Annotated in this window: 51 protein-coding genes and 1 tRNA gene (2 of these 52 cut by a window edge); 31 read left to right on the forward strand and 21 right to left on the reverse strand. The window is 70.6% G+C overall.

Going from position 1 to position 57671, the window contains the following annotated elements; translation table 11 throughout:
• A protein-coding gene (locus OHA88_RS29480; RefSeq protein WP_328627735.1) for a SpoIIE family protein phosphatase crosses the window boundary here: on the forward strand, positions 1 to 2042 show its 3' portion. The gene continues 1000 nt to the left of window position 1, outside the view; only the last 2042 of its 3042 coding nucleotides appear in the window; its start codon lies beyond the left edge, outside the window; the stop codon is at positions 2040 to 2042.
• Positions 2043 to 2196: 154 nt separating this feature from the next.
• Here the strand turns inward: OHA88_RS29480 and OHA88_RS29485 are convergent, their stop codons facing one another.
• From OHA88_RS29485 to OHA88_RS29505, 5 genes are all read right to left on the reverse strand, one after another.
• Entirely contained in the window at positions 2197 to 2370 is a 174-nt protein-coding gene (locus tag OHA88_RS29485) for a hypothetical protein (RefSeq protein WP_328627736.1), read from the reverse strand.
• 168 nt (positions 2371 to 2538) lie between these two features.
• Positions 2539 to 3630 (reverse strand): ABC transporter ATP-binding protein, encoded by a 1092-nt coding sequence (locus tag OHA88_RS29490; RefSeq protein ID WP_328627737.1) that lies wholly within the window; start codon positions 3628 to 3630, stop codon positions 2539 to 2541.
• Complete coding sequence (gene modB, locus OHA88_RS29495) at positions 3627 to 4484, reverse strand: molybdate ABC transporter permease subunit (RefSeq protein ID WP_328627738.1); 858 nt, start codon at positions 4482 to 4484, stop codon at positions 3627 to 3629. The genes OHA88_RS29490 and modB overlap by 4 nt, the downstream gene beginning before the upstream one ends.
• Positions 4481 to 5311: a molybdate ABC transporter substrate-binding protein gene (gene modA, locus OHA88_RS29500; RefSeq protein WP_328627739.1), complete on the reverse strand. Its 831-nt coding sequence runs from the start codon at positions 5309 to 5311 to the stop codon at positions 4481 to 4483. Before modA ends, modB begins: the two co-directional genes overlap by 4 nt.
• Positions 5311 to 5475 carry a hypothetical protein gene (locus tag OHA88_RS29505; protein ID WP_328627740.1) on the reverse strand — a complete coding sequence of 55 codons (165 nt, stop codon included), beginning with the start codon at positions 5473 to 5475 and terminating at the stop codon, positions 5311 to 5313. Before OHA88_RS29505 ends, modA begins: the two co-directional genes overlap by 1 nt.
• Before the next feature lie 151 nt (positions 5476 to 5626).
• Between OHA88_RS29505 and OHA88_RS29510 the strand changes: the two genes are divergently transcribed.
• Positions 5627 to 6091, forward strand: a complete 465-nt coding sequence (locus tag OHA88_RS29510) for a molybdopterin-dependent oxidoreductase (RefSeq protein WP_267005099.1) — start codon at positions 5627 to 5629, stop codon at positions 6089 to 6091.
• Positions 6092 to 6151: 60 nt separating this feature from the next.
• Here the strand turns inward: OHA88_RS29510 and OHA88_RS29515 are convergent, their stop codons facing one another.
• The 6 genes from OHA88_RS29515 to OHA88_RS29540 all read right to left on the reverse strand — a co-directional run bounded on the left by OHA88_RS29515 (position 6152) and on the right by OHA88_RS29540 (position 12104).
• Positions 6152 to 6547, reverse strand: coding sequence for a TOBE domain-containing protein (locus OHA88_RS29515; RefSeq protein ID WP_030921540.1), 396 nt, complete (start codon positions 6545 to 6547; stop codon positions 6152 to 6154).
• A gap of 151 nt (positions 6548 to 6698) precedes the next feature.
• Positions 6699 to 7127, reverse strand: coding sequence for an aspartate 1-decarboxylase (gene panD / locus OHA88_RS29520; RefSeq protein ID WP_328627741.1), 429 nt, complete (start codon positions 7125 to 7127; stop codon positions 6699 to 6701).
• Complete coding sequence (locus OHA88_RS29525; protein ID WP_328627742.1) at positions 7111 to 8406, reverse strand: MFS transporter; 1296 nt, start codon at positions 8404 to 8406, stop codon at positions 7111 to 7113. The genes panD and OHA88_RS29525 overlap by 17 nt, the downstream gene beginning before the upstream one ends.
• The gene (locus tag OHA88_RS29530) at positions 8388 to 9749 is read right to left on the reverse strand and encodes an ATP-grasp domain-containing protein (RefSeq protein ID WP_328627743.1); all 1362 of its coding nucleotides are present in this window, start codon (positions 9747 to 9749) and stop codon (positions 8388 to 8390) included. Before OHA88_RS29530 ends, OHA88_RS29525 begins: the two co-directional genes overlap by 19 nt.
• A 1-nt stretch (position 9750) precedes the next feature.
• Positions 9751 to 11022: an ATP-grasp domain-containing protein gene (locus OHA88_RS29535; RefSeq protein ID WP_328627744.1), complete on the reverse strand. Its 1272-nt coding sequence runs from the start codon at positions 11020 to 11022 to the stop codon at positions 9751 to 9753.
• Between the two features lie 50 nt (positions 11023 to 11072).
• Positions 11073 to 12104: an SGNH/GDSL hydrolase family protein gene (locus tag OHA88_RS29540; protein WP_328627745.1), complete on the reverse strand. Its 1032-nt coding sequence runs from the start codon at positions 12102 to 12104 to the stop codon at positions 11073 to 11075.
• 251 nt (positions 12105 to 12355) lie between these two features.
• Here OHA88_RS29540 and OHA88_RS29545 point away from each other — a divergent pair, with 251 nt between their 5' ends.
• The 13 genes from OHA88_RS29545 to OHA88_RS29605 all read left to right on the forward strand — a co-directional run bounded on the left by OHA88_RS29545 (position 12356) and on the right by OHA88_RS29605 (position 26042).
• Entirely contained in the window at positions 12356 to 13102 is a 747-nt protein-coding gene (locus OHA88_RS29545; RefSeq protein ID WP_267005105.1) for an SDR family oxidoreductase, read from the forward strand.
• 240 nt (positions 13103 to 13342) lie between these two features.
• The gene (locus OHA88_RS29550; protein WP_328627746.1) at positions 13343 to 15481 is read left to right on the forward strand and encodes an iron-containing redox enzyme family protein; all 2139 of its coding nucleotides are present in this window, start codon (positions 13343 to 13345) and stop codon (positions 15479 to 15481) included.
• On the forward strand, positions 15474 to 17312 hold the full coding sequence (locus OHA88_RS29555; RefSeq protein ID WP_328627747.1) for a carbamoyltransferase family protein: 1839 nt from the start codon (positions 15474 to 15476) through the stop codon (positions 17310 to 17312). Before OHA88_RS29550 ends, OHA88_RS29555 begins: the two co-directional genes overlap by 8 nt.
• Before the next feature lie 86 nt (positions 17313 to 17398).
• Positions 17399 to 17530 carry a hypothetical protein gene (locus OHA88_RS29560; RefSeq protein ID WP_328627748.1) on the forward strand — a complete coding sequence of 44 codons (132 nt, stop codon included), beginning with the start codon at positions 17399 to 17401 and terminating at the stop codon, positions 17528 to 17530.
• Positions 17527 to 18483, forward strand: a complete 957-nt coding sequence (locus OHA88_RS29565) for a TauD/TfdA family dioxygenase (RefSeq protein WP_328627749.1) — start codon at positions 17527 to 17529, stop codon at positions 18481 to 18483. The genes OHA88_RS29560 and OHA88_RS29565 overlap by 4 nt, the downstream gene beginning before the upstream one ends.
• A gap of 103 nt (positions 18484 to 18586) precedes the next feature.
• Complete coding sequence (locus OHA88_RS29570) at positions 18587 to 19840, forward strand: ATP-grasp domain-containing protein (RefSeq protein WP_328627750.1); 1254 nt, start codon at positions 18587 to 18589, stop codon at positions 19838 to 19840.
• 29 nt (positions 19841 to 19869) lie between these two features.
• Positions 19870 to 20214: a hypothetical protein gene (locus tag OHA88_RS29575; protein ID WP_267005111.1), complete on the forward strand. Its 345-nt coding sequence runs from the start codon at positions 19870 to 19872 to the stop codon at positions 20212 to 20214.
• Positions 20215 to 20435: 221 nt separating this feature from the next.
• Positions 20436 to 20633: a hypothetical protein gene (locus OHA88_RS29580; protein ID WP_267005112.1), complete on the forward strand. Its 198-nt coding sequence runs from the start codon at positions 20436 to 20438 to the stop codon at positions 20631 to 20633.
• Between the two features lie 64 nt (positions 20634 to 20697).
• Positions 20698 to 21462 (forward strand): FAD-dependent thymidylate synthase, encoded by a 765-nt coding sequence (thyX, locus tag OHA88_RS29585; RefSeq protein ID WP_093774214.1) that lies wholly within the window; start codon positions 20698 to 20700, stop codon positions 21460 to 21462.
• 30 nt (positions 21463 to 21492) lie between these two features.
• A complete protein-coding gene (locus OHA88_RS29590) occupies positions 21493 to 22053 on the forward strand; it encodes a TIGR00730 family Rossman fold protein (RefSeq protein ID WP_267005113.1) in 561 nt (186 codons plus the stop codon).
• Between the two features lie 17 nt (positions 22054 to 22070).
• Positions 22071 to 23120, forward strand: a complete 1050-nt coding sequence (locus tag OHA88_RS29595) for an isopenicillin N synthase family dioxygenase (protein ID WP_328627751.1) — start codon at positions 22071 to 22073, stop codon at positions 23118 to 23120.
• Positions 23121 to 23179: 59 nt separating this feature from the next.
• A complete protein-coding gene (locus OHA88_RS29600) occupies positions 23180 to 24415 on the forward strand; it encodes an ATP-grasp domain-containing protein (protein ID WP_328627752.1) in 1236 nt (411 codons plus the stop codon).
• A gap of 115 nt (positions 24416 to 24530) precedes the next feature.
• The gene (locus OHA88_RS29605; RefSeq protein WP_328627753.1) at positions 24531 to 26042 is read left to right on the forward strand and encodes a uracil-xanthine permease family protein; all 1512 of its coding nucleotides are present in this window, start codon (positions 24531 to 24533) and stop codon (positions 26040 to 26042) included.
• Positions 26043 to 26121: 79 nt separating this feature from the next.
• On the opposite strand, the gene OHA88_RS29610 is transcribed toward OHA88_RS29605, so the two are convergent.
• A complete protein-coding gene (locus OHA88_RS29610) occupies positions 26122 to 27012 on the reverse strand; it encodes a LuxR family transcriptional regulator (protein WP_267005117.1) in 891 nt (296 codons plus the stop codon).
• A 412-nt stretch (positions 27013 to 27424) separates the two neighbouring features.
• Entirely contained in the window at positions 27425 to 28477 is a 1053-nt protein-coding gene (locus OHA88_RS29615) for a helix-turn-helix domain-containing protein (protein WP_328627754.1), read from the reverse strand.
• Between the two features lie 142 nt (positions 28478 to 28619).
• Here OHA88_RS29615 and OHA88_RS29620 point away from each other — a divergent pair, with 142 nt between their 5' ends.
• The 7 genes from OHA88_RS29620 to OHA88_RS29650 all read left to right on the forward strand — a co-directional run bounded on the left by OHA88_RS29620 (position 28620) and on the right by OHA88_RS29650 (position 36568).
• Positions 28620 to 29909, forward strand: a complete 1290-nt coding sequence (locus OHA88_RS29620; protein WP_328627755.1) for an ATP-grasp domain-containing protein — start codon at positions 28620 to 28622, stop codon at positions 29907 to 29909.
• A 48-nt stretch (positions 29910 to 29957) separates the two neighbouring features.
• Positions 29958 to 31181, forward strand: coding sequence for an MFS transporter (locus OHA88_RS29625; RefSeq protein WP_328627756.1), 1224 nt, complete (start codon positions 29958 to 29960; stop codon positions 31179 to 31181).
• A 48-nt stretch (positions 31182 to 31229) separates the two neighbouring features.
• Positions 31230 to 32486, forward strand: a complete 1257-nt coding sequence (locus OHA88_RS29630; RefSeq protein ID WP_328627757.1) for an ATP-grasp domain-containing protein — start codon at positions 31230 to 31232, stop codon at positions 32484 to 32486.
• A 4-nt stretch (positions 32487 to 32490) separates the two neighbouring features.
• Positions 32491 to 33777 carry an ATP-grasp domain-containing protein gene (locus tag OHA88_RS29635; RefSeq protein ID WP_328627758.1) on the forward strand — a complete coding sequence of 429 codons (1287 nt, stop codon included), beginning with the start codon at positions 32491 to 32493 and terminating at the stop codon, positions 33775 to 33777.
• A 120-nt stretch (positions 33778 to 33897) separates the two neighbouring features.
• Positions 33898 to 34623, forward strand: coding sequence for a 2OG-Fe dioxygenase family protein (locus tag OHA88_RS29640; RefSeq protein ID WP_328627759.1), 726 nt, complete (start codon positions 33898 to 33900; stop codon positions 34621 to 34623).
• Between the two features lie 172 nt (positions 34624 to 34795).
• Positions 34796 to 35236 (forward strand): PPOX class F420-dependent oxidoreductase, encoded by a 441-nt coding sequence (locus tag OHA88_RS29645; protein ID WP_328629825.1) that lies wholly within the window; start codon positions 34796 to 34798, stop codon positions 35234 to 35236.
• A 762-nt stretch (positions 35237 to 35998) separates the two neighbouring features.
• A complete protein-coding gene (locus tag OHA88_RS29650; RefSeq protein ID WP_328627760.1) occupies positions 35999 to 36568 on the forward strand; it encodes a hypothetical protein in 570 nt (189 codons plus the stop codon).
• A 99-nt stretch (positions 36569 to 36667) separates the two neighbouring features.
• Here the strand turns inward: OHA88_RS29650 and OHA88_RS29655 are convergent, their stop codons facing one another.
• Together OHA88_RS29655 and OHA88_RS29660 are read right to left on the reverse strand one after the other, a co-directional pair.
• A complete protein-coding gene (locus OHA88_RS29655; protein ID WP_328627761.1) occupies positions 36668 to 36943 on the reverse strand; it encodes a hypothetical protein in 276 nt (91 codons plus the stop codon).
• 389 nt (positions 36944 to 37332) lie between these two features.
• Positions 37333 to 37405 (reverse strand) — tRNA-Arg (locus tag OHA88_RS29660).
• 318 nt (positions 37406 to 37723) lie between these two features.
• On the opposite strand from OHA88_RS29660, the gene OHA88_RS29665 reads away from it, so the two are divergent.
• The 4 genes from OHA88_RS29665 (at position 37724) to OHA88_RS29680 (ending at position 43730) form a co-directional block, all read left to right on the forward strand.
• Entirely contained in the window at positions 37724 to 39376 is a 1653-nt protein-coding gene (locus OHA88_RS29665) for a dynamin family protein (protein WP_328627762.1), read from the forward strand.
• Positions 39373 to 41382: a YfjP family GTPase gene (locus OHA88_RS29670; protein ID WP_328627763.1), complete on the forward strand. Its 2010-nt coding sequence runs from the start codon at positions 39373 to 39375 to the stop codon at positions 41380 to 41382. The genes OHA88_RS29665 and OHA88_RS29670 overlap by 4 nt, the downstream gene beginning before the upstream one ends.
• 93 nt (positions 41383 to 41475) lie before the next feature.
• Complete coding sequence (locus OHA88_RS29675) at positions 41476 to 42084, forward strand: single-stranded DNA-binding protein (RefSeq protein WP_328627764.1); 609 nt, start codon at positions 41476 to 41478, stop codon at positions 42082 to 42084.
• A 191-nt stretch (positions 42085 to 42275) separates the two neighbouring features.
• Positions 42276 to 43730, forward strand: a complete 1455-nt coding sequence (locus OHA88_RS29680) for a Cys-Gln thioester bond-forming surface protein (RefSeq protein WP_328627765.1) — start codon at positions 42276 to 42278, stop codon at positions 43728 to 43730.
• 197 nt (positions 43731 to 43927) lie between these two features.
• On the opposite strand, the gene OHA88_RS29685 is transcribed toward OHA88_RS29680, so the two are convergent.
• The 3 genes from OHA88_RS29685 to OHA88_RS29695 form a co-directional block, all read right to left on the reverse strand.
• Positions 43928 to 45025, reverse strand: a complete 1098-nt coding sequence (locus OHA88_RS29685) for a CU044_5270 family protein (protein ID WP_328627766.1) — start codon at positions 45023 to 45025, stop codon at positions 43928 to 43930.
• The gene (locus OHA88_RS29690; protein ID WP_328629826.1) at positions 45022 to 45693 is read right to left on the reverse strand and encodes an RNA polymerase sigma factor; all 672 of its coding nucleotides are present in this window, start codon (positions 45691 to 45693) and stop codon (positions 45022 to 45024) included. Before OHA88_RS29690 ends, OHA88_RS29685 begins: the two co-directional genes overlap by 4 nt.
• Positions 45694 to 46203: 510 nt before the next feature.
• Positions 46204 to 47154, reverse strand: a complete 951-nt coding sequence (locus tag OHA88_RS29695; protein WP_328627767.1) for a GlxA family transcriptional regulator — start codon at positions 47152 to 47154, stop codon at positions 46204 to 46206.
• 159 nt (positions 47155 to 47313) lie between these two features.
• Between OHA88_RS29695 and OHA88_RS29700 the strand changes: the two genes are divergently transcribed.
• The 5 genes from OHA88_RS29700 to OHA88_RS29720 all read left to right on the forward strand — a co-directional run bounded on the left by OHA88_RS29700 (position 47314) and on the right by OHA88_RS29720 (position 52390).
• Positions 47314 to 47952: an HD domain-containing protein gene (locus OHA88_RS29700; protein ID WP_328627768.1), complete on the forward strand. Its 639-nt coding sequence runs from the start codon at positions 47314 to 47316 to the stop codon at positions 47950 to 47952.
• Between the two features lie 339 nt (positions 47953 to 48291).
• Entirely contained in the window at positions 48292 to 49215 is a 924-nt protein-coding gene (locus OHA88_RS29705; protein WP_328627769.1) for an NADP-dependent oxidoreductase, read from the forward strand.
• 390 nt (positions 49216 to 49605) lie between these two features.
• Positions 49606 to 51270: an energy-dependent translational throttle protein EttA gene (gene ettA, locus OHA88_RS29710; protein WP_267005135.1), complete on the forward strand. Its 1665-nt coding sequence runs from the start codon at positions 49606 to 49608 to the stop codon at positions 51268 to 51270.
• Positions 51271 to 51275: 5 nt separating this feature from the next.
• Positions 51276 to 51698 carry an acyl-CoA thioesterase gene (locus OHA88_RS29715; protein ID WP_030921448.1) on the forward strand — a complete coding sequence of 141 codons (423 nt, stop codon included), beginning with the start codon at positions 51276 to 51278 and terminating at the stop codon, positions 51696 to 51698.
• Positions 51695 to 52390: a hypothetical protein gene (locus OHA88_RS29720; protein ID WP_328627770.1), complete on the forward strand. Its 696-nt coding sequence runs from the start codon at positions 51695 to 51697 to the stop codon at positions 52388 to 52390. Before OHA88_RS29715 ends, OHA88_RS29720 begins: the two co-directional genes overlap by 4 nt.
• 37 nt (positions 52391 to 52427) lie before the next feature.
• Here OHA88_RS29720 and OHA88_RS29725 read toward each other — a convergent pair whose 3' ends face one another.
• The 3 genes in view from OHA88_RS29725 to OHA88_RS29735 are tightly spaced (at most 1 nt apart) and all read right to left on the reverse strand, a layout consistent with a single transcriptional unit that may run on beyond the window.
• Positions 52428 to 53390 carry an ABC transporter ATP-binding protein gene (locus OHA88_RS29725; protein ID WP_326630290.1) on the reverse strand — a complete coding sequence of 321 codons (963 nt, stop codon included), beginning with the start codon at positions 53388 to 53390 and terminating at the stop codon, positions 52428 to 52430.
• Entirely contained in the window at positions 53387 to 56215 is a 2829-nt protein-coding gene (locus tag OHA88_RS29730; RefSeq protein ID WP_328627771.1) for an FtsX-like permease family protein, read from the reverse strand. The genes OHA88_RS29725 and OHA88_RS29730 overlap by 4 nt, the downstream gene beginning before the upstream one ends.
• A gap of 1 nt (position 56216) precedes the next feature.
• Positions 56217 to 57671 carry the 3' portion of an ABC transporter permease gene (locus OHA88_RS29735; RefSeq protein WP_328627772.1) on the reverse strand. Its footprint extends 1869 nt past the window's final position, so the window shows 1455 of its 3324 coding nt (coding positions 1870-3324); its start codon lies beyond the right edge, outside the window — the gene reads right to left on this strand; the stop codon is at positions 56217 to 56219.

Genomic DNA, 57671 nt, shown 5'->3' on the forward strand with positions numbered 1-57671 from the left:
AGGACGGTCAGCCCGCCCGCATGGTCGGCACGGTGTGGGACACCACTGAGAGCCGGATCGCCCGGGACTCGGTGAGCCGCGCGCTGCTGCACATGAGTGAAGCGTTCTTCGCGGTCGACAGCGGGTGGCGGATCACCTTCGTCAATGTGGAGGCGGAGCGGTTCCTCGGCGCCTCGCACGACCTCCTCGGCCGGATCCTGTGGGACGCCCTCGACGAGATCGGCGTCGACGCCGTGGAACTCGGCCTGGAAACGGCCTACCGGCGGGCCGCCGAAAGCGGCACACCGGGCGGATTCGACGTGCGGTGGCCGACCAACCGACGCTGGTACCACATGCGGCTGGTTCCGATGCCGGACGGCCTGACGGTGTACGCCAGCGATGTCACCGAGATCCGGTCGCAGGAGGCGGAGTCCGCCACGGCGGAACGCGTCACGGCCGACCGCACCGCCCGTATCACCGAGCTGACCGGCGCGCTCGCCGAGGCCCTGACCATGCAGGACGTCGTGAACGCCACTGCCGAGCGGGTCATGGCACCGTTCGGCGCCTCCGGCCTCGTCTTCCACCTCATCGAGGACGAGACCGTACGGGTCGCCGGGGCGGTCGGATACCCGCAATCGTTTCTCGACCGGGTCGACGGGGTGCCGGTCAACGACATCACCCCGGTCGAGGAGGTGCACCGCACCAGGAAGCCGACCTTCATCGACTCGGCGGAGGACTACGTCGAGCGCTATCCCGACAGGGTCGACTCCCCCGCGGCGATCAACAAGTCCGCCTGGGCCTTCCTGCCGCTGATCGTCTCCGGGCGTTTCACCGGGTGCTGCGTCATCTCCTTCACCGAACCGCGCCACCTCAGCGGGGAGGAGCGGGCCCTGCTCATCACGCTCAGCGGGCTGATGGCACAGGCCATCGAACGCGCCCGGCTGTTCGACGCCGAGCACACCAGGGCCCAGGAGCTCCAGCGCGGTCTGCTGCCGGAAGTACTGCCCACGCTGCCGGCCGTCGCCTCCGCCGCCCGCTATCTGCCCGCCAACGAGGGCGTCGAGGTGGGCGGCGACTGGTACGACGTGATCCCGCTCTCCGGCGCCCGGGTGGCGCTGGTCATCGGCGATGTGATGGGGCACGGCCTGTCCCAGGCGGCTACCATGGGCCGGCTGCGCACCGCCGTCCACACGCTCGCCGATCTCGACTTCGCGCCCGAAGAGCTCCTCAACCGCCTGAACGACGTGGTCAACGACCTCGGTGACGACTTCTACGCCACCTGCCTGTACGCCGTGTACGACCCCGTCACCCGCACGTGCACGTTCGGCTCTGCCGGGCACCCCCCGCCGGCGGTCGTGCACCCGGACGGCACCACCGAGTTCCTCACCCGCCCACCGGACCCGCCGCTGGGCGCCGCTCTGCCGCCGTTCGAGACCACCGAAGCGGTCCTGGAGGAGGGCAGCCTGCTCGTGCTCTACACGGACGGGCTGATCGAATCCGCAACCCGGGACATCGACCGGGGCATGTCCCACCTGACGAAGGCGCTGGCCACCGCCGCTGCCGCCGTACAGGACCAGGACGAGGCGGCATCACTGGAGCGGCTCTGCGACGACATCCTGGCCGAGCTGCTGCCGGGCCAGCAGCTCACGGACGATGCCGCGCTGCTCGTCGCCCGCACCCGCGCGATACCCGCCGAGTCGATCGCCGGCTGGGTCCTCTCCGACGGCCCGATCGCCGCACAGGAGGCCCGCAACCACGTCCGGGACCAGCTGGCCGACTGGCAGCTCGACGAGCTCGCCATGACCGCGGAACTCCTGGTCAGCGAGCTGGTCGGGAACGCCGTCCGGTACGGCCGAAGCCCCATCGGACTCCGGCTGCTGCGCGCGGAGGGCCTGATCTGCGAGGTCTCCGACGGCAGCCTGACCACGCCCCGCATCCGGCACGCCACCGAGACCGACGAGGGCGGCCGCGGGCTGCAGCTGGTCGCCGCCCTCGCCCAGCGCTGGGGCGCCCGCTACACGGCCACCGGCAAGTGCATCTGGACCGAACAGCCGGTGCCCTGACCGCCCTTCAGCCGGGTGCCGGCCGGCAGCGGTCCGTCCTTCGAACGCAAGACGCCTTCGAACGCAAGAAACGCCCCTGAGGGGGCCCATACGGTGGCCCCTCAGGGGTGCGCCGACACTGCGGTCTCCGTGTGTGGCGGTCGACCGCTGGAGATCAGTTGTGGCCGAACTTTCGCTGCTTCCTGTGGGACACCGGCTCCGATATCGAGCGCACCGTGTCGGGCGTGGCCGTCGTCTGCGGCTGCTGCTCCTTCGTCTCCGCAGCAGCGCTGCGTTCATGGCCGCCAGTGCGGGCACCACGGTTCTGCCGGCTCTGTTTCTTGCTCACGATCGTGCCTCCTGTTAGCGGCTGTCGTTCTCGGAAAATCGGCCACTATCAGATTCGCATGTGAGTACGAACGTCGCATTTCGGGCATTGTTGTGTGCGAGGTCGCCGGGTCGGTCCGGATCGCCACCGGATGTCGCCGGGCGGCCCATCGGGGCGCCTGCGCTGTGGTCAGGCGGGGTAGGCGTGCGTCTGGGCCGCTTTGACCGTTGCCCAGACCGTGGCGCCCGGGTGGAGGTCGAGCTCGGCCGCGGCGACCGTGGTCAGGTCGGCGGCGAGGGGGAGTTCGCCGGTGAGGTCCGCGCGGATCTGATCGCCGTGGGTTTCCAGGCCGGCCACCTCGCACCGCCACAGGTTGCGCGCGCTGGAGCCGGTGGGGCGGTCGCGGTACAGGGTCACGGCACCCGGCGGGAAGGCGACGAAGGCGGGGCCGGTGAGGTCCTCGGTGGTGGTGATCGCGGGTCCCGCGTCGAGTCGTACGGTGTGGCCCTCGGCCCGCCCCCTGTAGAGGTTCAGGCCGACCAGCTGGGCGATGTAGTCCGTACGCGGATGACGGGCGATGTCGGAGGGAGCGCCCTCCTGGACGATGCGGCCGTGCTCGATGACGACGAGCCGGTCGGCGAGGACCATGGCATCCAGCGGGTCATGCGTGACCAGCACGGCGACTGCCTCGAACTCGGTGAGGTGGCGTCGCAGTTGAGCGCGCACATCCAGACGGGTCCGGGCGTCCAGTGCGGCGAGTGGTTCGTCGAGCAGCAGCAGCCGGGGGTGGGTGGCCAGAGCGCGAGCCAGGGCGACGCGCTGGGCCTGGCCGCCGGAGAGGCGGCGGGGTCTGGCGCCGGCATGGTCGGCGAGGCCCATGCGGTCCAGCCACTGCGCGGCCTGCGCGCGGGCCTCGGCCTTGGACGCGCCCTGGCAACGGGGGCCGAAGGCGACGTTGTCCAGGGCGGAAAGGTGCGGGAAGAGCAGATAGTCCTGGAAGACCACGCCGACCGGACGGGACTCGGGCGGCGTACGGTCCAACGAGGCCCCGTCGAGGCGCAGATGACCGCCGGTGAGCGGGGTGAGCCCGGCCAGCGCGCGCAGCGCGGTGGTCTTCCCGGCACCGTTGGGCCCGAGCAGCGCGACGACGTCACCGGGCGCGGCGGTCAACGCCACGTCGAGTCGGAAGGAACTGCGCTCCACGACGAGACGGGCGTCGAGGCCGTCTCGGCGTACGGCGTCGGAGACGGGGCCGGCGGTGGCGCTGTCGATGTGGGTCATGACGCCGTCATCCAACGGTCCCGCAGGCCGGCCAGCACCGCGATCGACACGGCCAGCAGCACCAGACTGAGCGCGATCGCCGCGGCCGGGTCGCTCTGCAACGCCAGGTAGACGGCCAGCGGCATCGTCTGTGTACGGCCCGGGAAGTTGCCGGCGAAGGTGATCGTCGCGCCGAACTCGCCCAGCGCGCGCGCCCATGCCAGCACGGAGCCGGCCGCGATGCCGGGGGCGATCAGCGGCAGGGTGACCCGGCGGAACGCGGTGAAGCGGGAAGCGCCCAGGGTCGTGGCGGCCTCCTCGTAGCGAGGGTCGGCCGCCCGCAGTGTGCCCTCCACGCTGATGACGAGGAACGGCATCGCGACGAACGCCTCCGCGACCACGACCCCGGCCGTGGTGAACGGCAGAGTGATCCCGAACCACGAGTCCAGCCACTGGCCCACGACGCCGTTGCGGCCGAGAGCCATCAGCAGTGCCACACCGCCCACCACCGGGGGCAGGACGAGCGGCAGGGTCACCAGGGCGCGTACGAGGCCGCGTCCGGGGAAGTCCGTACGTGCCAGCAACCAGGCCAGCGGCACACCGATGACCAGGCTCACCGCTGTTGCCGCGGTGGCGCAGACCAGGGACAGCTGCAGCGACTGCCAGACCTCCGCACTGGTCAGCTGGTCGGGCAGGCTGCGCCACGGCGCCCGTACGAGCAGTGCGACCAGGGGCAGCAGCAGGAACGCCAGGCCGATCAGTGCGGGCACCAGCAGCGGGAGCGGAACCCCCGCGCGGCGGCGCCGGACGCGCCCGCGCCGCGGCCCGCCCGGGACGGGCTCGACCGCGGCGTCGGACTTGTCGAACGAGGTCACGGCTTGAGGAACCCGGCCTCGGTCAGGACCTTCTGGCCCTCGGCGGACTGCACCAGTTCGATGAATGCCTTTGCCGCGTCGGCGTTGGGCGCGTCCTTGAGCAGGGCGATCGGGTAGTCGTTGACGGCGTCGGCCGACTCGGGGAACTCCACGCCCTCCACCTTGTCACCCGCTGCCTTCACGTCGGTCTTGTAGACGACCGCGGCGTCGGCCTCCTTCAGCTCGACCTTGGTCAGGGCGCTCTTGACGTCCTGCTCGTACGAGACGGGGGTGAGCTTCAGCTTGCTGGCGTCGAGGGCCTTCTGCGCGGCGGCGCCGCACGGCACGGTCTTGTCGCACAGGACGACCTTGAGACCGGCCTTGGTGAGGTCCTTGAGGGAGGAGACCTTGTCGGGGTTGCCCGGCAGGGTGGCGATCTCCAGCTGGTTGCGTACGAAGGTGGACGGGGTGCCGGACGCGTCCTTCGCGTCGGTGACGATCGCCATGGTCTTGGGGCTGGCGGCGGCGAAGACGTCGGCCGGGGCGCCACCCGTGATGCCGGCGGCGAGGGTGTCGCTGCCGCCGAAGTTGAAGGTGACCTTCGTGCCGGGGTGGTCCTTCTCGAACTCCTCGCCGAGGGTCGTGAAGCTCTCCTTGAGCGAGGCGGCGGCGAACACCGTCACCGTGCCGGACAGCTTCTTCGACGAGTCCGTGGGCGCCGAGGCGGACGAGTCCGACTTGGCCGACGAGTCGTCGGACGAGGAGCAGGCGCTCAGTGCCAGCAGCGCAGCGGTACCTGCAACGGCCACCTGCAGGGTCCGGCGGGTCCGGCGTGCGGAACGGGTCATCACGGGTCCACTCCCTCTGATTCTTCTCTGTCCGGTCCGAGGACGATCCGGCGGCCCGGCTCGTCGCGCTCGGCGTGCAGCCTGCCGCCGTCGACCCGGCGCCCGAGCGCGTCGACACCGACGCCCGTCAAGGCAGCCGCCTCCCCGATCCGGTGGGCATGCACATGGGGATGATACTGCCGCAGATGCAAGGAGGAAGTCTCCTGTTGCATTGCATGAGCTGGACGGTTTGTGAACGGGGTGGGCATGTGCGTTTGTACGGGGCTGCGGTCCGGGTACCGTCATCCGGGGAGGTGATGGCCAGTGAGCCGGCCCTTGACGGAACGGGTTGCCGATCCGGTGGCGGAGCTCGCCCTGACCGGGGACCTCGCGCGCCCGGCCCGGCTGACCGTGTCCGACCTGCTCGCCTGGCCCCAGCATCGCGTGAGGGTCAGCTTCGAGTGCGCGACCAGCGGCATCCAGCACCACGGCTTCACGGGACCGCTGCTGCACGACGTCCTGTCCGCCGCCGGTCCCGCCTTCGACCCGGCTCGGCGCAAGGACCGCCTTCGCTTCCTGATCGCCGTGACGGGCGCGGACGGCCACCACGCCCTGCTCTCCTGGGCGGAGATCGACCCGGACTTCGGCCGTGCCGCCGTCCTGCTCGCGGTCAGCATCGACGACGCCCCGCTCGACCGTGCCGGACCTCAGCTCGTGCTGCCTCAGGACCGCTGCGGGGCCCGGCACATCAGCGGCATCAACGCGATACGCGTGGACGGTGGTTACACCTCGTGGACGTGACACCGGCGAGCGAGCGGAGTTGACGCGTGATCCACGGGGCCGCCGCCCGTGAGCGCCGCGTCAGGCGCGGTCGATGTGCACGTTCGTCGACTTCACACGGGCGGTGGCCTCCATACCGACCTCCAGGCCCAGCTCCTCCACGGCCTCCCGGGTCAGCAGCGAGACCAGTCGGTGCGGACCGGCCTGGATCTCCACCTGGGCCGCGATATCGCCGAGCTTCACCGCGGTGACGATGCCGGGGAAGGCGTTGCGGACCGAGGTGTACGAGGCGTCCTCCTCGCCACTCCCGGTCTTGGCGAGTTCCACGGAGAAGGCGGCCAGATCCTTGCCGTCGATGAGCCGCCGCCCACCCTCGTCCCGGTGGGTCGCCACCCGGCCGGCGTCCGCCCACCGCCGTGCGGTGTCGGGACTCACGCCCAGCAGCCGGGCGGCCTGGCCGATTGTGTAGGACTGCATGTGCGCCAACATAGGTGCACTCACCCGCGGGACCCAAACAGGCCCCGGCGCGCGCCGATCGCGCGCCGGAACTGCGACGTTGTCGCCGAGCAGTGATCCGCCCCGTGCACAGCCCCGGAAACCGGTTCCCTCCGTGGTGGCCGCGCCGCGTTCATCGGGCCCCCGGCGCCGTGCGGGCGACCGAGGGGCTGGTGGTCAGGCCCGGGACGAGGGCCTCCGTGGGGTCGGTGCCGAGGTGGACCACGCGGTTGCTCTCGTCCACGTGGACCACGCTGGGGCGCAGCGCCAGGGCCTCCTCACGGGTGTAGAGGCCGTACGCGATGATGATCACCAGGTCGCCGGGGGAGACCAGGTGGGCGGCGGCGCCGTTGATGCCGATCACGCCGGAGCCCCGTTCGCCAGGGATGGTGTACGTCTCCAGGCGGGCGCCGTTGGTCACGTCGACGATCGCCACCTTCTCGCCGGGCAGCAGGTCCGCCGCTTCGAGCAGGTCGAGGTCGATGGTGACGGAGCCGACGTAGTGCAGGTCGGCCTCGGTGACGGTGGCGCGGTGGATCTTGGACTTAAACATGGTGAGCATCGCGGGCACTCCTGACGGGTGTGGCGGGTGGGGTGGGGACGACGAGGCCGAGTTCGGCGCCGAAGGACGTGGTGCGGTAGGCCCGTACGAGCCAGAGGCCGGGCAGCGCCGCGGCGAGCGTCATCAGGACGATCAGCGCCTGATGCGCGCCTGCCGCGAGCAGCGGGCCGGCTACGGCGGCGCCCAGCGGGGTGGTGGCGTTCATGACCGTGCGCATCAGGGTCAGGGTGCGGCCCCGCAGGCCGGCCGGGATCCGGGACAGCCGCAGCACCTGTGACGACACGGTCATCGGGGTGGACAGCACGTTGCACAGAACCAGGCCGATCAGGACCACAGGCAGGTCACCGACGAGGAGCAGGAGCAGGGAGGCGCCGGCCACCGCCTGGAGGACTCCGATGCGCAGCATCTGACGGTCCGACGGCGGCACGGCGCCTGCCGCCAGGGAGCCGGCCAGGTTGGCCCCGCCGGACAGCGCGAGGATCAGGCCCAGGGTGTGGGCGCCGCCGGGGAACCGGTCGTGGGCGAACCACGGTTCCAGGACCATCAGCATTCCCATGGCCAGATTGAACAGACCGAAGCCGACGGTGATGGCAAGGAGCACCCCGTCGCCGCGCAGCAGAGCGACCACCGGCCGCCAGCCGCCCGGGGGCGCGGAGCGTACGGTGTGCGCCGGGCCCGGGCCGCTGCGCGGCACCCGGACGGCGAGCACGGCGAGGCCGAAGGCGAGATAGCTCGCCGCGTCCAGGAGCAGCACCGACGCGCCGCCGACCAGCGGGATGAGGAGACCGCCGACGGCAGGACCCAGGATCCGGCCCACCCCGAGCGACACCGACTCCAGCGCCGAGGCGGCCGCCAGCGCGCGCTGCGGCACGAGATCCGGCAACATCGCCGGAACCGCCCCCAGCGGGACGATCTTGAGCAGTCCGTACACCGCCGCCACCAGGTACAGCTGCCAGAGCCGGACCGGGCCGAACGCGGCGGCCGCCGGGATGCTCGCCACGGCCACGCCACGCAGCACGCAGTCGGCGACGAGGACGGCACGGCGGTCGAACCGGTCGAGCAGCGGTCCGACCAGGAAGCCGCCCGCGATGACCGGCGCCGTGTAACAGATGCCGAGGACACCGAGGGCCGCCGCATCGCCGTGCGCCAGGGCGAGCCAGGTCAGAGCGGTCCAGGTGGCGCCGTCGCCGAGCTGGCTCAGCATCGCCCCGGACCACAGCAGGCGGTAGTTCCGCAGCCGCAGCGGCGTCAGACAGGCCCTCATGAGACGGCGGCGCATTCCAGCCGGAACTCCGCCGCGGCCTTCGCGATGGCGCTCTCCACCTCGCGGGTGCACAGGCTGCGGAACCGGAACCGGGCTCCGACGTGTTCGTAACCGCCGGTCCGGGGGACCACATAGCCGGCCGGTGGCACGACCTGCGCGTACGGGCCGTCGACGAGGGCGGTGAGCGGCTCGGCGGCGATCACCCGGCAGGGCGCGGGCACCGGCGTCGGCACGAGCAGCCAGCCCCCGGTGTGCCAGGTCTTCGGCTCGGTCAGCGCGGGGCGTCGGCCCAGTTGTACGTCGACGGCCGCGGCCATCAGGTCGATGCCGTGGACCTCGCGCCACACGAAGGGGATCTCGGCGCCGCCCACCCGGTAGCCGGCCTCCAGGAAGTGCAGGTTCGGCCGCCCGTCGGGGCCGGTGCCGACGAAGACCTCCAGGTGGAACACCCACGGCTCCGAGCTCAGCGCACCCGCGATGGACGCCGTGAACTCACCCAGTGCGTCCAGGAGCTGTGGGTCGTCCTCCTCCGCCGAGCCGAGCACGGCCCCGGTGGTGAAGTCGGCGCAGGAGTTGACGTAGCGGGAGGCGCGCCAGGGGCCGAGCCGGCCACCGGACCACAGGCCGTCGATGTGGTAGATCCGGTCGGCGCAGAACTCCTGCACCAGCCGGTCCTCGCCGGGCAGTTCGTCCAGCGCGGACAGGCCGGCGGGGGAGTCGATGCGCAGCACTCCCCGACTGGCCGTGCCGCGGCGGGGTTTGACGATGACGGGCCAGCCGTGGGTATCCGCGAAGGCGCGCACGGCGGCGGCGTCCGGGGCGTCGGCGAAGGCGGGCGTGCGGACACCGGCCGCGCTGACCGTCTCGCACATCACCAGCTTGTCCCGGAACCTCGCCAGGTCCTGCGGGGACTGGCCGGGCAGGCCCAGACGGGCGCGGAGCCCGGCGGCGGTGTCGAGGTCGCCCTCGTTGAGCGCGACCACCCGGTCCGGGGCGCCGAAGAGGGCGGTCAGTGTCGCGGCCGCGGCGCTGACCTGGCCGAAGTCGTCGGTGGCGGTTACCTCGACGACGCCGGCGGCGGCAGGCGGCAGTGAGGACCAGCCGAGCTCCGTGGTCACGTAGGTGACCCGGTGGGTGGTGTGGTCGATGTAGTTCTCGTACAGGGCGTGCTCGTCGCGCCAGCGGTGCACGACCAGGATGTGCGGGCGGGTGTCGACGGCCGCGTGGTGGGTGGTGGTGCCGGGCGCGCGGCGCTGCCCCGTACGGCTCGTGCAGGCGGTGTCCTCGACCGGATCGCCTGCCGGGACGGCTGCCGGATCGCGTGGGGCGGTCCGCTGCGGCTTCGGGTTGTGGGTCATGTCAGGCACCTGTCTCTTCGGTCTCTATGCGGATGCCGTCGGCGACCCGGCCGCACCGGGCGACCGCCTCGTCGGCGTCGCGGCCGGAACTGAGCACATAGCCGGTGCTCGCGTGCGCGAGGGTCAGCAGCGGCGGGACGGCTTCGCCCGGGTTCAGCGCGATGGCCGCACCCGTCTCGTGCGGGGTCAGCTCTTCGAAGAAGGGGAGATAGAGGTCGTTGGTCTCGCCCTCGGGGATGCGCCTGACCACGGCCGGCAGGTCCTCGTCCACGGTGATCGACCGGATGGTGCCGGGCTCCGGGGTGAGATAGCGCAGCGCGGCGCCGCCGAGCGGGGCGGGGGAGACCGCGGGCAGCTCCTCGATGCCCAGCGGGACGGTCAGCATCATCCGGGCCGGGTTCAGCCCGAAGGCCCGCCGTGCCAGTTCCGGGGCACCGCAGCCGCCGAGGCGGGCGTGCGATTCCAGGACCCGGGGGCCGTCGGCGGTCAGGACGAACTCGCTGTAGGAGGGGCCCTCGGTCAGCCCGACGGCGTCCAGGAGCCGCACCGTGAGGTCGTGGAGCGCGTCGTGGTGCGGTTCGGCGATCCGGCTCGGCGCGCTGACCTCCCACTCCACGAACCGTTCGTTCATCCGGTACTCCGAGAACCCGATGACCAGGTGCCAGCCGCCGTGGGAGAAAGCATCGGCGGCGACCACCGGACCTTCCAGGTACTCCTCGCCGAGTGCGGCCGAAGCCCCGTCCTGCTCCAGGGCCTTGAAGGCAAGGGCGGCCTCGTGGGCACTGGACACCAGCTGTACGAGCCGGCTGGCCGCGCCGTCGACGGGCTTGATCACGCCACGGGAGGCCCCGAGCGAGTCGAAGAACTCCGCCGCCTCCCCGGGGCTGTGCAGCACCCGGTGGCGGACCGGGCTGAGCCCGTGCGCCTCCAGGGCTTCGCGGGTGCGGGCCTTGTCCTTGAGGATGCGGGCGGTCCGCTCGCTCACGCCGGGCAGTTCCAGGGCGTCGACCACGTACCCCACGGCGATGCCCGCCGGCTCCGAGGTCGTCATCACCCGGTCGAAGGGTCGCTCCTCGTGGAGGGGACGCAGCGCTTCGAGAATGGCCGGGCCGTCGTTGATCGGGGCGTGCACGATCCGTTCGCAGTGGCGTGCGATGGACGGGTCGTAGCTGCCCTTCTCATGGACCAGGACCACGTCGATGCCGAGTTCCTTGGCGCCGGCGATCGGGGCGGGACGGCCGCCGACCACGGCTATGCGGTGGGTGCGTGACATGGGAATCTCCTCGCTCTCGGTCAGGGGGAAGACGGGTGCCGGGACAGGCCTCAGGAGAGCCCGAGGCCCTCGGCCACCAGGCGGGCGGCGATGTCGTGGCCCAGGTCGGTGAAGTGCGCCCGGTCCACGAAGAGCCAGTCGCGCGGGCCGGCGGCCTCGGCGAGCAGCGGACTGAGGTCGAGGAAGGGGACCCCGAGCTTGTCGCAGGCGACCCGGAGTTGGTCCGCGTACCGGCGGGCAGGCTCCATGGTGGCGATGTCGCCGTACAGTTCCCAGAAGTTGGACCGCTTGTCCAGCTCGTCGAAGAGCAGCTTCTCCTCGGGTGCGGGGGTATCCCGCACCCACCCGGCCAGCGGCTGCAGCACGAACGAGACGCGTGCCCCGCTGTCGGCCGCGAGCAGCTTCCAGTTCTGCAGATGGCGGGCCGTCAGCTCCACCGAAGAAGCTATGCGTTCATCGAGCGGAAGCACCGCCGACGGGGCGGCCGACGCGGCAGCGCCCGCGGCTCGCCGGTCGCGCCGCCCGAACCGGGGCGCGGGGGTGCGGTGCCGCTGCCGCAGCTCCTCCATCTGCTCGTAGTACTCACCGCAGTTGAAGAAGCCACCGTGGTCACCGCGCTGCTCCTTCGGCAGCCGGGAGAGCGCGAGGTTGTTGAGGCCGGAGAAGACCACGATGTCGGTGACCCGGGGCAGGAGATGGCGGTAGAGAGCGAACAGGGTGAATTCCTGCGCCGAGTTGTAACTGCGGCCCGCGAAGTTGAGCCACGGAGCCGACGGCGCGTAATCGCTCCACAGGCGGGAGGGCAGGGTCGCCGCGTCGCTCCGCGCACCGATGCCGAAAGCTGTGGAGCTGCCCGCGAGCAGCCGGACGGGTGCCGTCTGCGCAACGCTGCCCGCCGACGCGCTCCCGTCGCCGGGACCCTGGGAGTAACGGAACCCGAAGTCGTCGGTGTTGATGACATCGGACCGGTAGCCGGCGCGGTGGAAATACATCAGATACGGCAGCCACCGGGTCTGGGACCGGTCGTCGAAATCGTCGTAGGCCAACATCTGCGGGGTGAGCGTCACCCTCTGCTCCGCCATGGTTCCTCCCGGTTCGTGAAGGGTCCGCCTCGGTCGGAGGTGACTCTTCCGTCGGTCCCGGAGGATCGGAACCATCAGAAATATGACGCCGCACAGTCATGAAGGCAGCGGCCGGTTCAGATCCCTGCAGCTGCAAGCTTGTGACCCTTTCGAGGCCCGACGGCCCGGCGCACAGTCGTTCTGGGCAGCACAGCCCGACGGAGAACGACCGCGGGAACGACCGCGGACAGACGACTGTGGGGAAGGCCGGCATGACCAGAACAGCCGTGGTGACAGGGGCGAGCAGCGGGATCGGCGCGGCCGTCGCCCGACGCCTCGCCAAGGACGGGTTCGACACCGTACTGGTGGCCCGCCGGGGCGAGTTGATCCAGCGGGTCGCCGAGGAGACGGGCGGGCGGGCCGAGACGGTCGACATCACCGACGCCGACGCCGTACGAGCCCTGGCCGAGCGCCTCGACTCCTGCGACATCCTGGTGAACAACGCGGGCGGCGCGCTCGGCGCCGACCCGGTGAAGGGCGCCGACCCCGGCCACTGGCAGCACATGTACGCGGTCAACGTGCTGGGCACCCTCCACGTTACCCAGGCCCTGCTCCCGCTGCTGAGGCGCAGCGCGGGCACCGTCGTCAACGTGACCTCGACGGCCGCGTTCGTCAACTACGAGACAGGCGGCGGATACAGCGCCGCCAAGCATGCGCAGCACGCCCTGACCGAGACGCTGCGGCTCGAACTCTGCGGCGAGCCCGTCCGGGTCGTCGAGGTGGCACCCGGGATGGTGCACACCGAGGAATTCGCCCTGAACCGCTTCCACGGTGACGGGGAGCGGGCCGCCGCCGTGTACGCAGGGGTCGACCGGCCGCTGACCGCCGAGGACGTCGCCGAATGCGTCTCCTTCGCGGTCGGCCTGCCGCAGCACGTCAACATCGATCAGCTGGTGGTGCGCCCGCTCGCCCAGGCGGCCCAGCACAAGATCCACCGAGGCGGCCTCTTCGCCGGCTGAGGCCGGGCGCCCGCTCGCGCCTGCTCGCCCAGCGAGCTGCCGGCACCGACACCCGGCGACGTCCGAACCCAGTGATGTCCGAACCCAGGAAAAGGGGCTCTCTGCCATGACCTTTCTGCGTGGATTTCTGGCCCGGCTGCTCCTCGCCCCGACGCGCAAGCCGCGCAAAGGGAAAGCCGATGCGTCCATCTACCCCATGTTCTGAGCACTTTGCCGGCCGGATTACGGAGAGGAAGACCAGTGGAAGGCGCAACGTCCCGCACCGTGTACGCGACGGCCGCGGACCCGGAGTGCCGGCCGGTCGGTGCCCGGCTGATGGCGGCCGTGCGTACCGAGGTCCGCCGTCACGGGTTCGTGGACCTCAGGTCGGCGGCAGAGCTCGGCTCGCTCGCCGCCGACTGGTCGCGGCACACGGCCGAGCACTTCCGCGCGCTGCTCGACGACTGCGGCACCGACGGTGCGCGGGACACCCTGGTGCGGAGGGCGGCACTCGACTGCGCGCCGCTGGCGCTCGTGGCGGGCGCCTGGCTGCAGGGAATCAGCTCGCCGGCCGGCGCCGACGACCCCGCCGTTCTCCGGGTCCTGGCCCGCTATGCCCATGACGTCGGCGTCGGACAGCCCGCCGCATCACGGGGGGCCGCCTACCTCGCGCTGCTGCGCACCCTGAGACTGTCCGAGCACGCGGCGCCCGTACCCCGGCTGACGCTCGACCGCCGCATCGACGACCACTGCTTCGACCTGGCGGCACTGCTGCTGACCATGAGCCGGCTGCCCGAGAACTTCCGTGACGAGCTGCGCGGCGCGGACTGGTGCCTGCGGGCAGTCGGGCTGCTCCCCCCACTCGCCCTGGTCAAGGAGGCGGTACCGGAGGCGAGTTGGTATCGCATCGACCTCGCGTGCGAGGAGGCCGCACCGTGGCCGCCGGACGCCCTCAGCGACGTACGCCCCGCGAAGGGGGAGCGGGACCCGCACCGGCCGGACGGCGACTGGCCCGACGGGTTCACCGACACCGACGAGCAGCGGTTCTCCGCCGGGTTCCACTGGACGCTCGATGCGCTGCGGCAGTGGAGCGACGGCGTGTACGCCCGCCTCGACGCGGCCCGCGACCCGGCCCGGGACATGGCGGAACTGCTCAGGCTGCGGGCCCGCGAGGGTGCCGTCTACCACCACGCGTTCCAGCTCGAAGGCCGTTCGCTCTCCGACTGGCTCGCCGAATGCCGCACCGACCCGGTGCCGCTGCTCGGCGCGCTGGCCCGCAGCCGTCTGGTGCGGCCCGGCCGGTCGGCGGCGAGCCCGCTGGTCAACGGCTTGACCGGAGAGGACGGAGCGATGTTCCGGGTCTTTGCGCCCGCCGAACTCGCGGTGATCCGCCGCTGGATCGACGCCCTCCCCGCCGCCTCGGCCGAAGCACCGGCGGCCCGCGCCGCCCGGAGCCCGGCGTCGCTCGTCCTGCCCTCGTGGGAAGCCGCGCCCGACGAGCGCGGAACGGCCCCGAAGGGGCTGCGCGATGCCTACCGGCAGCTTCAGTCCCGCACCGACACCCCCGCCCTGAGCGACTGGGCCGCCCGCTACGCACAGCGGTGGCTCGACCGCTCGCGGCACGGCCTCGACCGGGACGGGAACCGGCTGCCGGAGCGGTGGCCCGCCGAGGGGCTGCGGCCCTGGCTGGCCGAGCAGCACGAGCGGCAAGCGGCGGAGTTCACCGCCGGACAGGACGTCCCGGTGCCGAGCCGCGAGGCACTCGTCGAGTCGACCGTCCAGCTTGCCCCGCTGACGATGATCGACGGCGGCTGGCTGCTCGGCTTCACCGACTACGAACTGGCCGCCTCGCACACCGGGTTCCCGCTCTTCGAAACGTACTGGGACGAGCTCGGCAACGGGCAGCCCGGCCTGAACCACCCGCTGATCTACCGGGAACTGGTGGCCGAGATGGGGGTCGAGCTGCCGCCCACCGGCACGGCTGAGTTCGCCGCCTGGCCCGGGTTCGACGAGCGCTCCTTCGAACTGCCCGTCTACTGGCTGTCCGTCGCCCGCCGGCCCCGTACCCTCCAGCCCGAAATCCTCGGCCTGAACCTCGCCATGGAGCTCTCCGGTGTGGGCGGCTCCTACCGCAGGGCCCGACTGGCCCTGCTCAGTCACGGGTTCAGCACCCGGTTCGTGGACATCCACAACACCATCGACAACGTCGCCAGCGGACACGCCGCCTGGGCGTGCGACGCCGTGGACGCCTACCTGGCCGCCGTGCCGGCAGGCCCGTCCGGCACCAGGGAGCAGATCTGGCGCCGGATTTGCATCGGCTTCCGCTCGCTCGACCCAGGCACCACCCCAGTCCTGGCCCGCTGGGCAGGGCGCGTACGGAGGAGTAAGGCCCATGCCTGACCTGGTCCTCGGCCTGTCCGCCTACTACCACGACAGCGCGGCCGCGCTGATCGCGGACGGCGTGCCGGTCGCCGCCGCGCAGGAGGAGCGGTTCAGCCGCCGCCGGCACGACCCCGCCTTTCCCGCCCGCGCGGTGGAGTACTGCCTGCGGGAGTACGGAGTCACCCTGGACGATGTGTCCGCAGTCGCGTACTACGAGGATCCGGCACTCAAGTTCCGTCGGGTACTTGCCAGTTATCTGGGCGCTGCTCCGTTCGGCTTCGGTTCGTTTGCGCGCGGACTGCCCGAATGGCTGTCCTGGAAGCGCCGGGCCACCGAGGTGGTGACGGCCGAACTGGCCGCCCTGGGGCGCGGCGAGGTACCCGCGGTCGAGGTCAGCAGGCACCACGCCTCGCACGCCGCCTCGGCCTTCCTGCCCAGCCCTTACGAATCCGCCGCGGTGCTCTGCGTCGACGGCGTCGGCGAATGGGCCACCACCACCCTGTGGCACGGGCGGGGCAGCAATCTGCGGCAGCTGGGCGAACTGCGCTTCCCGCACTCCCTCGGCCTGCTCTACTCGGCCTTCACCTACTTCTGCGGATTCAAGGTCGACTCCGGCGAGTACAAGCTCATGGGTCTCGCCCCGTACGGGAAGCCGCGGTACGCGGACCTCATCCGGGAGCGGCTGATCGACATCAAGCCGGACGGCTCCTTCCGCCTCGACATGCGCCACTTCGCCTTCCTGAAGGGGGAGGTGATGGCGGGTCGCGGCTTCGAGAAGCTCTTCGGCGGTCCGCGTCGTAGCCCTGAAGGTCCGCTCACGGAAAGGGAGTTCGACCTGGCGGCCTCGGTGCAGGAAGTCACCGAGGAGGTCATGGTCAGGCTCGCCCGCACGGCCCGCGAACGCACCGGCGAGAGCCGGCTCTGCCTGGCCGGCGGGGTCGCGCTCAACTGTGTGGCCAACGGCCGGGTGATCGAGGAGGGCATCTTCGACGAGGTGTGGATCCAGCCCGCCGCCGGGGACGCCGGGGGAGCGCTCGGCGCAGCCCTGGCAGTCGCCGCCGACCGGGGGGCGCCCCGGGCCCACCTCGGCAGCGGCCGGGACGCCATGTCCGGCGCCCTGCTCGGTCCCGAGTACGGGGACGCGGAGATCGCCGAGTACCTCGACAACAGGTCCATCCCCTACACCCGGCTCGACCCGGCGTCGGTCGCGGACCGGCTGGCCAAGGAGCTGGCCTCGGGGAAGGTGGCCGGCTGGTTCCAGGGCCGGTCCGAGTTCGGTCCGCGGGCGCTGGGTGCCCGGTCGATCCTGGGCGACCCGCGCGACCCCCGGATGCAGTCCGCCATGAACCTCAAGATCAAATTCCGCGAGTCGTTCCGTCCGTTCGCACCCTCGGTGCTCGGCGAGGACGCCGGTGACTACTTCGACCTCCGCCAGGAGAGCCCGTACATGCTGGTGGTCGCCGGGGTCGCGGCCGGCCGGCGGCTCGACCCGCCGACGGACACCGGCGCTGCCGCCGGCCTGGACCTGCTGCGGGTTCCGCGGTCACGGATTCCGGCGGTGACCCACGTCGACTTCTCGGCCCGGGTCCAGACGGTGACCGCCGACGCAAACCCGGCGTACCACCGGCTGCTGACCGCCTTCAAGGCCGAGACCGGCTGCCCGGTCCTGGTCAACACGTCCTTCAACGTGCGGGGCGAGCCGATCGTGAACTCGCCTCACGACGCCTACACGTGCTTCATGCGCACCGGGATCGATGTCCTGGCCATCGGCAACTTCCTGCTGGACAAGGCGGATCAGCCCAGGTGGCAGGAGCCGGGCGACTGGCGCGAGGAGATCCCGCTCGACTAGCGCGCAAAGCGGCAACGAAGCAACGACATGAAGACGCGAGCAACGCAAAGACGCGAACGACGCAAAGACGCAGGGAGCAGAGACAGATGCGCAGAGTGGTTCTTCTCGCCGTCTACCTTCTCGTGGTCACGCCCGCGGGCCTGGCGAGCCGACTGATCCGTGACCCGCTGACCCGTCGCACACGGCGACGCGTCCCGAGCTACTGGGTGCAGCCGTGACGGCCGGCCCGGGCACCGCGCGTTACGGACTCGACGACGGGCTCCGCGACGTCCTGGCCAAGGAGGTGCACGAGCGGATCGAGTGTGCCGAGCCGCTGGCCCCGGACGCCCACGGCGCGATCCTGGCCCGCATCGGCGGATACGTCCTGGAGCGGCACCTGCCTGGCGAAGTGCTCCACGGTCTGCGGGAGTTCACCGACTCCGGCGCCCCCGCCCTGATCATCGAGAACCTGCCCCGGCCCGAGGTGCCGCCCACTCCGGTCGGCGGCTTCTGCGAGGAGCCTCCGCTCGCGGTGATCAATGCCCTGCACCTGGGACTCGTCCGGTTGCTCGGCGGTGTCCCGTTCGCCGTGGGCTACGAGAACCGGGGGCTCCTGATGCGCAATGTGGTGCCCAATCCGGCGGCGGCCGGTACGACCAGCTCGTGGGGCGCGGACGCCGAGTTCTTCTGGCACTCCGACAACCCGCACCTTCCGTTCGGCGAGCCGGGGTACGACCCCAGGCCGTTCGTCCCCCGGCACCTCGCTTTCTACGCGGTACGCAACGAGGAGCGGGTGCCCACCGAAGTGGTCCCGGTCGGTGAGGTCCTGTCCGGGCTCGACCTGGAGACACGAAGGGACCTGGCCCGGCCGGAGTTCGAGATCGGGCCGCCCGCCTCCACCGGCGCCGACGCGCCCGGCCCGCTGCGTGACGCGGCCGTCCTGGAGGCGGGCCCGGACGGCCGCACCCGAATCCGCTACGACCAGGGCACCACCAGGGGCGGCACGGCGCGCGCCGCGGCCGCGCTCGTCCGGCTGGCCGAAACCCTCGAAAGCACCGCTGCCGAACGATTCGCGCTGGACGTGGGGGGTTTCCTCGTCTTCGACAACTACCGCGTCCTGCACCGACGGCGGGCCTTCGTCCCCGACCCGCCGGCCACCGCGCGCTGGCTGCGCCGCTGCTACGCGGGCTGAGTGGAGCACCGCCCGCACCCATGAAGATCCGGCCGTGTGGACGACGTACGGCTTCATCGCCCGACGCGCCAACTCATCGGCGACACAACGACTTACCTCTGGAGTGGACATGTTCCGAGTAGCAGTGATCGGCGGCCGGCCCGCACCCGTGGCCGGTGCCAAGGAGCTGGGCATCGATGTGGTGCTCGTGCACGAGGAGGGCTCTTACGATCCCGCCGTCGCGCGGCACTGCGAACGCATCGTGCACGCCCCGATAACCGATGGGCCCGCGATCCTGGAGGTGCTGCGTCCGCTGCACGATGAGCGGCCGTTCGACCGGGTGCTGACCACCACGGAGCCCGCCGCCGAGTCCACCGGATACGTCGTCGACGCGCTGGGTCTCACAGGGGTCACCGAAGCGACGGCCAGGGCCCTCAAGGACAAGGCACTCACCCGCGAGCTGCTCGCCAAGTACGACCTCAGCCCGGTCCTTCACCGGGTGGTGCACAGTGCCGAGGAGGCGGCCGAGTTCCAGCGGTCGGTCGGCGGCCGCATCGTGCTCAAGCCGGTCGACGGCGTCGCCAGCCTGCACATCCACCCGGCCGCGAACGCCGAGGAGGCCGCGCGGGCCTGGCGCGACCTCGCCGCCGACGGGTTCGACGCGCCCATCGCGGAGGAGTATCTGGAAGGCCCGGTCGTCAGCGTCGACTCGTTCTCCTTCGACGGACGGCACGTGCCCATCGGGTACTCCGAGTACCGAATGAATGAGCGCTTCGTGGAATGGGAGGTCAGCACGCCGAGCCGGGCGGCCGCCCCGTACCTGGCCGAGCTGCGCGCGCTCACCGTGCGGCTGCTCGACGCCGTGGGGCTCACCGAAGGGCCCTCGCACAGCGAGTTCGTGCTGACTCCGCAGGGCCCCCGGGTGCTCGAATCGCATGCCCGGCTGGCCGGCAGCGGGGCGCCCGAACTGGTGCGGCGTGCCTTCGGAGTGGATCTGAACCGCTGGTTCCTCACCGTCCCGCTCGGCATCGACGAGCTGCCCGCCACCTCCCCCGAGCCGGTCGGCGGCGCCGCGGTGCGGTTCTTCACCCCGCGGCCGGGACAGGTCCGCGCGGTCGAGGTGGCCACCGAGGTGGGCGTCGAGGTGAGGCGGGTCCCGCAGGGGGAGGCACCGCTGGTCTTCCTGCCGTACCTCGACGAGTTCAGGCAACTGCCGGCCGCCGCGGTCATCGCCAAGAGCCCGGGCGACACCGTGCCGGAGCTGCTCACCGTCGCCGACTGCGTGTCCGGATATGTGATCGCGTCCGGCGTGGACCGGGAGGCCGCGGTCGCCCGGTGCGAGGAGATCGACAAGGACATCCGCTTCCTGACCGACTGACCGGCCCACACCATTGAAGGAGAAGAGAGTTGGAAACCAACGAGCACACCCTGAGCGCGGCCGCGCTCCTGGAGACCGCACACAAGGCCGTCTCGCAGGGCTATCCCTGCGACGACCGGCTGGCACGCGCCGCGCTGCACCTCATCGAGTGCGCCACGGACGTCGTCGTACGTCTGCCCGACCGTGACATCGACTCGGCGCGGGAGGCGCTCGGGCTGGCCCGTGCGGCGGTGGTGACCGCGACCTGTGCCGTACGGGAGATCCACGCCCAGGCCCGGGAGACGTCCGAGCCGGTGTCCCTGCCCACCCCCGGGAAGCTGCCGGCCGGGTCCGCGCGTGGTCCCGGCCGGGTCTGCTGCGGCCTCGACCGGTAGCCGGGCGGCCGTTCCGCCCAGGTCAAGAGCCCCGTCCGCGCCCCCCGAAGCCCCGCTGCCGCACTGCGGCAGCGGGGCTTCGGCGTGGGGCGCATGTTCGTGCACTTGGTTTCGTACTTACGCACTGCACAAGTCTGACCTTATTGAGGGCCGCCTGTTTTCGAAGAATAGAGATGTGAGCGGGGGAGCCGCCCACAAACAACGAGAAGAGGAATCGAATTATGCGTAACGACACGTTCCAGATGAAGCTTTCCACCACTCGCCGTGGGATTCAGTCCGCCCTGGTCGCTGCCGCCTCGGCGGTACTCGTCGCCACTGCGGTGGGCGTCGCGACCGCCGGTTCCGCCGCGGCCGACACGACCACGACGACGACCACCCCCACCACGAGCGCCTCGCCCGACGATCACGGCTGGGACTGAACAGGCATATTCCAGCAGCACAATATCGAGCACCGCTGAACAGAATCCATCGGAGGAACGTACGATGACGATCAGCCCGGCCCTTGAGGTCCACGCCCCCGACGCACCCGTCTTCGGTCCCGAAATCGAACTGCGCAGCCAGATCACGGTCGAGCTCGTCGACCACACCGCCTCCGACCTGGGAGTCGTGCGCGCGGCGCGGGTCTCCACGGCCGGCGAGGAGGCGCACCGCGAGGAGCGTGGCGACGCATATATCGGGGGCCTCATCCGGTATTTGATGCGCAGCCGTCACGGCAGCCCTTTCGAGCACAATTCGATGACCTTCCTGGTGCACGCGCCGATCTTCGCGATCCGCCACATGATGCGCCACCGAATGTGGTCCTTCAATGAGGAGAGCGCCCGGTACAAGGACCTCAAGAACGTCTTTTACGTGCCCGACCGCGACCGGGCCCTGAAACAGGAGGGGAAGCCCGGCCACTACCAGTACGTACCGGGCAGCGAGGAGGACTACGAGCTGCTCTCCACCGCCACCAGCGAGGCCTACCGGTCCGCCTTCCGCGAATACCAGAAGATGCTCGATGCCGGAATCGCCCGCGAACTGGCCCGCATGGTGCTCCCCGTGGCCACCTTCTCCACCGTGTACGCCACCTGCAACGCCCGCTCGCTGATGCACTTCCTCGGCCTGCGCACCAACCGCGCCGACGCCGCCTATGTGTCGCACCCGCAGCGGGAGATCGAGGTGGTGGCCGAGCAGATGGAGGACGAGTTCGCGCGGCTGATGCCGCTGACCCACGAGGCCTTCGAGAAGTTCGGGCGCGTCAGTCCCTGACCGGATCGCGATCCGACGGAGGTTCCTGCCATGAGAATCACGGTCTACGCGGGCTCGGCCCTGGGGAACCAGGCCATCTATCAAGAAGCCGCCGCGGCCTTCGCCAAGCAGCTCGTCGCCGAGGGGCACGAGATCGTCTACGGCGGGGGAGCGGCCGGCCTCATGGGGGTCGTCGCCGACTCGGCCCTGGCGGCCGGCGGCCGGGTCACCGGAGTGATCCCGAAACACCTGGTCGATGCCGAGGTCGCCCACCAGGGCCTGACCGAACTGCACATTGTCGACACGATGCACCAACGCAAGCAGATCATGGCCGACCTGGCCGACGCCTTCGTGGCGCTGCCGGGCGGGGTGGGCACCGTCGAGGAGATCCTCGAGGCCTGGGCCTGGCTCATCCTCGGCCGGCACGGAAAGCCGATGGCGATGCTGAACGTGGACGGCTACTGGGACCGTCTCCTGCGGATGATCTGCCGCATGTCCGCCAGTGGATTCCTGCGCGAGCAGGAGCTGGGCACCCTCGCGTCCGTCGGGGACGCGAACGAATTCCTGGACCTTGTAAGCCAGTGGGAGCCCCCGCCGCCGCGATGGGGCTGAGATCGGGAGTAGGAGCGATGTCGGTACTGAATGTGGAGAGCGCGGCCCCCGAGGCCGCGCAGGTCACCGTGGTGGACGGCTATGTCCCGGTGATCGACCTGAGTTCCGCACGGTCGGGCGGGGCGGCGGAACGGCAACTGGCCGCGGTGATCGACGAGGTCTGCCGTACCAGCGGCTTCCTGGTGATCGTCGGCCACGGCGTGCCCGAGCGCACGATAGCGGAGATGTACCGGGCCACCCGGGAGTTCTTCGCGCTGTCGGCCGAGACCAAGGCGGAACTGCTCGCCGTCCCGGCCGACCCGCTGATGCGGGGATTCGGCCGCCAGGGCAGCCTCGCCGCCTCCAACGCGGAGGCCGAGGTCGAGCAGGAGCGGGCACTGCCGGACATCTCGGAGACCTTCACGGTCAACCGCCTGGGTGAGCCGGATGCGGACCGGGCGCTGCCCGCCGACGCCGACCCGGCGCTGCGGACCTCGAACCGCTGGCCCGAACTGCCCGGCTTCGCCGAGGCGTACCGGGCCTACTACGCGGCCATGGAGGTACTGGCCGCGGACATCATGCGGCTGTTCGCCCTTGCGCTCGATCTGCCCGAGGACTGGTTCGAGGACAAGATCGAGCAGCACATGACCAACCTGACCGCCAACTTCTACCCGCAGCAGCCGGAGCCCCCCGCACCCGGGCAGCTCCGCAAGGGAATGCACAGCGACTGGGGAAGCCTGACCATCCTGTACCAGGACGACGGCCCGGGCGGACTGCAGGTCCTCGACAAGGCCGGCCAGTGGCTCGACGTGCCTGTCATCGAGGGTTCCTTTGTTGTCAACATCGGTGACCTGATGGCAATTTGGACCAATAATCGGTGGGTGAGCACCGTCCATCGGGTGGTCAATCCGCCGCGTGAACTGGCTGGAAAGGAACGCTATTCGGTCCCCTTCTTCCACCAGCCCGCTTACGACGCCCTCATCGAGTGCATCCCCACCTGCACCGGGCCGCTCAATCCGCCGAGGCACCAACCGGTGCGTTCGGGCGACTACATCATCGGTAAGTTCAGCAGAGCGTATGGCGCGTAAGTCCGGGACGAACAGTTCCGCGAACTACGGGATGCCGTCGAAAGCGAGGTGAGAACACCATGGCCAGAGCAGTTCTGCTGCTGGGCGCCGAGGGTGCCGCGGCCGAGCAGCTGGTGGGAGCGGCCCAGACCCTCGAGATCCACCTGCACATCGCGACCCACCGTGAGTTGTACCGGAGCTGTCCCGACGAAGTGCGCAAGCAGCTCGCCGGAACCGTCTTCACCGACTTCCGCAGCACGGCGTACGCCGTCGACCAACTCGCCGAGTACTGCGCCCAGGAAGGCATCGGCGGAGTGGCCGTCGGCCGGGAGACGCTGTCCCCGGTCGCCGCAGCGCTGACCGACCGGCTGGGACTGCCTGGCCATGATCCAGCCATGGCGGAGTCCACCCGCGGCAAGTGGCAGATGGCGCAGACCCTTCGGGCGCGCGGCGTGCCCGGGCCGCGCACGCTGGCGGTCGTCTCCCCCGAGGCCGCCGAGGAGCGGCTGCGGTCGGCCGGCCTTCACTACCCGGTCGTCGTCAGACCGGCCGGGGGTTCGGGCAGCATCGGGCTGACCCTCGTCGAGACGCCGGACGAGCTGCCCGGCGCGGTCCGGCGTGCCCTGAAATGGCGCGAGGACATCACGTACGGAATCCGCTTCGACGCCGTCGCGGTGATCCAGGAGCACCTGGAAGGCGCCGAGTACGGCGTGGAGACCGTGCTGCACCGCGGCGGCTGCACGCACCTGGCGATCGTCCGCCGGATCTCCACCGGCGGCCGGAACGGCGAGGAGCTCGGCCGTACCCTGCCCGCCGACGTGGACGAGCTGACCCGGATCACGATCCTGGCCACCGTGGAGCGAGGGCTCGCGGCCCTGGGGCTGCGGGACGGCATCGCGCACAGCCATCTGAAGATGACGGCAGAGGGCCCCCGGCTCATCGAGGTGGGCGCCGGCCCGCCCGACGGACCCGTCATGGAGATGATCGAGCACGCCACCGGCGTCAGCGAGGCCGCGGCCTATCTCCAGGCCGTCCTCGGCGAACTGCCCGACACCCGGCCGACCCGCAGCGGTGCGGTGGCGATCCGGTTCATCAACACCCCGCGGCACGGTGTCTTCCGCGGGCTGAGCGGCCTCGCCGCCAGCCCGCATGTCATCGCCGTCCGCTCCTACGCGGAACCGGGCGACCTGGTGGGCAGCACCCACTCCAAGTACACCCGTCTCGGCCACGTCATCGTCCTGGCGACGGGACCGGACCAGGCCGACGCCCGCGCCGACGAGGCCATCGCGGGCATCTCCAGCTGCATCGAAAGCTGAGCCCCTTTCGGAGAGACCGGCTGTCTCCCCTCTCCGCACCCACCCCTTGAACGGCACCGCCGTGCCGCCGCCACGGCGGTGCGGCGGCCTGCCCATGACCGGAGGAACGAGAACCATGAAGGGAACACAGAGTCCGGGTCCGGCACGCCGGGCCCTCGGTGTCGGATGGCGACTGCACGGCGACGGCCGGGCACCGCAACCGGGCGCCGCGGTGATGCCGGACGAGCGGCTGTCCTGGCCGCGCACGGTGGGCCTCGGAGCCCAGCACGTAGTGGCGATGTTCGGTGCGACATTCGTCTTTCCGGTGGTCATGGGGCTCGACCCGAACCTCGCCATCATGATGTCCGGAGTCTCGACCGTTCTGTTTCTGCTGGTGGTTCAGGGCCGGATCCCCAGTTACCTCGGTACGAGCGCCTCGTTCGTCGGCGCGGTGGCGGCCATCCGGGCGGCCGGCGGCACCACGTCCACCGTCACCGGTGCGATCCTCGTCGCGGGGCTGGTGCTCGCCGCGGTGGGCCTGATCGTCCACTTCGCCGGGCCCGCACTGATCAACAAGGCATTCCCGCCCGTCGTGGCGGGCGCGGTGGTCCTGCTCATCGGTCTCAACCTGGCGCCGGTGGTGGCCGACATCTACTGGCCCCAGGACCAGTGGGTGGCTCTCGCCACCATGTGCGTGGTCGTCGTCACGGGCGTGCTGCTGCGCGGATTCTGGAGCAGGCTCGCGGTCTTCGTCGGCCTGGTCTTCGGATACGTCTTCTCGTGGGTGCTGGACATGACGACAGGCCCGATCACCGCGCCCGGGGCCACCGGCGAGGTCAGCCGTCATCTGCGGGTGCAGCTCTCGGAGGCCGCCTCGGCCCCGTGGTTCGGCCTGCCGACCATGCACGCACCGACGTTCACCGCGTCCGCCGTGCTCCTCGTGCTGCCGGGCGTGATCGCCCTGGTGGCCGAGAACACCGGGCACATCAAGGCGGTGGCCGAGATGACGGGGTCCGACCTCGACCCGGTGCTCGGGCGCGCCATCCTGGGCGACGGCCTGGCCACGGCGGTCTCCTCGGCGGTCGGAGGCGCGCCGACCACGACCTTCGCGGAGAACATCGGGGTGATGGCCGCGACCCGGGTCTACTCGACCGCCGCGTACTGGATGGCGGCCGCCGCGGCCCTGCTGTTCGGCCTGTGCCCCAAGTTCGGCGCGCTCGTCGCGGCCACCCCGGGCGGTGTCCTCGGCGGCATCACCGTCGTCCTGTACGGGATGATCGGGCTGCTCGGCGCCAAGATCTGGATCAAGTCGTCGGTGGACTTCGCGGACCCGGTGAACCTGGTCCCGATCGCAGCCGGCGCGGTGCTGGGCATCGGCGGGGTTTCGCTCAAGGTGACGGACACCTTCTCGGTCAGCGGGATAGCACTGGGCACCCTGGTCACCCTCCTCGGCTACCACGTCCTGGCGGCCCTGCGGCGTCCTGTCGCCGAGTCGGCTCCGGAGTCCCGTCCGGCACCCGTCGCGCAGACGCGCGAGGCCGCACCCACGACGCCGGCTCCCGCAGCCCGGCTCGTGCCGGCCCCGGTCCAGGAGCCCGAGCCCGCTCTCCTCGAGCCGGGCCCGGCTCCGGCGGTTACGGCTTCCTAGACCAGAACAGCGAAGCGCATCAACCGGCCGGCGCTACGGCCCACCCGCAGCCGGGGTGTGAAGTGATCCCAGGGTCACTTCACACCCCGGCTGTTTCGCCTGCCTCGGGAGGCGGGCCGCCACCGGCCAGCTGACCGAGCCGGTACCCGAGTTGGAAGCGGCTCTCCGCCTTGAGATCGGCCTTGAGTTTGGCCAGGTGGGTGGCGTACGCGCGGGTGCTGAGCCCGATCCGCTTGGCGATGGCATTGTCGCTGTCCCCATGGATGAGGCACCTGATAATGGTCTCGCGCAACACGGCGCTGATATGGCTCGATTCATTCGGAGTCCGGGATCCCTGAAAGGGTTTGGCGCGCTGCCAGTTGCGCTCGAACACCTCGGTGAGGAAACGCACCACGGCCGGTTCCCTGATAATGACGGCCTGGTCCCGCTCGGTGTCGGCAGGGACGAATGCCATGCTCCGGTCGACGATGATCAGCCGGTCGAAGAACTCGTCGAGAGTACGGACCTGGGCGCCGAGCGAGGTCATTTCGGTCACGTATTCACGGGTGGGTCCGTCGTGCCAGGCGGTGTGCTGGTAGAGCGTCCGCACCTCCACCCCGCGGTCGAGCAGCTCGGCGGTCTGCTGACGGATCTGCTCGAGTGTGGCCTTGGGCCGGCCGCCCCCCGGCTGGGCGGTGAACAGCTCCGAGGTGCTCTGCTGCACACTCTCGTTGACGATGGCGCTGATCGCGGCCTTGCCCTGGATGCGGACGATGGACTCGCTGCCCTGCGGTCCCGCGGTGTGCCGGGAGTCGACGATGAGGGGTCGCAGCAGGTCCGTGAGGTTCCGGGCCTCCTCCAGCATGGTCAGCGCGGAAGAGCGCAGCAGCGCTCCGATCCGGGCCTCCACGATGCCGGGCTCCACCGCGACGAAGCGTGAGGGGGAGGAGGTGTCCTCGCGGACCATCCCCATGGACAGGAGCTCATCCATGATCTCGCGATCCTCGCGGACACCGTCCGCAGGGCACTCCGACCGGCCGTCCGACCGCTCCCGCTCGGACTGCGCACCCGAGTCCTTCCGGAGGAGTTCGACGTACGTAGCGCGCGCCTTTGTGCTGGGTATGGGCACCACTGGCTTTGCCGGATACATAGCCAACTCCGTTGAGAGTATTGGTGATCACGCAGAAGGAGGCGGAGTCTAGCTTCCATGGGCCAGGTGCCGATAGGAGCCGAATCCGCCGCCGACAGGGCAGGGTTGTGTGCCTGCTGCATGGGCATTGTGCCTGTTCGTCCGCAGCGCAGTGAACAGAACGCGCCTATTTCACAGAGATGTCAAATAGCGGTCGGATTCCGGCCAGGGGCGATGCCGTGACCGGGCCGGCCCGCGCGGAACCGCCGGTGTGTCAATCCGTCCCGGATGCGCCGGGATCGTCGCTTTCTCCCAGCGCAATCCCCAATTGCCACGCGCGAAAACCGGCTTGGAAGCGGCTCTCCACCCCCAGTTCGTCGGTGATGTCCTTCACGTGCCGGCGGAAGGTCCGGGTCGCCATCCCCAGCCGCTTGGCAATCACCTCGTCCTTCAGGCCGGTCGCCATCAGGCGCAGGATCGAGATTTTCAACTCTTCGGTGGATGGCTGGAATTCGGCCTGATGGGCGTCAAAGGGGCGGCCCGACTCCCAGAGGCTCTCGAACATCCGGTACAGGAAACCCACCACTGTCGGGTCGGTGACCACCGAGGCCCCCTGCGGCCGGCCCGCGGCCCGGGGCTGCGGGACGAACGCCGTCTCCCGGTCGAAGACGATGATCCGGTCGAACGCCTCGGCGGTGGTGCGGATCCGGGCGCCGGCCGTAGAGACCGACCGCACGTAGGCCTGCGTCGACAGGCTCGCCCGCGCGGTGTGCTGGTACAGGGTGCGCAGTCGCACTCCTCGCTCCAGCATCGACAGGCTCTCCGCGACGATCGAACTCAGCGTGTCGGGGTCGCGGCCGCCGCCCGGCTGGATGGAGACCATCTCCTCGGTGCACAGCCGGGTCATCATCGACAGTTCGCGGCGCACCTCGGCGGGATCGTCGAAGGAGCGCAGCCCGTCCGAGTTGCGCCCGGCACGGCTGCGCTCCGCGAACAGCGGAGCCAGAGGCCTCAGTTGGGCGTGCATCCGGGTCAGCTCCTGCTGCCGCTCCCGGATCTCCTGCTCCAACGGCGTCCGGGCGAGCATCTCGGCGATCGCCGGGTCGACCGGCAGCAGTTCGCCACCGTCGGCACTGGACACGAGCAACCCGAGTTCCAGTAGGTTGTCGCGCGCAAGGGTCAACTCGCTTATGGCCAGGCCCAATTCGGCCGCGGCATCGTCGGCGTCGCGGAGCCCGCCGTTCCGCAGCGCCCATTCATAGACGGACAGCGAGACTGGCTCGAGAATGAGCGCCGAGGCGCCGCGTTGTGTCCCTGAACGCGCCATTTGTCGAGATCCTCTTCCGGTCTGGCCAGCTTAGGACACCGAGTATCTCTCCAACTGAGCCGCTGTTGCTGGCAAAGTCTTCATATCGCGCTGTACAGCACGGTCGATCTGAACGACCGAGGTTCCCCGGAAGGGTGAAACAATGCGCCGAATCGCATTCCTGCGATCCATTGAGATTCAGCAGACAAAGCCTTTTCTCACAGCCCTTGAGGCACGTCTCCAGCGGGAGGACACCGAAGCAAAACTCTTCTACACGGACGGCGAGTGCGGACCCGATGACTTCCCCGGTGAATCGGAGAAGATAGCCGGTGACATATCCGCCGACGAGCTCGCCAAGAAGGTCATCGACTGGGGCGCCCACGGAGTGATCTCCCTTTCCATCGCTGACGAGAACGCCCTGCGCGACTCGGTGGTGCGGCGCCGCCTGGAGACCGTGGGGATTCCCGTGGTGGCGCACAGCCTGGCCGCCACGAGCCTCACCGCCAACAAGTGGGAGACGAAGCGGCTGCTGGAGGAGCACGGATTCGACATTCCGCCCGGAGTGCTCGTGGACAGCGATGTACTCGCCGGTCGCGGCCTGCGCATTCCCGCGTACGTCGACTCGATCCTGATCCAGACCGCCGACATGGGATATCCCGTGCTCAGCAAGCCGCTCTGGGACTGCATGGGTGCCGGCATGGTGCCGCTGGCCGACGAAGCGGAACTGGCACGGCACTTGGCCGAACCACACAGCGGAAATTTCATCCTGGAACGCTGTGTGTCCGGTGAGATCTGCTCGGTGGAAGTGGTCGGAGCCCGCGGGCAGTACGTGGTCCACCCGGTGGTGTGGCAGGGTCCGGCGGAGATCGGTCCGGTCTTCAACTTCGGCCGGCTGCGCTATGTGGCACCGCGCCGGGAGGCAGATCTGGCATTCGCCCCGGTGGCCGAGAAACTCAAGAAGCTCGCTCGTGCTCTCGATCTGCACGGAGCGGTCGGGCTGGACATGATTTACGAGGACGGAATCTACCGGATTCTCGAAATCAATCCACGGGTCACCGGGACGACCACCCCCTGCATAGCCTCCACCGGCTTCAACACGTACGACTGCCTGCTCTCCATCCTGGACGGGACCTGGCCGGACGAGGCGGACCACGGGCACGGCCTCCAGCGGGTGTGCCTGCAGTTCCCGGTGCGTGAACTCTCGCCGGAATTCGTGCACGACGTGACCCGCGAGCTGGACGTCGTACGGACGCAGTCGCTCAATATCGATGGTGTCGACCACCCCAATGTGATCATCACCTGCGAGCTCGACGACCGGGCGGAACTCCCGGGGAAGCTCGAATCGCTCTGGCAACGCCATGAATTCACCGACCGGTCATTCCTGCGGCAGATCGCGGCGGCCGTAGGAGTGGCCGACACGGAAGCGGCGGCGACCGCTGTGGCAACGGCATGACGAAATCCGAAGTGTGGGAGAAAGAGATGAAGGAAACGGCAGGCAGCCATGCGGATTGACGGCTATCGCAAGGTCGTGACCCAGCCAGGCATCGGCCTGCTCATGCTCCTCGGGTTCTTCTCGAAGATCGCGGTGGTGGCGATCCCGGTCGTGATGAACCTCGGCGTCGTGTTCGGCCTCGACCGAGGCTTCGGCGCCGCCGGCCTGGTGATCGCGCTGTGGACGGTGGGCGTGGCGGTCGGCGGTCCGGTGCAGGGCCGCATGATGGACAAGTACGGCGTACGGCCCGTGCTCATCGTCTCGTTGACCGGCCAGGCGCTCTTCTGGGGGATCGGCCCCAGCATGTCCTACGGGGTGCTCTCGGTGGCCGCTGTCGGCTGCGGACTCCTCAACCTCCCGGGGTTCGCCGTCGTGCGGCTGAGGCTCGCGGTCGCCATCCCGGAGGAGCAGCGGCACACCGCCTTCGCGCTCGACGCCATGACGTCCAACATCTCGTACATGGTGGGCCCGGCGCTCGGTGTGACCGTGGCGACCACCGTCTCCAGCGATGTCTCGATGCGGGGCCTCGGCCTGATCGTCGCACTCGCCGGGGCGGGCCTGGCCCTGCTCAACCCCCAGGTCCGCGACTCCGCCAAGGGCGCCGGCAGCGAGCCCGCCCCCCGCATGAAGTTCCGCGAGTGGTTCAAGCCCGCGCTCGTCCCGGTCCTCGTGGCCACCACCGCCACCACTCTGGCGACCGCCGGCTACGAGACGGCGATCGTGGGCGGGCTGCGCGACTCGGGCCAGGTCGAATGGGCCGGCCTCGTCCTCACGGTCTGCGGCCTCTGCTCCTTCATCGGTGCGCTCCTTTACGGCACGCTGAAACGGCCGCCCCACTTCGCCGTCATCTCGACGCTGGTGGGCCTGACGACCATGGTCGGTGGCTTCGCCACCGGCGACTGGCGCCTGCTGTGCCTGGCCATGGTGCTGCCGGCCGCCCTCTGCTCGCCCTCCTTCGCGGCGACGGGCGGCGCCGCGAGCGGGCTGGCGCCGGCCGGGGCGCGGGGAGTCGTGATGGGCATCTACAGCGCCTCCCTCACCCTCGGCAACAGCATCGGCGCCCCCCTGTCCGGCGCGATCCAGGACGCCAGGAGCCCGCTCTGGGCCTTCGTGGTCATCGGTCTCACCAGCGCCGCCCTCTCCGGTGTGGCCCTCGGCTGGACTGCCTGGCTGGCTCGCAGGCCGGCCGCCGAGCCGCAGAGCGGACCGGTCCTCGCCGACGCCGCCGCCTGACGGCAGTCACCTCATATCACCTTTCATGCACAGCAGTTGGAGACCTGAATGGACACCAAGGGTTACGTCGTCATCGTCGACGCATTCGCCCCGGCCCGGTTCTTCCCGCCGGAGTTCCACGAAGCGGGCTACGCATGCGTGCGGGTGCAGAGCACCCCTGAGATCCCGCCGGCCTTCGCCGGCTCCCTGGACCTGACGCTCTATGCCGACAACATCGTCCACACCGGGGACCTCGAAGAGACCGTACGGGCCGCAGGTGCGTACGAACCTGTGGCGGTCTTCGCCGGCAGCGAGTTCGGCGTCGAGTTCGCCGACCGGCTCAGCGAGGCCATGGGCCTGCCGACCAACGGCACGGAGCTCAGCGCCGCCCGCCGCGACAAGTTCACGATGATCGAGACGATCAAGGCCGCAGGGGTACGCGGAGCCAGGCAGCTGCTCGCCACAAGTGCCGAGGAACTCGCCCAGTGGCACAAGGATTTGGGCACCCGCGTCGTTGTCAAGCCGCTCAAGAGCGCGGGCAATGACGGCGTCAAGTTCTGCGCCACCCCGGAGGAGAGTGCGGCCGCCTTCCTCGAACTCACCGGCGCGGAGAACCTGTTCAACCAGCGCAACGAGGGCGTCGTCGCCCAGGAACATCTCTTCGGCGGCGAGTACATGGTCAACACCGTCAGCCGGGACGGCAAGCACCATGTCACCGACATCATCGCCACCACGCGCCTTTCCGTGAACGGCGTTCACGACATCAGCAACTCCTGCTATCTGCTCCCCCGTCACGGTGAGGCGCAGGACCAGCTCGTCCCGTACGCGTTCGAAGTCCTTGACGCCCTGGGCGTGCGGCACGGTCCCTCCCACATCGAGCTGAAGCTCACCCCCTCAGGGCCCGTGCTCATCGAGATGGGCGCCCGCATCTGCGGCGGAGACCTCCCGCACTATGTGCAGCTGGCGACCGGCGAATCCCCCTTCGACTGGACCGTCGACGCCTTCGTGCGGCCGGACCGCTTCCACGAGCGCCGCGACAACGACTACGAGATCCAGCGGTACTTCGCCTCGGTCGGCCTGGTCTCCGCCAAGGAGGGGCGGCTGGAGTCGCTGCGCCACCTCAAGGAGATCGAGGAGCTCGAGAGCTTCCACGACCTGTCGCAGTTCGTCCCGCTCGGCGGCACGGTCGTCCCCACGGTCAACGACAGCACTTACGTCGGCTTCGTGCGGCTCTTCCACGAGCTCGAGGAGGTCGTCATGCGCGACATCAACACCATCCACTACCTGGACGGCGACGGAATGTACGCAATCTCCGAGGAGTCCTGAGCCCATGAACGCGAACAACGCCGCCCTGCCGCACATCGTCGTCATCAACCGCTGGCGCGAGCAGTACGCCCGCTATGCCGAATACCTCGACCACGCCACCCACCGGGTCTCCTACATCACCACGGAGGTGGGGCTGCCGTCCGTACCCGAGGCGGCGGGCGACATCCTGGTGGTGGAGCGGACCGACGACCTGGAGGCCGTGCGCGCCGCGCTGAGGGTGCTCGCCGTGCGGCACGGACGGCCCGAGGCGATCGTCGCCCTCAAGGAGGACGATCTCCTGATCGCCGCCGAGCTGCGCGAGGAGTGGAACTGCCCCGGCCAACGGGTGGGCCACCTGGCTCGCTTCAGGGACAAGTACCTCATGGCCACCGCTGTCGCGGAAGCCGGGCTCGACCTGCCGGACTTCACCCTCGCCGGCGACGAGACATCCATTCTGGAGTTCGGCGCGAAGCACGGCTGGCCGCTCATCCTGAAGCCGGTGATGGGCAGTTCCAGCGAAGGAGTCGTCAAGCTCGACGGCCCCGAGGACGTCCTCACCGTCGACCTCGCGGACACGCCCATGATGGTGCAGACCTTCAACCCCGGCCGGATCTACCACGTGGACGGCGTCTTCACCGGCCGGGAGATCCAGCACTGGCGCGCCTCGCGCTATGTGAACACCTGCCTGGGATTCCGCTCGGGCGACTTCCTCGGCTCCGTCGAGGAGGACGACGAGTCGGTCAACAGGGCCATCGGCGAGAGCACCGCCGACTACCTCCGGGCGCTCTCCGGCGACCCGCTCGTCTTCCACCTGGAACTGTTCGTCAACGACACCCCGGACGGCCCCCGCTGCAGCTTCCTGGAGGTGGGCGCCCGGGTCGGCGGCGCCGAGATCCCCTTCGTCTGGCGTGAGCTCCACGGCTACGACCTGATGGACGCCGCATTCCAGCTCCAGCTCCAACGCCCGGTTCCCCAGGGACACCTGAGCCGGCCCGAGGAAATCGGCGGCTACCTGCTGATCCCGGCCCCCGGGGCACGGCCGTGCCGCATCACCGAGGTCACCTCGATGGTCGGCAGCACCCCGGGACCGTACGCCGAGGCGCTCCTGGAGGTCGGCGACATCCTGCCGCGGGCCGACGCGTACTACGAGCACGTCGGCGGCCGCTTCCGCTTCCGGGGTGCGACGAGCCACGACGTGGAGCAGGCCCTCGTCGCAACCGCCGCGGCGTTCCGGGTCTCCGGGGTCCCGGCCACCCCCGCGGACCAGGCCGCCGCACCCCTGGGTCAGCTGGCCGGCGCGAGCAGGGGCTGACCGGGCTCCGCCGCTCCCCGTGTCCGGTTGCCGAAGCCGCAGCAGCCGGAGCACCTCCACCAGTCATCGCCGCACCAGAGGTCTGTTCAGCCGGAACAGTCACGAGAAGGAGAGCTCACCATGTCCGCAGTAGCCACCATCGCCACCGCCCCCACGACCGCCACCGGGACGACCCCGTTCCGCCACTTCTCCCCGACCCTGCTCCGTCGGGCCCTGGCCCGGCATGCGGAGTGGGAGCGCAAAGAGTTCACCTCGTCCTGGGAGGACCTGCCGGTCGATGCGTATCTCAAGGGCGGGGCGACGTTCCGCCGCCGAAGGTACAGCCAGTTCCACCTGGCCGACGGCCGCCTGGTGCCCAGCGGCCAGATCGTGTTCGAACAGTCCAAGGAGGTGAACTCGCTGTTCGGTGGCGTCCAGCGGCACTTCGAGCCGCTCCGTGAGGACGTGGCGGCCTCCGCGTTGCTCGAGACGGTCGTGTTCACCTTTCTGGACAACCTGCCAGGGGAGATCGACCGGTCCGACGCCGCCATAGGCGTCCATCAGATCCGGATCACCGCAAGCCGCGACGAGGCCTCGCTGCCCGCTCCGGAGGGTATCCACGAGGACGGCCACCACTTCGTCGCCCAGGTGCTGATCAACCGCGAGGGCGTCACCGGGGGCGAGTCGCAGCTGTACGACCGCGACCGCAACCCGATCTTCCGGACCACGCTGCTCGAGCCGCTCGAGTCGATCGTCATCGACGACCGTCGGGTCTTCCACGGCGTCTCCGGCGTCACCCCGGCCCCCGGAGTCACCGAGGGTATCCGCGACATGATGCTGATCGACTTCTTCCCGCTCACCGACTGACCGGGGCGTCCCGGCCGAATGCTCCGCCGAGGCACTGGACTCCTCCCCAAGTCCGCTGCTCCCGGCGGAGCTTCGGCACGTCCGCGGGGCGCGGGTAAACCGACCAGGGCGAGATCAAGAACCGGTCCGAACAGAGTTCAGAGAGCAGAGGAGCGTCCCATCCATGCAGCCCATGTCCGAGGCCGAGTGGCGTGCGTTCGCCCTCTCCGGCACCCGAACGGCGAAGCTGGCGACTCACCGCAAGGACGGCCGCCCCCACGTCACACCGGTGTGGTTCCTCCTCGACGAGGCCGAGGGCGCCGAGGCCGGCCGGCCGCAGGTTCTCTTCACCACGTGGCACGAATCCCTCAAGGCGAAGTCCCTGCGCAGGAACCCCTGGTTCGCACTCTGCATCGACGACCAGGAACCGCCCTACGCGTACGTCATGCTCGAATGCACCGCCACCTTCACCGACGACCCGGCCGACCTCCGCCACTGGGCCACCAGAATCGGCGCCCGCTACATGGGCGCCGACCGGGCCGACCGGTACGGACAGCGAAACTCGGTCCCGGGGGAGTACCTGATCCGTGCCACCGTCGACCGGGTGACCGCCTTCGCCGGCATCGCGGACTAGGTCCTGTCCGATGGGTCGAGTCGCGTACCTGGGTGCGCGTCGTGCCAGTCGGCATGGGGAGGCGCGATGGATCCTCCCGAGGGAGGGCGCGGCGCGGACTGTGTGCCCCCGGATGGACTCGAACCTGCAACAGATTCCAATACCACCCGAGTCCTCCGGGCCTCATCCGGTGACTGGCGAGGCTGCGCAGGCCCGGGAGGTGGAAAATGACTGACGTCAACTCCACCAAAAAAGCCGAGACTTCGGGCAGTGCGGTCCAGCCCGAATCAGGAGAAGGACTGCGCCTCGAAAGTCTTCTCCCTGGAGAAGGACAAAGAATGCAGCTGCGGCCGGCGGTGGCTTCGGCGGCACGCCTACGCACCCCAGGTCATGGGGCAAAGCGTTTGCGCAGGCCATAGAGCGCATGGCGCGCGCAGCACCGTTCCACTGAGCTGTCCTTGTTCGCCTGCGCGCATAGCGGGTGGTCCCGAAGTGGTCCCGCCCGATGCCTGGTGACTGGGCATCGGCTGTGCGGACCCATGCACCAGTGCCCTGGTTGCCGTAACGAGATGGGCTGGTCGAGTGCTCGGGAAGCGTGTGCGGCTAATCCGAGCAGTGCGAAGTACTGCTTAAAGGTATATGTACTTGCGCCCCAGGTTGTCGGGTTCCGAGGCCTGCGGTTCCCACACCTTGTCATCTCCGCTGCTGCCGCTCGGATCCCGTGTCCGAACGACCCGGGAATGCAGTGGCAGGGGATGGCCGACAGCTCCTCAAGGAGACAACATGATGCAAAAATCCCGACGACGGCTGCTGGTCGCTTCGGTTCCAGTTGTGATGGCGGTCGGGTTGTCGACCTCGCTCGTTGCGCCTGCCCACGCCGACAGCGGGTCGTCGCTGACCCTCGCCGAGTCCCACCAGCAAGCGTTCGTTGCAGGCGGGACGGGGACCTACACCATCACCGTCGGCAACGCCGGGCCCGGCGCGACCGACGGGTCCGCCACCAAGGTCACCGGCACCCTGCCCGCGGGCATGACCGCACTCGCTGTTGGCGGAAGTGGCTGGAGCTGCACGACGTCACCCAGCCTGAATTGCACCCGCTCTGACGCCCTGGGACCTGGGCAGGCATACATGCCTATCACCCTGACCGTGGGTATCGCGCCCTCCTTGGCGGGGAAGACCGTCGCCAGTAGCTTCCGCGTCGCCAGGGGCGGCCCCACCACCTTCCAGGAGGAAAGCTCCCTCACCGTCAACGTCAACGTCACCCAGACCCAGACCCAGTCCCAGACGCAGACCCAGTCCCAGACGGTTAACGTGAAGTGTCCGAGCGATCACGACAAGCGCACCGCGGTCTGATAAGCCCCGATGAGGCGATCGGTCGGTCCCACGGCGGATTGGCCGCGAAGATCCAACCCCCTACGACGGCCGCGGTGACGTGCACCGGCAGGGAGTCGGTCACGACGGCGGGTTGGCCGCCATCCGGCAGGCACCGTTCGCGGCGCCGCCCGGCACGCCGGCCCCGGTCAGGGCACTCACACAGCCTTGCAGGTCGGCGTGCACACCTTGGGTGCAGGCCGTCCTGACGGTGTCCGAGACTTCGACGCCCGTCTGCTGGACCATGTTCGTGCAGGCCGGGATGTCCGCGTGCGCGGCGGGGGCGGCGAAGGCCACGCCGCCCAGTGCGAGGGTCAGACCGGTGAGGACTCCGGCTGTACGGGCCGACGTGCGCATGGGAGCCACCTGCTCTCAAGGGTTGGTCGGGGACTCGCGGATTCAAGGCGCCGAGATGCGGACGCGGCCGGTGTACAAGTGTGGTCCCGGGCCCCCGTACCCGTCGTCTCGGCAGACGCCCCTTCTCCGTTCGACGCTAGAGCAGTCCACCGCCGCGCGCACTCCGGCCCGGTGGCGGGACACTCTCTTGAGTCCTCCAGGAAAACTTCGACACGTATTCGACAGAGCCACCCGCAGAAACCCGGTGACCGCGGGACAGCGCCGGACCTTCCCCACTGTGACCTGGGGTCGGCCCGGCGCTTATGCGTTCGCTACGCGTCCCTCGCTACGGTGCGGTGACCTGCCAAAAAGGCCCTCCCGAGGGAGGGCCTGGCTTGGTGCGGACTGTGTGCCCCCGGCAGGACTCGAACCTGCGGCCAAGCGCTTAGAAGGCGCCTGCTCTATCCACTGAGCTACGGGGGCCGGGCGGTGGCCTCGGCGGCCTGGAGACCCGGGACCGGGCCGGTCCATGACCTTGCCGGGACAAGGATAGGGCTCCGATCGCCTCGACCCGGTTGCTTCACCTGCGTGGCACGATGTGGAGGTTCGGTGAAGCGAACCGATAATCGCAGGTGGGTGCGGATCGTGCACTGCTTTTGACGCCTGACGCCCCGGGTGTTGTGCACTCGTTATGCCTGCGCCCCACTCGTCCCCTCTGTCCCGACGGCGTAACCGGCGCGCAGAGGCGGCTATACGCTTCAAAATGGCGCCAAAATTGGGCATTCTTCGCATGTGGTGACCATGGACGTACGGCCTCAGCTCATCGACGCACTTTCCGCCCTGCGCGACCGTGTCGCTGCCGTGCGTCTGCCACTCCCGCTCCCTGGGGCGGCACGTGCCCGTCAGACCAGGGTCGAGCTGCTCGCACAGCTCGACGACTACCTGCTTCCCCGACTGAAGGATCCTGAAGCGCCGCTGCTCGCGGTCGTCGGTGGATCCACCGGGGCCGGGAAGTCGACGCTCGTCAACTCGCTCGTGGGGCGACGGGTCAGCGAGGCCGGGGTGCTGCGGCCGACCACCCGGACCCCTGTCCTTGTCTGCCATCCGGATGATCATCACTGGTTCGCCGGGGTACGCGTACTGCCGCAACTGACCCGGGTCTGGCTGCCCCCGGAGGAGTCCGCGGATCCTGGCCTCGGCGACGACCGCGACGGGCTCGGCGATGGCGAGCAGGAGGACGGGACCGCGCTGCGGGTCGAGACCGCCGCGAGTCTGCCGCGCGGACTCGCGCTGCTCGACGCCCCGGACATCGACTCGCTCGTCGTACGGAACCGGGTGCTGGCAGCCGAACTCGTCTGCGCTGCCGACATCTGGGTCATGGTCACCACCGCTTCCCGGTACGCCGACGCGGTGCCGTGGCAGATGCTGCGTACGGCAAAGGAGTACGACGCCTCCCTCGTCATCGTGCTCGACCGGGTGCCGCACCAGGTGATCGCCGAAGTGTCGCGGCAGTACGGAGCGCTGCTCACCAGGGCGGGTCTCGGTGAGGTGCCCCGCTTCACCATCCCGGAACTGCCCGAGTCGGCGGGCGGCGGCAGCGGGCTGCTGCCCACCACCGCGGTCGCACCGCTGCGCGCCTGGCTCGGCCACCGCGTGCACGATCCGGCGGCCCGCCAGCAGGCCGTGGGGCGTACGGCGACCGGGGTCATCGACTCGCTGGACGTACGCATGCCGGAACTGGCCGGGGCCGTCGCCGCGCAGTACGCGGCGGCCGTGCGGCTCACCGGCGTGGTCGAGGACGCGTACCGGAAGGAGGGCGCCCGGGTGCAGCGGCGGCTGCAGAACGGCGGTGTGCTCGCCGGGGACGCCCGCACCCGGTGGCGCGGATACCCGCTCTACAGCTCCTCCGAGGAGCTTCTCGACGCACTGGTGGAGAGCCTGGCCGCGCTCCTGCAGTGCGCTGTCGCCGCAGCCGACGAGCAGATCCGCACGACCTGGCGGCGCGAGCCGGCAGCCGGCGTGCTCGAGTCCGAGGCCGTCGGCCGGCAGGCCGGGGGGTGGGGGCCGGCCGAGGACATCCGGGGCCGGATCGCCATGGCCGTACGACGGTGGCGGCGGGTGCTGGAGGAGCTGGCCGAGGAGGAGGTGCGCCATCTGGAACGCAACGCCGCACCCGATGCCGAGACGGTGGCCGCACTGCTGGCCGCCGCGCTGCTCGGCGGACGCCGTGCCCGCAGCGCCGGGGAACAGCTCGCCGAACGCATCGGCGTGCAGGGGGCGCTGCGACTGCGCGACAAGGGAGGCGCGCTGCTGACCACCTATCTCGACCGGGTGCTGAACGGCGAGCGTGACCGGCGGCTCGCGCCGCTCGACGCACTCGATGTGACCCCGGAGCCGCAGGCAGAACTGATTGCCGCGCTGTCCGTACTGCAGAAGGAGAGGTGGCAGCGTTGACTGTCGTCACTGACCAGGACCACAGCCAGGAGCAGGGCCGGGTGCGGGACACGGACCCGGACACGGACCGGGACATGGAGCGGGAGCCGGGGCGGGGCCGGACTGCAGCTGCCGTGATCCGCAACGCCCCCGAGCCCGTCGGGCGCTGGGACGACGGGCTCATCGCCCGGCGTGCCGCTGCCGCCTCCGGGAAATCCGATGCCGACCCCGGCCGTGAGGCCGCCTCCGACGACGAACGGCCCCAGGTCGAGGCGTACGTACCGTCCGGCAGCCCGCTCGGGCCGCGGCTCGACGCGCTGCGTGAGCTCGTCGGACTGTCCAGGGCCCGGCTCGACCGGGCCACCCTCGCCGAGGCGGGGCGCGTACTCGACGAGGCTGCCGCCCGGCAGCGGCTCTCCTCCCGGCACACCGTCGTCGCCATTGCCGGTGCGTCGGGCAGCGGCAAGTCGACCCTCTTCAATTCCCTCGCGGGCGCGCAGATCTCGGACACCGGGCTGCGACGGCCGACCACTGCCGCGCCCATCGCCTGCTCCTGGACCGACGGCGCCGCCGGGCTCCTGGACCGGCTCGCCATTCCCGGGCGGCTCAGGCGCAGGCCGCACCAGGGCGGTACGGAAGCGGACGAGGCGCTTCAGGGGCTCGTTCTCGTCGATCTGCCCGACCATGACTCGGCGGCGACCGGGCACCGCGAGCAGGTGGACCGGGTGCTTGCGCTGGTCGACGCGGTGATCTGGGTCGTGGATCCGGAGAAGTACGCGGACGCGGCTCTGCACGAGCGCTATCTGCGGCCGCTGGCCGGGCACGCGGAGGTCACGTTCGTCGTCCTCAACCAGGTGGACCGGCTGCCCGGCGACGCCGCCGACCAGGTCCTCGACGACCTGCGCCGGCTGCTCGACGAGGACGGCATGGCGCTCGGCGAACACGGCGAACCGGGCGCGACCGTGTTGTCCCTGTCGGCTCTCACCGGCGACGGGGTGGGCGAACTGCGTGAGCTGCTCGGCCGGTTCGTCCAGGAGCGCATGGCCGCGGCGCGCCGGCTCTCCGCCGATGTGGACGCCGTCGCGGCCAGACTGCGGCCGGCGTACGTCGCCGAGGGGCGGCCGGGGCTCGGAGAACGTGCCCGTGAGGAGTTCGCCGACCGGCTCGCCGAGGCCGTGGGTGCGGCCGCGGCAGGTCAGGCCGCCGAGCGCGAGTGGCGCAGGAACGCCGGGCGGGCCTGCGGGACGCCCTGGCTGCGGCTGTGGCGCTGGTACGAGGCCACCAGGCGGCCGCGAACCATGGACTGGGCAGCAGCGCTGCCCGCGCCGCCGGAGGAGCAGCTCACCGCTCGACAACGCGTCGAGCAGGCGGTACGCACGGTGGCGGACGCCGCCGCCGACGGGCTGCCCGGCCCCTGGGCGCAGGCGGTCCGCGAGGCCGCGATGAACGGGGCGGAGGGGTTGCCGGAGGCGCTTGACGAGCTGGGGGAGAAGAGCGGTACGGCGGCGGAGGGCCAGGGCAGGGGCGTGGGGGAGGGTGAGAGTGCGGGCGAGGACGCCGGGCGTGGCGCGGCGCCCGTCGACGCCGACGGCGGTGCTGCGGTCGCTGCGGCGATGGCCGGTGGATCCGATGGGGCACACAGCGGGCGGGTGGCCGGCAGGCCACCGCGGCCGGCATGGTGGCCCGCCGCCGTACTGGCGCAGGTCTCCATGACGCTGCTGCAGATCTTCGGCGGCCTCTGGCTGATCGGCCAGATCGTCGGCGTAGTCGAGCCGGGGCTGCTCACCGCCGCATCGGTGATGATGGCCGGGGTCGTCGGCGGGCCGCTGGTCGAGTGGTCGTGTGCGGCCGCCGCGCGTGGGCCCGCACGGCGGTACGGGCAGGAGGCCGAGCGGCGGTTGCGCGAGGCGGCGGCGGCCTGCGGCCGGGCGCGGGTACTCGATCCGGTGGCGGCCGAGCTGGTGCGGTACCGCGAGGTGCGGGAGCGGTTCGTGGCGGTGACGGAGTTTTCCACAACCGGCCGGTAGTCCACAGCCCTCAGCAGGATCCCCGCCTCCCCTTCAGCATGAGATCAGTGACCGCGCGGCAGCGGTCACGGGCGACGAAGGGGAGGCGGAGGCATGAACGAGACCGTGGTGACACTGGTGGGCAACGCGGCGACCGGGGTGGAGTTCCGGGAGACCGCGACCGGCGGAATGGCGCGGTTCCGCTTCGCCGTGACGGCCCGCCGTTGGGACCGGGAGAAGCAGTTCTGGACGGACGGGCACACCAGCTTCTACACCGTGTGGGCGTGGCGCACGCTGGCCTCGAATCTCGCGGGTTCGGTCGCTGTGGGAGAACCACTGGTCGTGCACGGTCGGTTGAAGGTGCGCGAGGAGGAACGGGACGGGCAGCGCCGGACGTTCGTGGACATCGAGGCGCTGGCGGTCGGACACGATCTGACACGGGGGACGGCGGCGTTCCGGCGGGTGGTGCGGGGTGATCCGACGCTGACGGCCGGGCCGAGCAGGCGGGGCGGGCCGGCGGAGGAAAGGGGAGAGGAGAAGGCCGAAGGGTTCGGGGGGCCGATCGAACGGGGGGAGCCTGTTGCGCGGTCCGCGAAGCGGACGCAGGGCGCGCACAGGGCGCAGGGGGAGCGGAGGGTGCAGAGCGAGCGGGCCGCGCGACGTGGGGGGCGGGGACCGACGGTGCGTCAGGAACAGATCCCGGAGCTGGCGTCGGCGCCGTGACCGGGCCTGTGGGCACGGAAGTTACCGGCGATAACGATTCTGAGTCGGAATGGTTGTACGACGGTATGACGGGGGAATACGCATCGCCGTTTCCTTAGGATCTCCCAGTACTCACAGGGCACTTGAGTCGGCTGGCGGGACAAACCCCACACGCGTACCAAGCGCGAGTATCCCGCCCGGAGGGGACATCTGTGTTTTCTGCTTCTTCAGCGACTGCTTCAGCATCCACGGCGGGGACGAACCCTCCACGGAGACCGGGCATCTCCCGGCTGGCTGCATCGGCGGTGGCATCCGGGCTCGTCATAGCCGCCGCCTTCGTCGGCGCAGGCAGCGCGGCCGCCGACGAGGCGCCCCAGCACCAGGGCGGCGCGACTGCCGTCCTGGACGGGTTGAAGACCTACGACCGGGCCGTGCTCCACACGGACGGCAAGAAGCAGGAGCTGGCCGCCGGGCTCTTCGAGATGACCGTCGACGGCGGCGGCAAGCTCAAGACGTACTGCATCGACATTCACAACCCCACCCAGGACCAGGCGAAGTACCTGGAGACCCCCTGGAACCAGACGTCGCTCGGCGCCAACAAGAACGCGGGCAGGATCCGCTGGATCCTGCAGCACTCCTACCCGCAGATCGACGACCTCGCGGCGCTCGCCGAACAGGCCGGCACCGGGCCGCTGACCGAGCAGACCGCGGCGGCGGGCACCCAGGTCGCCATCTGGCGCTACTCGGACAACGCCGATGTCGACGCCTCCGACCAGCAGGCCGAGAAGCTCGCCGACTGGCTGGGAGAGCACGCCGAGGACGTCGCCGAGCCCAAGGCTTCCCTCGCTCTGGACCCGGCAGCGGTCTCCGGCCTGTCCGGCGAGCGGCTCGGGCCGGTCACAGTCCACACCGACGCCGGCCAGGTCTCGGTGACCCCGCCCGCCGACTCCGCCAGCGGCGTCAAGGTCACCGACAAGAGCGGCAAGCCCGTCACCGCCGCCGCCAACGGCGCCGAGCTCTACTTCGACGTCCCGGCGGGTGCCGCCGACGGCACCGCCTCGCTGACCGTGCAGGCCACCACCTCGGTGCCGGTCGGCCGTGCCTTCGCCGGGGTGACCAAGAGCCAGACCCAGATCCTGGCCGGCTCCAGCGAGTCCACGGTGTCCGCGACCGCCACCGCGACCTGGGCCAAGAAGGGCGCAATCCCCGCGATCACCGCGAAGAAGAACTGCGCCAAGGGCGGCGTGGACGTCACCGCGAGCAACGAGGGCGACGAGGCGTTCACCTTCGAGCTGGCCGGTGCCGAGCACACCGTCGAGGCCGGACAGTCCGAGACGGTGACCGTCCCGGTCGCCGAGGACCAGGCGTACGACTTCACGATCACCGGTCCGGGCGGGTTCACCGAGACGTTCAAGGGCGTCCTGGACTGCAAGACCACCGGCAGCGGCACCGGCGGCCTCGACACCCAGACCGCCGACCAGCCCGCCCCGGCCACCGCCGGCGGCAGCTCGACCGGCACCGGGGGCGACCTCGCCGAGACCGGCAGCTCCAACGCCACGCCGATCATCGCGGGCATCGCCATCGCTTTCGTCGTCATCGGCGGCGGCGCGGTCTTCCTCCTCCGCAAGCGGAAGACGGCGTCCGCGGGGCAGCCGACCGAGGAGTAAGCGCAACGTGACATCCGAGCGGCACATTGTCACGATGTGCTGCTGACAGCCCCGGTACGCCCACGCGTACCGGGGCTGTCGCGTGATAAGACACCCGACTTCACTGCGGCACTTCGCGGGCAGCAGGAGGGTGCGTTTTGAAAGTGCTGGTCACAGCCACTCGTTGATGATCGAGATCCACTGGGAACGCCCCCTGGCTAGTCCTGCGGCCGGACCCCGCCCTTGTCCACCACGGACCGCTTCAGTACGGCGCGGGCTCCGAGCAGGGCGCCCTTCTCGCCGATCTCCGTGTCCTTCGTCAGGAAGGTGCGCGAGCCCAGGAAGGAGAGCCCCTTCGGGTCGAAGACCCACTCCGAGCGGGTGGCGTGCCGGGTGTCCTCACGGGCGATGCCCACCCCGTGGCGGCCCAGCGCGTCCACCGCGTCCGGGGCTTCGGTCACCCCGGGGATCAGCGCCGCGGCCTTGTACAGCGCGGCGGCGGTCTCCGGCGGCAGCACGGTCTCTCCGATCAGGTACCCGATCTGCTCGAACACCGCCTGGGCATGCTCCTCGCCCTCGTGCTCAGGGGTGAGGGCGGTGAGGTGCTCGAGCAGCTTCTGCGGGTCGGTGGGCAGGGCGGCAAGCCAGCGGTAGGTGGGCCGGTTCAGGCCCTCGCGGGTGCCGTCGGTGTCCCCCAACTCGGCGTTGATGGGGAGGGTATCCCCGTCCTCGCGGATGTACCCGAGCCTCTTGAGTGGGCCGGGCTTCTGGGCGTACCAGATCTCCCGTTCCTTCAGCGGTCCCGTCACCAGCTTCCCGCTGGTGAGGTCGCTGTCCTGGACCTGGCTGCGCACATAGACGAACTGGTCGTCGCCGACCGGTCCGGCGTCGCTCTTCGCCGCCGCGTCCGAGATCCGGTTCAGCACCAGGGCGACCGGCTGGGCGTTCCCGGCGCGCGCCGAGGCGCTGCCGTCCGCCTGTGCCGCCCCCGGTCCGGCCGCCGGGTCGCCGCCGCCCTGCGCGGTGTAGCCCACGATCAGGGCGCCGGCCAGGGCCAGCGCCGTGACCGGGGCCAGGACGGACGGGCGCAGGAGGCGCGGGCGGGCGGGGCGGTCGGCACGGACCGCGCGCTCCCGGCCCCGGTCCTGGCCTCGGTTCTCGGAGCGGTCGGCGTCATGGTCGATCAGGTTCATCAGGCGTTCCCTGTGGTGCTCGTGGCGGCCCGGCGGGAGGTCGAATCCGGTGGCGGGCGGCAGCAGCCGCGCCAGCTCGGCGCGCTCGTCCCGGCCGTCGTCGGTACCCGTTGTCGCGGTCATCGCGATCCCCCTTCGTTGGGCAGGGCGACGAATGCCGCCCTGCCCTCTACCTCTCCGCGGCCCCTGCGGGGTTCCCGCCCGGTTTCCCGCCGCTCCTCCGAATGCCGATCCTCCGCGAGCCGTTCGCCCGCCAGAGAGCGCAGCCGGGCCCGGGCCCGGGAGAGCCGGGAGCGTACGGTGCCCACCGGGACGTCCAGCGCGGCCGCCGCCTGGGCGTAGTCCAGCCCGGCCCACACGCAGAGGGCGAGCACCTCGCGCTCGGGCTGCCGGAGCCGGTCGAGCACCTCGCGTACGGCCGCCAGCTCGCGCTGGTGGTCCAGGCGTTCGGCGGAGGCCTCGGCGAAGTCCTCGGTCTCCTTCGGCTTCGGCTGCCGGGCCAGGAACGCGAGGCGGCGGCCGACCCCGCGCCGGTGGTTGCGCGCCCTGTTGGTGGCGATGCCGAGGAGCCAGGGGCCCAGCGGACCGCCCTCCGGATCGACCTGCTCGCGGGTGCGCCAGGCGACGAGGAAGGTCTCCGACATGACGTCCTCGGCGGCCGAGAGGTCGCCGGTGAGGCGGCAGGCGTGGTGGTAGACGGTCCTGGCGTACCGATCGTAGAGGTCCGCGAAGGCCTCCCGGTCGCCCGCGCGGATCCGTTCCCGTAGGCCGGGGTCTGCCGGTGCCCTCAGGCCGTCCGGGGCGGCCCGGTCGCCCGAGTCGCCCGGGGGGTGCGCCGGTCGCGCCGGCTGTTCGATGTGCTCCACGCCGTGTACCTCTCCGCGACCCGCACCGGGTTCCCGTGGCCCGCGTCACAGGGGTGGGGGCCGGATCCCGTCCCTGTGACGCGGCAGCCGGGTCCCGCCCGGTGGACGATCCTGCCAACCGCCGCTCCGGACGCCGGAACGGGGGGTGGGACTCGTTCGCAGCCTTCAGCGCTTCGGTGCGCAACTCGCTCGCCTCGCGAGGTGTGCAGGGGTCCATCGCGCCAACGGGGAACACTGGGTCGAGCTGATCTGCGATGAGGGCTGGGGCCCATTGGCGGAAAAGCGGAAAAGTGGTCCACGTCCGGGAGGAGCCCGTAGCCATCTATCTCCTGACCCTCGACCCTCGACCCGCGGGCCGGGCCCTGGGGCCGCCTTCGGGCCGTGGAAGGGCACCTGATGTCTCGGTGCCCGTGGAGCGATAACTTCGCCTTACTGCTACCCCGTGCCGGCGCGGTGCGCTGTGCTGAAGCGGCGCTGATAGGCGGCGGGGCTGATCGACATTTTCCTCGCGAAAACTCTCCGCATGCTCTCGTAACTCGGGAATCCGGCAAGGGATGCCACCTGCGTTGCAGTGTGCCCCTGGTCGAGCAGTGCTTTCGCCATGTCGAACCGGATCATCTCCACGTACCGGGCCGGCGTGGTGGACAGTTCATTGTGAAAGAGTCGCGTGAGATGCCGAGAGCTCAAATTCAGGTGCTTGGCGAGCTCGCTGATTGAGTGATTTCCCGCGGGATCAGCCGTCACCAGGTCGGTGATCCTACGGATGGCCGGAGATCGGGGTGGCGGTCCCTGCAGGGGGGCGGAGAACTGCGACTGGCCACCTGAACGCTGCAAATAGACCACCAGGGCGCGGGCGACATCGCGGGTCAGATCAGGGCCGTGATCCTCCTCGACGAGTGCCAGCGCCAGGTCGATGCCGGCGGTCACGCCCGCCGAGGTGTACGTGGTGCCGTCGCGAACATATATCGCATCAGGTTCGACCCGGCTGGCCGGGCACCGGGCGGCGAGTTCTTGCGTGACCTTCCAGTGCGTGGTCGCACGCTTGCCGTCCAGGAGACCGGCGGCGCCGAGGACGAATGCTCCGGTGCAGATGGACACGACCCGTTCGGCCCGGAGCGCCAGGGTCCGCGCGGCCTCGATCAGCTCACGGGCGACAGGGCTGCGCGGGTAGAGGTCCGCGCCGGCCACCAGGAAGGTGTCGGGAGCGGACTGCGAGGCGGCGGCGTCGACCGCGATCCGGATCCCGACGGACGAGGTGACGTCGGTGCCGGTCGGTGACGCCAGCACGACCTGGTAGTCGGCACCGAACCGGTTCGCTTCCGCGAACACCTCCGCGGGGCCGGCGACGTCCAGCAGCGTGACCCCGTCATGGACGAGGATCACCACCCGATGCGTGGCGGAGCCCCCATCCCTGTTCCCCGCCTGTCCGGATTCAGGTGACTCATGGCGGGACCGAGGTGGCGCCGAGGGCCCGGTGGTCGGCAGTGTTGAAGACGGACGCACCCGTCCATTGTTAACACACCGATACCGGAAAGCGCAGAGGTCATGACCGAGATCATCGCAGGGGTGGAGATTCCTGAAACGGCGGCGGTCGCCGAAGCCACCCGCCTCATTCAGAAGATGACCAGCCCCCTCATCTACCATCACTCCCGGCGCGTTTTCGTCTTCGGTGCCATTCATGCTCGCAGGCTCGGCCTGCAGCCCAACCCGGAGCTGCTCTACCTGTCCGCCATGTTCCACGACACCGGCCTCTTGACGCCCTTTTCCGATGTGGAGCAGCGCTTCGAAGTCGATGGAGCTGACCATGCACGCAAGTTCATGCTCGACCACGGTTTCCCGACGGCCGCCACCGACGTGGTCTGGACAGCTATCGCGCTGCACACGACGCCGGGAATTCCCGGCCGGATGGGCCCGGAGATCGCCATCACGAATTTCGGCGTTCTGACCGACGTGCTCGGCTTGGGTCTGGACGAGCTGGACCACGCCCAGGTGGAAGAGATCACCGCCGTTCATCCGCGGGGCGACTTCAAGAACGAGTTCCTGCAGGCCTTCGTCGACGGACTCAAGCACCGCCCGGAGACCACGAACGGAACCGTGAATGCGGACGTGCTGGAGCACTTTGTTCCCGGCTTCCGTCGCACAACCACGGTCGAGCGCATCATCGGTGCGCCTTGGCCGAGCTGATCGGAGAGCCGTAACGGCAACGTGACGGAACATGCAGGTCGTCCTCGCCCCGGCCGTCGTCCCGTACGAGACGCCGCTGCCGCTGAGCGCGCCGCAGCGGGTGTGACGGCGGAGGACCTTCACGAGGAAACCACAGAATAATCCTCTGCGGTCCGTCAAAGGCTTTCCGTGTCCAACGGTCATGACGAAACCGGTCTCGGTTTCCATCCCGGCAACTGGACTTTGGCGCATGATGGCGCGAATATCTGCGGTGTGGTTCAGGAGCAGGCCGGAAAATGCGCGATTCTTTCTGTGCTCGCGAAACTCTCATTCGAAAATTTCTTCCAGAAAGGACCCATCATGCAAGCCATCACCGTGCGAGACCGTGACGCGGGTGTAGGCGGGCTCTCCCTCACGGACATGCCCTACCCCCACGCCGCTGAGAACGATGTCATCGTGCGGGTGCATGCCGCGGGGTTCACCCCTGGAGAGCTCGACTGGCCGGGAACCTGGTCCGACCGTGCCGGCCGCGACCGAACGCCGAGTGTGCCCGGGCACGAACTCTCCGGCGTTGTCGCCGAACTGGGCTACGGAACCACGGGCCTGACCGTCGGCCAGCGGGTGTTCGGACTGGCCGACTGGACCCGAAACGGATCACTGGCCGAGTACGCCGCGGTGGAGGCCCGCAATCTCGCTCCGCTTCCGGCGGACGTCGGCCACACGGTGGCCGCCGCCCTGCCGATCTCCGGGCTGACCGCATGGCAGGGCCTGTTCGACCACGGCCGCCTCACCACAGGCCGGACCGTCCTCATCCACGGTGCCGCCGGCGGTGTCGGGTCGATCGCCGTGCAGCTCGCACGCGAGGCGGGCGCCCGAGTGATCGGCACCGGACGGGCCGCCGACAGGGACACAGCACTCGGTCTCGGCGCGGACACCTTCGTGGACCTGCAGAACGACCGGCTCGAAGACATCGGCGAGGTCGACCTCGTGTTCGATGTGCTCGGCGGCGACATCCTCGAACGCTCGACCGCCCTGGTACGCGCCGGTGGCACCCTCGTCACCATCGCCATGCCGCCCAGGATCCAGCCCGAGAACGGTCGGGCCGTCTTCTTCGTCGTCGAAGCCGACCGGGTCCGCCTCGCGGATCTCGTCCAGCGTGTCCGGGACGGACGACTCAAGCCGATCGTCGGGGATGTGCCGCCGCTGTCCGAAGCGCCCGCGGCGTTCGCCCCCGAGGGGCGCCGCACGCGCGGCAAAACGATCATCCAGATCGCGGAGGACTGAATGCGAGCGCCCGATCCTGAAGATCAGGCCTCCTCGCCCGACGCCTGATGGCCATGGCCGCCCGCGTCGTTACGTGCTTGCCGAGCAGGCCCCCGAGTCGGTGCTGGTCCAGTACGCCCGGCTCGCTGTCCGGGCGGCAGAACGCGCACGGCTCGATGTTCGGATCCGTGAGGGCGACGCGGGCCTAGTGATCTCCGATCGGGTGCGCGCTGCCCACGATCGAGGGGCAACATCGACCAGCGACGACCGACAGTGACCGCTCCTCCGGGCTTGATCGTCCGTACCGCCCTGATCAGGGGGGCTCCGAGGTTCCCGTTTCCGTCCTGGGGTGGACGTCAGGCAAGATGGGGTGTATCTGCCCACACCTCTATTGCTGCCGGACGGTTTCTCTTGGCTGAGTTCATCTACACCATGCGCAAGACGCGCAAGGCGCACGGCGACAAGGTGATCCTCGATGACGTCACCCTGAACTTCCTGCCCGGCGCGAAGATCGGTGTCGTTGGCCCCAACGGTGCCGGTAAGTCCACGGTGCTGAAGATCATGGCGGGCCTGGAGCAGCCGTCCAACGGTGACGCGTTCCTGTCGCCCGGCTTCAGCGTCGGCATCCTCATGCAGGAGCCGCTGCTCGACGAGTCGAAGACCGTGCTGGAGAACGTCCAGGCCGGCGCCGCCGAGATCATGGGCAAGCTCACGCGCTTCAACGAGGTCGCCGAGCTCATGGCGACGGACTACTCGGACGCGCTGATGGAGGAGATGGGCAAGCTCCAGGAGGACCTGGACCACGCCAACGCGTGGGACCTGGACGCCCAGCTGGAGCAGGCCATGGACGCCCTGGGCTGCCCGCCCGGCGACTGGCCGGTCGTCAACCTCTCCGGTGGCGAGAAGCGCCGTGTCGCGCTCTGCAAGCTGCTGATCGAGGCCCCGGACCTGCTCCTCCTCGACGAGCCCACCAACCACCTCGACGCCGAGTCGGTGAACTGGCTGGAGCAGCACCTCTCGAAGTACGCGGGCGCCGTCGTCGCCGTCACGCACGACCGGTACTTCCTGAACAACGTCGCCGAGTGGATCCTCGAGCTGGACCGCGGCCGCGCGCTCCCGTACGAGGGCAACTACTCCACGTACCTCGACAAGAAGGCCACCCGGCTCAAGGTCGAGGGCCGCAAGGACGAGAAGCGCGCCAAGCGGCTCAAGGAAGAGCTGGAGTGGGTCCGCTCCAACGCCAAGGGCCGGCAGACCAAGTCCAAGGCACGTCTCGCCCGGTACGAGGAGATGGCGGCCGAGGCGGACAAGATGCGGAAGCTGGACTTCGAGGAGATCCAGATTCCGCCGGGCCCGCGGCTCGGTTCCATCGTCGTCGAGGTCAACAACCTCTCGAAGGCCTTCGGCGACAAGGTCCTCATCGACGACCTGTCGTTCACGCTGCCGCGCAACGGCATCGTCGGCGTCATCGGTCCGAACGGTGCGGGCAAGACCACGCTGTTCAAGATGATCCAGGGCCTGGAGACGCCGGACACCGGCGCCATCAAGGTCGGCGAGACCGTCAAGATCTCCTACGTCGACCAGAGCCGCGCCAACATCGACCCCAAGAAGACCCTCTGGGCGGTCGTGTCGGACGAGCTCGACTACATCAACGTCGGCCAGGTCGAGATGCCGTCGCGTGCGTACGTCTCCGCGTTCGGCTTCAAGGGCCCGGACCAGCAGAAGCCGGCCGGTGTCCTCTCCGGTGGTGAGCGCAACCGCCTCAACCTGGCGCTGACGCTCAAGGAGGGCGGCAACCTGCTGCTCCTCGACGAGCCCACCAACGACCTCGACGTCGAGACCCTGTCCTCGCTGGAGAACGCACTCCTGGAGTTCCCGGGCGCCGCGGTGGTCATCTCCCACGACCGCTGGTTCCTGGACCGCGTCGCCACGCACATCCTGGCGTACGAGGGCGACTCCAAGTGGTACTGGTTCGAGGGCAACTTCGAGTCGTACGAGAAGAACAAGGTCGAGCGTCTCGGCGCGGACGCGGCCCGCCCGCACCGCGCCACGTACAAGAAGCTCACGCGAGGCTGATCGTCTTGGCTCGTCATATCTACAGCTGCCCGCTGCGCTGGTCGGACATGGATGCCTTCGGCCACGTCAACAACGTGGTCTTCCTCCGCTACCTGGAGGAGGCGCGCATCGACTTCATGTTCCGGCTGGCGCCGGGGGACGGCTCGCCGTCCTTCGCGGGCGGGTCCGTCGTGGCCCGGCACGAGATCGACTACGTGCGCCCGCTGGTCCACCGGCATGCGCCGGTGACCGTCGAGTCGTGGGTCACGAAGATAGGTGCCGCGTCGCTGACGATCTGCTACGAGATCAAGGACCCGGACCAGGTGTACGTGCGGGCCTCGACCGTCGTCGTGCCGTACAACCTGGCCGAGGAGCGGCCGCGGCGGATCTCCGCGGAGGAGAAGCACTTCCTCCAGGAGTTCCTGGCCGAGGAGCCCGCCGCCGCATGACGGTTCCCGTGCAGCTGTTGGAGTTCGCGGACGCGAGGGAGGCGGCGGATCTTGCCGCCTTCCTCGGCCGGCTGCTCCACTACGACCGGGCGGCCGCCGTCCGTCTGCAGGCGGGCGGCGGGGCGCTGGCCGTGTTCGGCAGGCCGCCGTCGTTCGAGGTCCTCGCCATCCGGGCGGCGCGGCTGCGCGGCACGCACGACTTCGACATCACCGTGTCCGCCGGTGAACTCCTCGAATCGCTCGACATCGATGGCGGCACCCACGAGGCACTCGGTGCGGGCACCCTGCCCGCGCCCGTCACCGGGCCGCCGTGGACCGGGGTCCTCCCGCCGCGCGGCGGCTGGCACGAGCAGCCGGGACTGCCCGACCCCGTCTCCCTGCGCGTCGAGCTGAGCGCCGCGGTGGCGGAGTTCCGCTCCCGCGACGAGGCGCTGCCCGCGGACCGCCGCACCAGGGCTGAACGGGACCTGATCGGCCGCGAGATCTGGTCGCGCACGGTCGGGGAGACGGAACTCCCGCTGCGCGCCGTCCACGCCGCCCAGTCCCTCGGCTTCCTCCGCCCGGCCCCGGACTTCCCGGTCGCCGTGCTCGCGTCTGGCCCCTGGCTGCGGCTGCGTACCCCGTTCGGCTCGATCGCCCTGCGCGGTGCGGGCGGCCTCGGCGATCTCGGGGTGTCGGTCGGCGTCCGATGACGCCGCGTCCGGAGCGGACCTGCGGGAGAGGCGCCCGCTATCCGCGCTGCTGGTCGTCCGGCCACACCCCGATGTGGTCCTGTTCCAGTTCCAGCATCACTCGGTGCTCCATCCCGAGCGTCTCCGTGTAATCGGCGGGCAGTTGCAACCGCCCCGCGCGGTCGAGCATCGCGTACTCGCGGGCCACCTGGGACTCCTGGCCCGTCGCCGCGTCCACCTCCGTACGGCGCAGCACCTCGGACGACGTACGGCCGTCGCGGATGGCGACCGTACGGCGGACCTCGCCCGCCACCGCCTGGTCGTGGGTGACGATCACGATCGTCGTGCCCAGCTCCTCGTTGGCCCGGCGGAACGCGGCGAAAACCTGCTCGCCCGTCGCCGAGTCCAGCTCGCCGGTCGGTTCGTCGGCGAGCAGCACCGAGGGATTGTTGGCGAGCGCCACCGCGATCGCCACCCGCTGCTGCTGGCCGCCGGACATCTGCGCGGGCCTCCGGTCGCGGCAGTCCGCGACCTCCAGCATCTGCAGCAGCGACTCGGCGCGCGCGGCGCGTTCGCGGCTCCGGCCGCGGCCGCGCAGCTGCATGGGCAGCGTGACGTTCTGGACGGCGGTGAGGTAGGGGAGCAGGTTGCGGGCGGTCTGCTGCCAGACGAACCCGACGACGTCCCGGCGGTAGCGGAGCCGCTCCTTCGGGCCCATCGACAGCAGATCGCAGCCCGCGACCTTCGCCGACCCGGCCGTCGGCACGTCGAGGCCCGCCAGAATGTTCATCAGGGTCGACTTGCCGCTGCCGGACGCCCCGACGAGCGCCATCAACTCGCCCTCGGTGACCAGCAGATCGAGGCCCTGGAGGGCCTGCACCTCCACCCCGTCCGCGCTGAAGATGCGGACCAGGCGATCGCAGGCGATCAGCGCGTCGTGCCCGTACGAGGGCCGGTCGCGGCGTGCGGCGGCCCGCTGTTCGAGCTCCGCCAGAGTGGTCTCGGTCGTCGACGACGTCATCGGGTGTCTCCTGCCCTGAGTTCGGTGATCGATCCACGGCGCCCGGCCAACCAGGCCTGTACGGCTGCCACGGTGGCGGCGAGGGCGACCACGCCGAGCGCCGGCAGCGCCAGCGACCACGGGTCGGCCCGCAGCGGAGCGGTGTCGAGTGCGTCGGAGCCGGGCCCGCTGGACAGCGCCAGCTGTACCAGGTCGACGCCGGGTGCCAGCAGAGCGATCGTCGACCAGCCGACGAGCAGTCCGCCGACGGCGGCCAGCAGCGCCTGCGGCATCGCCTCGAGTCCGAGGAGCCGTCGGCCCTGCCGGACGGTGAGGCCCATGGTCCGCAGCCGGGCCAGCAGCGCGGTGCGTTCCGGAGCGGTCTGCAGCAGCGACAGCAGCACGGCGAGCAGTGCGTAGCCTGCGCCGGCCGTGATCGCCGCCGCGTAGATCCGCTCGGCGCCCGACTGCATGGGGGTGTCGACGAACGCCGCGCGCTCCTCGGACCGCAGGTGTACGGAGAACGTCGAGCCCGCCCGGTGCGCGGCCGCGCGCAGCGCCTTCGCGTCCGGGGAGCCGCCGGTGACCAGCAGGGCGGTGGTCTGGCGGTGGGTGAGGGACGCGGCGTCGACGATCAGGAAGCCGGCGCTGTCGACGGCCGGTGTGCGCGTCACCGTTCCGACGACGCGCACCTTGAAGTCCCCGGCCTGTGAGTGGATGTCGCGCGGCCGTTCGCCGAGCCGCTCGGCCACGGCCGGTGAGGCGAGGACGGGCAGCACCCGGTCCTTCGACGGCAGCGTGCCCTTCCTGGGCGCCGCTCCGGTGGCCTTCAGCCGGTCTGCGGGGAACGATCCGAAACCGGTCGCGCGCGCCAGCTTCGCGTACGTCCCCGGATCGACACCGACCAGCGCGGCGCCCTTCGCGTCCTCGATGCCTGCGTCGTTGGACGGCAGCGGTACGCCGTACTCGATCTGGACCGGCGCCACATCCCGTACACCGCCCGCCTTCCGTACGTCCCGGACCAGCCGGTCCGGCAGCGGCATCGCATCGCCCTCGCCGCTGATCCGCGCGTCCGCACCGGTGATCCGCACCGCCGCATCGTCCCGGGCGTCCGCGACGCCCGCCAGCACCGAGCCGCCGAACGCCGCCGTCGTCAGTGCGACCAGCAGCGCCAACAGGGCCGGTGCGCCACTCACTGACGCGCGCCCGGCACGGGCCAGTGCGAGGAAGCCGACCGCGCCGCGCAGCCGTGCGACGGTGCGGGAGGCGAGCCGCAGCGGCAGCGGGTACAGGCGGGCGAGGACCAGCGCCGCGATCAGCCCGACCAGCACCGGAGCTGCGCTGACCAGGAAGTCCGTACCGCCGCTCGCGGCGGTACCGCGGCGGCGCAGCGCGGCGACCGCGCCGACGGCCAGCACCAGCACGGTGAGTTCGGCAACCGTGCGCCGCCGCGACGGGCGGGCGGTCATCATGTCGTCGCGGGCGCCGTGCAGCTGCGGTCTGCGGTGAGCGAGCGTCGTACCCAGCGGCAGGGCGACACAGACCAGTACGGCGACGGCTGTGGCCCCCACGACCGCGGGCCACAGCCGGGCCCCGCCGACGGCGGCAACGGCGAGCAGCAGACCGAGAGCCGCCGCGGGCACCGCCGTCACCGCGGTCTCCGCGAGCAGCCGCCCGCCGATGCCGCGCAACGATCCGCCGCGTGAGCGCAGCAGGGCCAGTTCGCTGTGGCGGCGGGCGGCGAGCAGGCCGCCCGTCATCAGCAGCACGACGGCGGCGACCGCGCCGATCCCGACGGCGGCGACCGTGACGACCGGGCTGATCGCCGAACGCAATGCGTCGTACCGGGTGAGGACCACGTCCAGATCGGTCGTCAGTGTCGCTGCCGGACCGGCCAGCGCCCGGAGCTTCAGCAGCTCCGGGCCGCTCTCCAGAGACGCCACCTGGGAGCGCAGCCGGTCCACGTCGAGCGCGGTGAGCCGGGAGGCGTCCGGCGCGATCCGCCAGTACGGCTCGGGCGCACCGGTCGTGGACAGCAGGGCGGGCGCCGCGTCCGGCGGCAGCAGCAGGGCCGCAATCCAGTAGTAGCGGGGAGGGGCCTGCCTGACGTCCGCCGGGACCAGCGAAGGGGTGCGCAGCAGGCGCTCGAACGACCAGTAGGCGGCACCCGGAAGCTTCGGGGCGACGATGCCGGTGATCCGTACGGTCAGCGGCTCGTCGCCCCGGGTCGGTACCGCGATCGTCGAGCCCACCTTGAGCTCGAGGGTCTTCGCGGTCTCCTCGGTGACCGCGGCCTCGACCTCCTTGGTCGTAGTGGTGACCTCGCCGTGGACGGCGGGCCAGGCGCCGTCGCGCAGCCTGGCGTGGGCCGGCAGGGCCGACGGGGTCGCGTACGTCAGCTTGGGGTCGAGGCCACTGGGCCGGGGCAGCCATTTCTCCCCGGCGGCGATCGGCTCCGTCGTGCGGATGCCGTACGAGGACTGGAAGGCGTCGGCGCGCACCGGTTCGGGCAGCCGGGCCAGCACCTTGCGGTGGACCGCGCCCAGCGCATCCTTGCGCACCGCGGCCGCGCGCTCCGCCTCTACGCCCAGGGCGGGCGGCGGAGCGGTCAGCTCCAGGACGCTCCGCCTGGGGTCCTCGACGATCAGGTCGTGGCGCAGCCCCTTGCTCTCGTACGCGTCGACGGCCCGTGGGAACGCGGCGGCGAGGAATGCTGTGACCAGCACCAGCAACCCGAGCGCGCAGGCGGCCGCGGGCGCGGTGCGCAGCCGGGTACGGACCCACGGGGCACAGGCCGCGGCCCGGGCGACGCCTGCGGAACGACCGCTGTCGGAACGTGGGCTCATGTCAGTTGTCCCCCTGGTGGCGCAGCGAAGTCACCGGGTCGGCGCGGCGCAGGGCGATCGCCGCCACGATCAGCAGCGGCAGCACGGCGACGCCCGCCAGCAGCGCGGCGACCTGCCCGGCCGGCAGCTGCACCAGCACGGGCGGCACCGGCTGGGCGGCCTGCCCGGTCAGCACGATGAGTGGCACGACGGCCCTGGTCAGTACGGCCCCGAGCGCGAACCCGACCAGCAGCGCGATGGCGATCAGCACGCCCTGCTCGGCGGCGATCATCCGGGCCGGCCCGCGGCGTGGCGCCCCCAGCGCCCGCAGCACGGCGAATTCGGCGGACCGTTCGCGCTGCGATCCGACAGCGCTCACCGCGAAGCCGACCGCTGCCAGCGCGGCGGCGACGACCGCCACCGCGAGCAGCGCGGACTGCGGTCCGGCGCCCAGCGGGTCGCCCAGCAGATCCCGGGCCACCTCGTCGCGGACCAGGACCTGCGCCGGGTCGGTGTCGGGCTGCTCGCGGAGTGCGGCGGCGACCTTCCCGGCCTGGCCGGGTTCGGTGCTCAGCCACCATTCGGTGGCGGTGAGGACCGCGTTCGGACGGTCCGCGAACACCTGGCCGAGGGCTCTGAAGTCGAGCAGCAGCGCACCGCCGTCCCGCTGCCGGGACGCCTCGGCGGCAGTGGGGGTGGCGGCGCCGCCCGGCCCGGTGGTGGGCACCTGACGGACCGTCCGCACGATCTTCACCCGGACCGTTTCGCCGGCCAGCGTGACATCGACGTCCTGCCCCACTTTCGCCCCGGACGCCTTCAGATAGCTGTCGGTGGCGACCCCGCGGAGCGGTGGGGCCTCGGCGCGGGCCGCAGCGACCCGCACGTTGAGCGTCGGCACCCCGTAGTCCGCTTCGTCGACCGGCACGGACCCGGTGTCGTATCCGAGCGTCAGCGGGTCCCGGTCGGACGCGGCAGCCCGGACGGGCGCGCCCGGCCGCGTCTCGTTGAGCAGACTGGTGGTCAGGGCGGCCCGCCAGCCGAACCCGGTCGGTACGGGGACCGGCTGCTCGGTGCCGTCCGCGGTCACGGTCCGCAGTCGGCTCACGGCGACCCGGTGTGTCTCGGCACGGTCGACGGGCTGCCTGCTGTCCAGCTCGAACCCGGTCACGGCCAGCTCACCGGCGGCCGCCACCGCGAGCGACAGGGGATGCGCCCGGCCATCGGCCGGCACGGGTCCGACGAGCACCTGGTACGGAATGCCGTAACGGTCCTCCAGCTCCACGGTGACCAGCGGGGCCATGCCGGACGGCGACGCCCGGTGCGGTGCGGAGGCCACGGTGATCCGCAGGTCGAACCGGATCTCCCTGCTGCCCTTCGGCAGCAGCAGCCCGGTCCGCGCGGTCTTCGGCGGTTCGAGCGCGCCGAGCAGCCGGTCCACCGGTTCGCCGGCGAGATCGTCGCGCATCAGCATCCGCTC

The organism is Streptomyces sp. NBC_00353, from assembly GCF_036108815.1.
GTDB lineage: Bacteria > Actinomycetota > Actinomycetes > Streptomycetales > Streptomycetaceae > Streptomyces.

Coding starts and splice junctions, on each gene's coding strand:
- OHA88_RS29490 (WP_328627737.1), bottom strand. CDS start 3,630: ATGACCCACATCGACAGCGCCACCGCCGGCCCCGTCTCCGACGCCGTA.
- modA (WP_328627739.1), bottom strand. CDS start 5,311: ATGACCCGTTCCGCACGCCGGACCCGCCGGACCCTGCAGGTGGCCGTT.
- OHA88_RS29515 (WP_030921540.1), bottom strand. CDS start 6,547: ATGCAGTCCTACACAATCGGCCAGGCCGCCCGGCTGCTGGGCGTGAGT.
- panD (WP_328627741.1), bottom strand. CDS start 7,127: ATGCTCACCATGTTTAAGTCCAAGATCCACCGCGCCACCGTCACCGAG.
- OHA88_RS29525 (WP_328627742.1), bottom strand. CDS start 8,406: ATGCGCCGCCGTCTCATGAGGGCCTGTCTGACGCCGCTGCGGCTGCGG.
- OHA88_RS29530 (WP_328627743.1), bottom strand. CDS start 9,749: ATGACCCACAACCCGAAGCCGCAGCGGACCGCCCCACGCGATCCGGCA.
- OHA88_RS29535 (WP_328627744.1), bottom strand. CDS start 11,022: ATGTCACGCACCCACCGCATAGCCGTGGTCGGCGGCCGTCCCGCCCCG.
- OHA88_RS29540 (WP_328627745.1), bottom strand. CDS start 12,104: ATGGCGGAGCAGAGGGTGACGCTCACCCCGCAGATGTTGGCCTACGAC.
- OHA88_RS29545 (WP_267005105.1), top strand. CDS start 12,356: ATGACCAGAACAGCCGTGGTGACAGGGGCGAGCAGCGGGATCGGCGCG.
- OHA88_RS29555 (WP_328627747.1), top strand. CDS start 15,474: ATGCCTGACCTGGTCCTCGGCCTGTCCGCCTACTACCACGACAGCGCG.
- OHA88_RS29560 (WP_328627748.1), top strand. CDS start 17,399: ATGCGCAGAGTGGTTCTTCTCGCCGTCTACCTTCTCGTGGTCACGCCC.
- OHA88_RS29580 (WP_267005112.1), top strand. CDS start 20,436: ATGCGTAACGACACGTTCCAGATGAAGCTTTCCACCACTCGCCGTGGG.
- thyX (WP_093774214.1), top strand. CDS start 20,698: ATGACGATCAGCCCGGCCCTTGAGGTCCACGCCCCCGACGCACCCGTC.
- OHA88_RS29590 (WP_267005113.1), top strand. CDS start 21,493: ATGAGAATCACGGTCTACGCGGGCTCGGCCCTGGGGAACCAGGCCATC.
- OHA88_RS29595 (WP_328627751.1), top strand. CDS start 22,071: ATGTCGGTACTGAATGTGGAGAGCGCGGCCCCCGAGGCCGCGCAGGTC.
- OHA88_RS29600 (WP_328627752.1), top strand. CDS start 23,180: ATGGCCAGAGCAGTTCTGCTGCTGGGCGCCGAGGGTGCCGCGGCCGAG.
- OHA88_RS29605 (WP_328627753.1), top strand. CDS start 24,531: ATGAAGGGAACACAGAGTCCGGGTCCGGCACGCCGGGCCCTCGGTGTC.
- OHA88_RS29610 (WP_267005117.1), bottom strand. CDS start 27,012: ATGGATGAGCTCCTGTCCATGGGGATGGTCCGCGAGGACACCTCCTCC.
- OHA88_RS29615 (WP_328627754.1), bottom strand. CDS start 28,477: ATGGCGCGTTCAGGGACACAACGCGGCGCCTCGGCGCTCATTCTCGAG.
- OHA88_RS29620 (WP_328627755.1), top strand. CDS start 28,620: ATGCGCCGAATCGCATTCCTGCGATCCATTGAGATTCAGCAGACAAAG.
- OHA88_RS29625 (WP_328627756.1), top strand. CDS start 29,958: ATGCGGATTGACGGCTATCGCAAGGTCGTGACCCAGCCAGGCATCGGC.
- OHA88_RS29630 (WP_328627757.1), top strand. CDS start 31,230: ATGGACACCAAGGGTTACGTCGTCATCGTCGACGCATTCGCCCCGGCC.
- OHA88_RS29635 (WP_328627758.1), top strand. CDS start 32,491: ATGAACGCGAACAACGCCGCCCTGCCGCACATCGTCGTCATCAACCGC.
- OHA88_RS29640 (WP_328627759.1), top strand. CDS start 33,898: ATGTCCGCAGTAGCCACCATCGCCACCGCCCCCACGACCGCCACCGGG.
- OHA88_RS29645 (WP_328629825.1), top strand. CDS start 34,796: ATGTCCGAGGCCGAGTGGCGTGCGTTCGCCCTCTCCGGCACCCGAACG.
- OHA88_RS29650 (WP_328627760.1), top strand. CDS start 35,999: ATGATGCAAAAATCCCGACGACGGCTGCTGGTCGCTTCGGTTCCAGTT.
- OHA88_RS29655 (WP_328627761.1), bottom strand. CDS start 36,943: ATGCGCACGTCGGCCCGTACAGCCGGAGTCCTCACCGGTCTGACCCTC.
- OHA88_RS29665 (WP_328627762.1), top strand. CDS start 37,724: ATGGACGTACGGCCTCAGCTCATCGACGCACTTTCCGCCCTGCGCGAC.
- OHA88_RS29675 (WP_328627764.1), top strand. CDS start 41,476: ATGAACGAGACCGTGGTGACACTGGTGGGCAACGCGGCGACCGGGGTG.
- OHA88_RS29685 (WP_328627766.1), bottom strand. CDS start 45,025: ATGACCGCGACAACGGGTACCGACGACGGCCGGGACGAGCGCGCCGAG.
- OHA88_RS29700 (WP_328627768.1), top strand. CDS start 47,314: ATGACCGAGATCATCGCAGGGGTGGAGATTCCTGAAACGGCGGCGGTC.
- OHA88_RS29705 (WP_328627769.1), top strand. CDS start 48,292: ATGCAAGCCATCACCGTGCGAGACCGTGACGCGGGTGTAGGCGGGCTC.
- OHA88_RS29720 (WP_328627770.1), top strand. CDS start 51,695: ATGACGGTTCCCGTGCAGCTGTTGGAGTTCGCGGACGCGAGGGAGGCG.
- OHA88_RS29725 (WP_326630290.1), bottom strand. CDS start 53,390: ATGACGTCGTCGACGACCGAGACCACTCTGGCGGAGCTCGAACAGCGG.
- OHA88_RS29730 (WP_328627771.1), bottom strand. CDS start 56,215: ATGAGCCCACGTTCCGACAGCGGTCGTTCCGCAGGCGTCGCCCGGGCC.